The sequence below is a fragment of the Microbacterium sp. TW_SC_2 genome, from assembly GCF_055361165.1.
Genome location: NZ_CM143952.1, coordinates 1,529,933 through 1,585,247, shown reverse-complemented (window position 1 = coordinate 1,585,247; position 55,315 = coordinate 1,529,933). Strand labels below are relative to the sequence as shown.

Genomic DNA, 55,315 nt, shown 5'->3' with positions numbered 1-55,315 from the left:
TCGCGGTCACCGCGCGATCGCGCGTGACGACACTCTGGAACGCGGAGTTCCGCGTTCGCACCCTCTGCCTGTGGATCGTGTGGCTGTGCGTCAACTTCGCCTACTACGGCGCGTTCATCTGGATCCCCAGCATCCTGGTCGACGCCGGCTTCGACCTCGTCCGCTCCTTCGGGTTCACGCTCATCATCACGCTCGCGCAGCTCCCCGGGTATGCCGTGGCCGCGTGGCTCATCGAGGTGTGGGGAAGGCGCACGACGTTGTCGGTCTTCCTCGTCGGCTCGGCGGTGTCGGCGGTGTTCTTCGGCACGGCGACCAGCGAGGGGGCGATCATCGCCTCCGGTATGGCGCTGTCGTTCTTCAACCTCGGCGCCTGGGGCGCGCTCTACGCGGTGACCCCGGAGATCTACCCGACCTCTCTGCGGGGGACCGGGGCCGGATGGGCTGCGGGGATCGGGCGGCTCGCGTCGATCGTCGCTCCGCTCGCTGTGCCCGTGCTGCTCATCGCCGGGGGAGCGCCCCTGCTGTTCGTGGTCTTCGCGGCCTGTTTCATCGTTGCCGCCGGGGCAGCCTGGGGATTGCAGGACCGCGGGGGCCTCGCGCTCGACGACCGGTGAGCGACGACCGGTGCCCCCTCGTCGCGCCCGTCGGGAATAGGCTGGACGGGTGACAGACGTGCGCTACGTGGCCATCGGCGATTCCTTCACGGAAGGAGTCGGCGACGTCCTGCCCGACGGCCGTGAACGTGGATGGGCCGACCTCGTCGCCCAGGGCTGGGCGGACGCAGCCGGGCATCCGATCCAGTACGCGAACCTCGCCATCCGCGGCAAACTCGCCTGGCCGATCGTGAACGAGCAGCTGGAGCTCGCTCTCGCGCTTCATCCGACCCACCTGTCCTTCAACGGGGGAGGGAACGACATGCTCCGGCCGCGCGCCGACCTGGAGCATGTCGCCGACGCTTTCAGCCGAGTCCTTCGCCGCTGCGACGAGGAGGGCGTGACCGTGATCCTGCTCTCGGGGGCGAATCCCAGCGGGCAGCTGCCGATGGGCGACCTCGTGCAGCGCCGCGGCGACCTGCTCTCCGAGGCGGTGCTGCGCCGGATCGAGAACCGTCCCGACGTCGTCCGCGCGCTGAACTGGCCGGATAGGGAACTCGCGCGCGGCACGTACTGGTCCGAGGACCGCCTGCACATGAACGCCGCCGGGCATCACCGCGTCGCCGCCCGCGTGCTGCACGCTCTGGGCTACGAGCCGCCGGAGACCTGGTGGTCCCCGCAGTCCGAGGGAGCGGCGGGGCCCGCGGGACTGGCGTACTACCGGCAGTTCGTCGGACCGTGGGTGCGTCGACGGGTGACCCGCACCTCCTCGGGAGACGGGCGTCTGGCGAAGTATCCGGTCTGGGTCGACCGCGTGCCTGCCCGCGCCGCCGATGCGTGACCCGCGTGAGGAACGACCTGCGCGATGAGTGACATCGAGATGCGGCGCATCGCGCCGGGCGAGGTCACGCTGCACGACGCCCGGCGGAAGCTGGAACGCACGGTCTCGCTCGAGGGGTTCGAGATCGGCGTCTATCCGGTCACACAGGAGCAGTTGGCGGAGGTGCTGGGGATCGCATCCGAGCACCCCGACCGACCGGCGACCGATGTCAGCTGGTTGCGCGCCGTGCACTTCTGCAATGCCGCGTCCGAATGGGAGGGCTTCGACCCCGTCTACCGCTTCGAGGGCGAGGAGGTCAGCTGGGATGTCACGGCGGACGGCTACCGCCTGCCGACCGAAGCGGAGTGGGAGTACGCCTGCCGTGCGGGATCGCGGGGCCCGCACTACGCCCCGCTCGCCGATGCCGCCTGGACCGGGGCGGATGGAGTCAGCAGCCCGCAGAACGTCGGCGGCAAACTGCCCAATCTGAACGGGCTCTTCGACACGCTCGGCAACGTGTGGGAGTGGTGCTGGGATCTCCTCGACCCGGCGCGCTACGACGACTACCGGGTGTTCCGCGGAGGAGGTTTCGCCGACGACGCCTGGAGCGTTCGGGCGTCGGTGCGCCGCGGGGGAGCGCCGCGCATGCACCACGAGGACGTCGGGCTGCGTCTGGCGCGCGGCGCCGTCGACACGCCCGGCCGGGCACAGGGCTGGTCGGCCGCGGCGGATCGCGAACGGGCCGCCTACGACGGCGCGCTGCCCTCGGGATGGACCCCGCGCCGGGCTTGAGGGCGGGCGCGGAATCTCGGCTCAGCGGTGCCGCGGTCGCTCGGGATCGAGCCCCATGCGGATACGAGTGCGCTTGCGCTCGAGCACGATGAACACGACGCCGAGGAGCCACAGCGGCACCGGCATCAGGAACGCGATGCGGAAGGCGTCGAGCGTGTAGGTCTCCGGCGTGCCCGCTCCCTGGATGTCGAGCGCGAGGCCGATCAGGAAGATCGCGATCAGCGCGGCGATGAAGCCGCCCGCGTTCGTCAGGCCGGTGGCGGTGCTGAGACGGTGCGAGGGGTTGTGGGTGCGTGCATGGTCGAACGCGATCATGGACGCCGGTCCGCCGGTCGCGATCGCCACGGCGAGCACGTAGAGCAGCCAGAGGGGGGAGGGGCCCGGCATCGCGAGCACGATGAGCCAGGCCGTCATCTGCACGCCCACGGCCGGGAGCACGAGCGCCAGCGACCGGTGGTTCGGGAGGCGCCGGGAGAGATCGCCGATCAGCGGCCCGAGCGCCATGCCGGCGATCACGTAGACCGAGATGATGCCCGCGGCATGGGCGGAGTCGAGTCCCTGTGCAGCGGTGAGGAAGGGCATGCCCCAGAGCAGGATGAACGCCGTGCCCGCGAAGGGTGTGGTGAAGTGCGACCAGAACGCGAGGCGCGTGCCCGGGTGCGCCCACGCCGCGCGGATGCCGACGCCCGTGTCGATCGCCGAGGTCACGACCCGGATCACTCCCGTGTCGGTGTTCACGGTCACGTCGGCGCCGCGCTCCGCCGGGTGATTCCGGATCACGAGCCAGACGAGGATCGTGAAGAGCACGCCGAGACCCGCGATACTGCCGAAGGTGATGGACCAGCTCGTGGCGTGCAGCAGGGCGGCGACGGGGACGAGGGCGACAAGCTGCCCCGCCTGGCCGAGGATGCCGGTGAACTGCACCATGATCGGCCCTCGTTGCGCCGGGAACCAGGTCGCGACGAGACGGAGCACGGCGGGGAAGATCGCCGCATCACCTGCGCCGAGCAGCACCCGGGCGAGGATCGCGATGCCGATGCTGGGGGAGAGGGCCATCGTGAGCTGCCCTGCGGCCATGAGCAGCATGCCGATGGTCATGATCGGGCGGGAGCCGAACCGGTCGAGCAGCACCCCGATCGGGATCTGCATGCCGCCGTAGACCGCGAGTTGCACGACCGCGAACAGAGCGAGTGTCGAGGCATCCGCCTGGAAGCGATCCGCCGCATCGACACCGACCGCACCGAGCGACGTTCTGTTGGTGATCGCGAGCACGTATGCGGCGACGCCGACGGACCAGATCACCCAGGCGCGCCACCCCGGTGCGGAGACGGGGGAGAAGGGGACGCGCTGCACCCTTCCACGCTACTCGTCTCGGGCACGGTGCCGGTCGTGTCAGCGGATCCGGCCGTGCGCGGTGTGGCACGTCAGAGGCCCCGCGACCGGATGGTCACGGGGCCTCTGTCGTCAGGCGCGGGGGATCAGCCGGCGCAGAGCTCGCTGACCGCGAGCGCCGACTCCTGCACGTCCGTGGAGACGGCGGTCATCTCAGTGGCCACGGTCATGTCCTGCTCGATCAGCACCTTCGCGAGCAGATCGCGCATGGCACCGAAGTCCTCGTACACGGCCGTGACGGCAGCCTTGACCTCGGGGTTGGAAACGGACTCGGCGGCGGCGCCGATCGCGTCGACCGACTTGGTGAAGGTGTCGACGGTGCCCTGCGGGTCAGCGCTGGCGGCCGAGACGTCGAGAGACGTCAGCGACTGCGTGGCCGACTGGATCTGCGAGGTGGCCGAGGCGCAGGCGTCGGCGACGCTCTGCTCCGACGTGGGCTCCGAGGTCTCCTCGGCGGGCGCGGAGCTCTCGGTCTTCGTGGCGTCGTCCGAAGAACTCGGGGTTCCCGAGCAGGCGGTGAGACCGAGAACGGCGACAGCGGCGATCGTCCAGGCTGCGATACGGCGATTCATGTGAGTACTTCCCCCTTGGTGAGGCGCTGCGGGAGGGCAGCACCGACGTGACAAACGTCGCCCAGTAAACCACACCTGCGAGTCCGGCTCGGCGCGGCTGACCGCGCGGGGAGTGATGATTCCCCTGTCCTGACATAATGTGCATTATCGGTTATTCCGTGTGAGTCGGGAGAGGGGTGGATAGGCTCGTCGGATGACCGGAGAGAACGTGCGGATCGACTGGGACGCGGCGAGGCAGGCCAATCAGGAGAACTGGGAGGATCGGGTGCCGCTGCACGAGACGGCGTACGGACTGGACGCGTTCGACGATCCGGATCATCTCAGCGATGTCGTCCGTCACGACCTCGCCGCTCTGGAGCCGTTCCTGCCGTCTCCGCGTCTGTCCGGGCTCGACCTGTGCCACCTGCAATGCCATATCGGCACCGACACGGTGTCTCTGGCCCGCGCCGGCGCACGCGTGACCGGAGTCGACTTCTCACCGTCCGCGCTGCGGGTCGCCTCGGCGCTGGCCGACCGGGCCGGCGTCACCGCGACCTGGGTGGAGACGGATGTCCTGGACGCTCGGAGCGCCGTGGACGGCGACTTCGACGTCGTCTACACCAGCATCGGGACGATCACGTGGCTCCAGGATCTGGACCGCTGGGCCGCGCAGATCAGCGGGCTGCTCCGGGCCGGTGGGACGTTCTTCATCCGCGACGGCCACCCCGCGCTGTACGCGCTCGACGAGAACGCGCCGGGTCTCACCACGCGCTATCCGTACTTCGGCGACGGACGCGCGCAGCAGTGGGACGAGGAATCGACCTACGTGGGCGACGGGAAGGTCGCCCACCCGCGCACCTACGAGTGGCCGCACCCGCTGTCGGAGATCCTGGGAGCTCTGCTGCGTGCAGGACTGCGGCTGCTGCACTTCGATGAGGGCAGGATGCTGCCGTGGCAGTTCAGTCCGCGGATGGTCGAGGTGCCGGGCGGATACGCGTGGCCGGATGCGGAGCGCGATCTGCTCCCCTGCACGTACACGATCGTCGCGCGCAAGGACTGATCCGTCAGCGATCGGCGCGACCCCGTCGACCCCTTCGCGCGAGTGACCTCGTCACCCGCCGACGTACGCGGCCAGGTGCTCCCCCGTCAGCGTCGACTTCTGGGATACCAACTCAGCCGGCGTGCCCTCGAACACCACGCGTCCCCCGTCGTGTCCGGCACCGGGGCCGATGTCGATGATCCAGTCCGCGTGCGCCATGACGGCCTGGTGGTGCTCGATCACGATCACGGTCTTCCCGGCCTCGACCAGTCGATCGAGAAGTCCGAGGATCTTGTCGACATCGGCGAGGTGCAGACCCGTCGTCGGCTCGTCGAGCACGTAGATGTCTCCCTTCTCCCCCATCTGGATCGCGAGCTTGATGCGCTGCCGCTCCCCGCCCGACAACGTCGACAGCGGCTGCCCGAGCGACAGGTACCCCAGGCCGACATCGTCGAGCCGCCCCAGGATGGCCGTCGCCGCCGGCAGCCTGGCCTCGCCCTCCGAGAAGAACACGCGCGCATCCGCCACCGAGAGGTCGAGCACCTCGGTGATGTCCTTGGCGGCGAGCCTGTACTCGAGGACGCTCGCCTGGAAACGCTTGCCGCCGCAGTCCTCGCATGGAGTCTCGATCGTGTCCATGAAGCCCAGCTCGGTGATGATCACGCCCGCGCCCTTGCACGTCGGGCACGCTCCCTCGGAGTTGGCGCTGAAGAGAGCCGGCTTCACTCCGTTGGCCTTCGCGAACGCCTTGCGGATCGGCTCCAGCAGTCCCGTGTACGTCGCCGGATTGCTTCGGCGGGACCCCTTGATCGCGCCCTGATCGATCGCGACCACACCCGGACGCTTCGCCACCGAACCATGGATCAGGGAACTCTTCCCGGAGCCCGCGACGCCCGTGACCACGCTGAGCACGCCCATCGGGATGTCGACGTCGACGTTCTGCAGATTGTTGGCGGTGGCCCCGCGCACCTCGATCGCCCCGTCTCCCCGCCGCACGTCGTCCTTGAGCGATGCCCGATCCTCGAGATGCGACCCTGTCCGCGTGCCGCTGGTCCTGAGCCCGTCGACCGATCCCTCGAAGCAGATCTCGCCGCCACCGCTGCCCGCACCCGGTCCGAGATCGACGACGTGATCCGCGATCATGATCGTCTCCGGCTTGTGCTCGACCACCAGCACCGTGTTGCCTTTGTCGCGCAGCTTCCGAAGCAGTCCGTTCATCCGCTGGATGTCGTGCGGATGCAGACCGATGGTCGGCTCATCGAACACGTAGGTGATGTCGGTGAGGGAAGAACCGAGGTGGCGCAGCATCTTGATGCGCTGTGCCTCTCCCCCGGACAGCGTCCCCGAGGAGCGCTCCAGACTGAGGTAGCCGAGTCCCAGTGCCACGAAGGCGTCGAGATTCGCGCTCAACGCGTTCAGGAGCGGTCCGGCCCCCACCAGCTCGAGCCCGCGAACCCACGCGGCGAGATCGGTCACCTGCATGCGGCAGGCGTCGGCGATGCTGATACCGGCGATCTTGGACGAGCGAGCGCCCTCCGTCAGACGCGTCCCGTCGCACTCCGGACATACCGCGAAGGTCGCGACCCGCTCGACGAACGCCCGGATGTGCGGCTGCAGGGCATCGAGGTCCTTGGACAGCATGGACTTCGTGATCTTCGGGATCAGACCCTCGTACGTCATGTTGATGCCGGAGATCTTCACTTTCGTGACTTCTCCGTACAGGAAAAGCTGACGCTGCTTGTCGGTGAACTCCGCGATGGGCGCGTCGCTCGGGTAGAAGCCCGACTGCGAGAACCCCTTCACCATCCAGCCGTCCGCCGTGTACCCGGGGACCATGATGGCACCGTCATCGAGCGACTTCGTCTCGTCGACGATCTGGGTGAGATCGAGGTCGGACACGGCTCCCCTGCCCTCGCACCGCGGGCACATCCCGCCCAGATACACCGCATCCTTCACGATCTTCTTCTCACCGTTCGGCCCCGTCATGACCCCGCTGGCGCGCTGGGTCGGGATGTTGAACGAGAAGGCGGTCGGTCCGCCGATGTACGGCGAGCCCAGCTTGCTGAACAGGATGCGCAGCATCGCGTTCGCATCGGTGACCGTGCCCACCGTGGATCGAGGGTTCGCCCCCAGCCGCTCCTGGTTGACGATGATGGCGGTCGTGAGCCCTTCGAGCACGTCGACGTCCGGTCGGGGAACCGACGGCATGAAGCCCTGCACGAACGCGCTGTAGGTCTCGTCGATCATGCGACGGGACTCCGCCGCGATCGTGTCGAACACCAGGGAGCTCTTGCCGGAACCCGACACCCCTGTGAACACGGTCAGACGACGCTTGGGAATATCGACGCTGACGTCCTTCAGATTGTTCTCGCGCGCTCCCTGCACGCGGATCACGTCATGACTGTCGGCGACATGAGAGGCTGCGGACATCGGTGCCCTTCCGTGTGCGTGACCGGGCACTCGGCCGGCCTGGTGGATCGCGCTGATCGGTTGCCGATCGGCCTGTCGGCCTGTCGGCCTGTTCGCTCATGATCCTGGCACGAGCCGGGACCCCGCGAAACAGGGGATTTGAAACCTCTCCCCCGCCGGGAACGCGGGAGCGGTACCCTGGTCTCATCCTCACAGGGTATTCCCAGAAAGGCCTCCCATGTCTGATTCACTCACCGGTGCGAAATCGCTCGCCAGTTCGATCCGTATCACGCTCGCCGTGTCCGGCGTCATCGCTCTCATCGCCGGTATCGTCCTGCTGGTGTGGCCGGTCAAATCGGCAGTGATCGTGACCGCGGTCTTCGCGTCGTACCTCGTCGTCGCGGGTCTTGTCTACATCGGTCTCGGCATCTTCTCGCGGTCGCGCGGCGGCTGGGCCCGGGTCGGGCACATCGTGCTGGGCCTGTTCTACATCGTCGCCGGCGTCATCGCGTTCGCGAATCTGGGCGCCGCTGCGGCCACCCTGGCGCTCGTCGTGGTGATCTTCATCGGGATCAGCTGGATCATCGACGGGATCGTCGCGCTGTCGCTGCTCGGTCAGGACGGGTCGCGCGTCTGGACTCTCCTCTACGCCCTGCTCAGCGTGATCGCCGGAATCATCGTCCTGTTCTCGCCGATCATCGCCGGTCTCGCGTTCTGGCTCTTCCTGGGAATCTCCCTCGTCGCCCTCGGCATCGTGCAGATCGTCCGGGCGATCACGATCGGCAAGGAAGTGACGGGATCCACCGTATGAGGTCGTGACAGAAGATGGCCCCGCCGCGCGTCTGCGCGGCGGGGCCATCTTCTGCGTGCGGAGAGTCCGCTATTCGGCGGCGAAGGCGCTGACGTCACCCACGAGTCGGGTGTTGTCGGCGGGAACCGGATCGATGGCGGCCTGAGCGACCTCGGCCGCGAACTCGGAGACGTTGTAGAGCTTGCCGGCGGACTCGCGGCGCTCCGCGATCGCCCCGGGGTTCGCGCGCTCGAGCAGCGTCGCGGTGATCGTGCCCTCGATCATGTCGCCGGAGACCACGGTGAACCCGATGCCCTTCTCCGCAAGACCCGGGATCAGTTCCCGGAGCGCGTCCTCACCGGCGCGCTTCGAGAGTGCGACCGGCTCGTACTCCGGCATGGTGGGCGTGGTGCGGATGAAGTGCGCCTGGTGGCTGGTGACGAAGACGACGCGCGCGCCCTCGGCGAGCAGGGGTGTCGCCGCGTTCAGCACGTTCACCTGAGCGTCGCGGTTGAGAGTGAGGGCGTAGTCCTCGGCCATCCCGGACTCCATGCCGCCGGAGGCATTGAGCACCAGGACGTCCAGGCGGCCGTACTCGGTGCGGATCGCCTCGAACATGGCGGCGATCGAATCGGGATCGGTCAGATCGGCACCCACGACGAGCGCACGTCCGCCGAGCTCGCGCAGTTCCGCGGCCAGCTTCTCGGCACGGGGCGCCTTGTTGCGGAAGTTGATGACGACGTCCGCGCCGGCCTGGGCGAGGTAGCGCACGGTGTCCGCTCCGATTCCCCGCGACGAACCGGTGACAAGAGCGACCTTGCCGTCGAGAGAACCTGCGGGAAGAACGTCGGTCACGATGACTCCTCTTGATGCGTGAAACGCCGCGATCACGCGGCCGTCTCAGACTATCAAGACCGCCTCGCGGCGCCCCGGCGACGCGATACCCGCATGATAGGTTGACGCCAAAGGAGGCCGTATGGACAACTTCGCGACATTCGTACAGTTCATCGACCAATGGGCATGGATCGGCTGGTTGATCCTGATCGCCGTCTTCCTCGTGATCGAGATGCTGACCCTCGACTTCACCTTCCTGATGCTGAGCTTCGGGAGCCTGATCGGACTGGTCACCGATTTCGTCGGCATCCCGGTCTGGGTGCAGGTGCTGATCGCCGCGGCGGCCGCCGGGCTCTTCATCCTCTTCCTCCGACCTCCCCTCCTCAAACGCCTTCGCCGAGGGGAAGACCCCACGAAGTCGAACGTCGACGCCCTCCTCGATCTCCGTGGTGTCGCCCTGCATGAGATCACGCAGATCTCCGGTCAGGTCAAGCTCAGCAACGGCGACACCTGGACCGCACGCACCGCCTCGTCGGTGCCGATCCCTCCGGGCTCCCCGATCGCCGTCACCGCGATCTCCGGGGCGACCGCCACCGTCCGCCCCGTCAACGACTAGGAGAAACACCATGGACGACGCATCGTTCATCCCCGCCGCCATCGGCTGGATACTCGTGATCGCGGTGATCATCTTCGTGGTGGTCACGCTCGCGCGGTCCATCCGGATCATCCCGCAGGCGACGGCCGGCGTCGTGGAGCGACTGGGGCGCTATCACAAGACCCTCATGCCGGGTCTGAACATCCTCGTCCCGTTCATCGACCGTCTGCGCCCGCTGATCGACATGCGCGAGCAGGTCGTGTCCTTCCCGCCGCAGCCGGTGATCACCGAGGACAACCTCGTCGTCTCGATCGACACCGTCGTCTACTTCCAGGTGACGGACGCACGCGCCGCGACCTATGAGATCGCGAACTACCTGGGCGCCGTCGAGCAGCTCACCACCACCACCCTCCGCAACGTCGTCGGTGGCCTGAACCTCGAAGAGGCGCTCACGAGCCGCGACAACATCAACGGCCAGCTGCGTGTCGTCCTCGACGAGGCGACGGGCAAGTGGGGCATCCGCGTCGGTCGCGTGGAGTTGAAGGCCATCGATCCGCCCATCTCGATCCAGGATTCCATGGAGAAGCAGATGCGCGCCGAACGGGACCGCCGCGCCGCGATCCTGACGGCGGAGGGAACCAAGCAGTCCGCCATCCTCGAGGCCGAGGGCGCACGACAGGCCGAGATCCTGCGCGCAGAAGGCGACAAGCAGGCCGCCGTGCTGCGCGCCCAGGGTGAGGCCGAGGCCATCCAGAACGTGTTCACCGCGATCCACCAGGGCGAGCCGGACGACAAGCTCCTCGCCTACCAGTACCTGCAGATGCTGCCGAAGATCAGCGAGGGCCAGTCCAACAAGCTTTGGATCATCCCGAGCGAGCTCACCGAGGCGCTGAAGGGTATCGGGAGCGCGTTCACGCCCCGCCCCGGACAGCAGCCCCCGACGCACACCACTCCCGGCGTGTGACGCACCCCTACTTCGCCAAGGCACGGCACCCCCGAGTCCTCGCGCACCGCGGTCTTCGGACCCCGGCGGGCGAGGACTCCGGTGTGTGGGAGAACTCCGCGGCCGCCTTCGCCGCCGCGCACGCCGCCGGCGTGGAGTTCATCGAGACCGACTGCCAGGTCACCGCGGACGGTGACGTGGTGCTCTTCCACGACACCACGCTCGAGCGCCTTGTGGGAGATCCGCGCCCCGTGCGAGAGGTTCGCACCCGCGAACTCTCGCTTCTGTTCGCCGAGCACGGTGGTCTCCTCACGGTGCAGGAGGCGCTGTACTCGTTCCCCGAATCACGCTTCAACATCGATGTGAAGACGGCCGCCGCCGCGGAGCCGCTGGGCCCGATCCTCGCCGAGCACACCCAGCGGGTTCTCGTCACGAGCTTCTCCGACGCGAATCGAGCCGCGACGGTCGCCGCGACTCTGCGCGCCGGCGCTGTCACCCGACCGGCCACCTCGGGAGGCAGCCGCACGATCGCCCGCGTCCGCGCCCTGTCCGCTCTCCGCCTCTCCCCCGCGCGAGCTCTCCGCGGGATCGACGCGCTCCAGATCCCGGAGCGGCATGGAGCCGTGCGCGTGCTCACGCCGGCACTGCTGCACGCGGCGCATCGGCACGACGTCGAGGTGCACGTCTGGACCGTGAACGACCCCGCTGACATCCACCGACTGCTCGAGGCAGGGGTGGACGGTATCGTCACCGACCGCGCGGACACGGCGATCGACGTCATCGACGATCGCGATCCGCCACGCCGTCCTTAGCCCGCCGTACTGGGATTTCGCTGTGAGTTGCGCCGATATGACGCGGGCGTGGATGAAGCGCACAGGCTGGAGCGTTATACCTGACAGCGACGAGAGGACCACACAATGGCAGATCGCAGCCTGCGCGGCATCCGACTCGGCGCCCAGAGCCTACAGAGCGAAGAGGGCGTCGTTTTCATGGAGCGCCGTGAAACCATCTATTCCTGTGACACGTGCGGCCACGTCACGAACCTCATGTTCTCGGCCGACGCGGAGCCACCCCAGACCTGGGAGTGCCGCTCGTGCGGTGCCGAGGCACGACTGAACGTCGACGGCCAGGCCGTCACGCTCGAGGTCACGGACGAGAAGGCCGCCCGCACGCACTGGGACATGCTCCTGGAGCGTCGCTCGCGTGCCGAGCTGGAGGAGCTTCTCGAGGAGCGCCTCGCCTTCATCCGGGCCCGTCGCGGAGCCGGAGAAGACCCGACGCGGGAGAAGATCGGCGCCTGATCCGATGCGACAAGCGCGGTGGGGATCCGACGATCCCCACCGCGCTTGTGCGTTTCCGCCTGCACGGACCTACGACGTGAGGTGGATCCCGAGATCGGTCCGCCCCGGCGCCAGTTCCGCGCGAAGAGATCGAGTTCCCGCATAGTCTCCGTCGCGCAGACGGCGGAACGGTTGCGCGGGCTCCTCGTGGACGGTACGCAGCCGCTCGCGGAGGCGCACGACCTCGCGATCGACGTCGGCCTCCGTCAGGGCATCGGCGTCATGGACGACGTGCAGGTCGAGCACGTCGATGCCGACGTACCAGAGCACCCCGTGCGTGAGCGGGAAGAGTACGGACTCCAGATCGCCACTGATTCCGCGCGGACCGATCGAACGTTCGTCCTCGCCGGCCGTGACGACGACGAGCGCACGTCGTCCGGTGAGGCCGCCATCGCCGTACCGACGAGGAACACCGAGCTCGGGATCCATGTCCCCGTAGGCGAAGCCGGCGGTCAGCACCCTGTCGAACCATCCCTTCAGGATCGCCGGCATTCCGTACCACCAGAGCGGGAACTGGATCACGAGCAGCTCGGCGGCGGCGAGCTTGCGCTGTTCTTCGTGCACGTCAGCCGCCAGCTCCCCGCGCTCGAAGGCCTCTCCCGCCTGAAGCGCGATGTTCCCGGGGGTGGCCGCCAGGCTCCCGAGGTCATGAGCACCCAGGACCGGGTTGAAGCTCTCTGAATACAGGTCGGACGTCGAGACGGTGTAACGGGATCGGAGGGCCTGCGTGCCCTCGCGGAACAGGCGATGGTTCAACGATCCGTCCCGAGGGTGCGCGTGCACCCAGAGAGCTGTTCCGGGTGTGGGCGGCTGGAAGATGGTCATGCGGAGGTCTTCCCTTCTGTGGCGTTCGAGTTCACGGTGGCGATCATGGCGATCAGTCGGGCCAGAGCGGTACGGGCGTGATCGGCGCTGAGGGAACCGTCGAGAGCGCGCCGCGCCAACGCGTCCCCGGCGCCGACGACGGCCACCAGCTCGGCCGGCTCCCGCGGACCTGTCAGCGGCTCGAGCGCGGCGCGGCACATCCGGAGGTAGGCGTCTTCCGCCTCCTGCCGCAGCCGGCTGAGTGTGGACGAACCGGTGAGCGCGGCGACCACGTCGGCGAGCTCGCGCCCTTCCGCGAGACAGCAGTCGATGTACGCACCTGCCATGATGTCCGCGACCACGTCGACGTCCGGCGGGGCGTCGAGCAGAGCCGCGGCGAGAGTCTCGCGCTGACGGGACTCGAAGGCCCGGTACAACTCGGCCAACACGCCCGCGCGGTCACCGAAGTGCTCGTAGACCAGCGGCTTGGTGACTCCGGCGTGCTCGGCGAGTCGGGCAAGGGTGAAGTCGTCCGTGCCGCGTTCCCGGATCAGGCGGCGGGCGGAGTCGAGCAGTTGAGCGTGGCGCTCCGGTTTCGACAGCCTCCGGCGCGATGCGGAGGCCATGTGGCCATCCATCGTCGTCCCTCTCCCTGGAGGAACACGACCGTCACGCCCCTTCAGTAACTTACCATGCGTAAGTTACTGAAGGTAAGTTACCGGATCAACTCCGGACATCACGCCGGCGCGCGACCCACCACCCGGCCGCCAGCGCCCCCAGGCCGCCCCAGAGCAGCACCTGCTGCACCCAGGGGCCCAGGACCACGCCGGCGGTGAGACCGGTGCGCAGCTCGACGTCCTCGAGCATGGCTCCTGCTTGTCCGGCGTCGAGGCGCGTCATGGTCGAGCCGTCGGGGCGCATGATCTGACTCGTGCCGACTGTCGAGATGTTGACGACGCTGCGGCCCGTCTCGATCGCACGCATGCGCGCGAACGCCAGCTGCTGGAGGTTCTCGTCGGTCCCCCGGAAATCCGCGTTGTTGGTCTGGAACACGAGGACCTGAGCTCCCGCGTTCACACCCTCGAGGATCACGTCGTCGTAGATCACGTCGAAGCAGATCGCGAGCCCCACGGCGACCCCGTCGATGTCGACGATCGGCGGGTTCTCCCCCGGCGTGTACTCGCGCTGGATGAGACCGATGAGGTCCGGGGCGAGCGCGTTGAAGAACGGGCGATCGGGCACGTACTCACCGAAAGGCACAGGATGCCGCTTGTCGTGCAGCTGCGTCGCTCCCCCGGCATCCGTCCACAGCATCGACGTGTTGAAATAGCGCCCGGTGCGCGCGGTCGCGGCGTTCGCGAGCAGAGGGGCATCGATGCGGGTCGTGATCAACGTCATCCGACGTGCCAGCGTCTCGTTCTGGAACGGGTCCGTGTCGAGTCCGCCCTCCGGCCACACCAGCAGGTCGACGTCCTCGCCGTAGAGCGGAGCGGTGGCATCCGTCTGCGCGTCGATCACCGAGAACGGCTCGCGCTGGTCGAAGTAGCCCGTGGGGCCGTTGCCCTGCACCGCGGCGATGCGCATCGAGCCGGCGGCGACGGTCGGGAACGCTGGCGTGAGGGCCAGGAGCACGACCAGGGTCGCGGGCACCACCACGGCGAGCGGTCGCTTCCAGGCGCGAAGCCGAGCGACCTCGATCAGCAGGGCCACCACGAGCACCATGAGGAATCCGAGCCCGCTGACCCCGACCCACGAGGAGATCGATGCGAGCGGGCTCTCGGCCTGGCTCATGCCGATGCGCGCCCACGGAAAACCGCCGTACGGCCACGTGCCGATGAAGAGCTCTCGACCGACCCAGAGCGCCGAGACCACCACGGGCAGCAGGAGGAGACGCGCGTTGCGGCCCGGGAACGCCCGCGGCAGCCAACGGTACGCCAGCGCGATCGGGATCAGCGCGAGAGCCGTCAGCCCGCCCTCGACGACGCTCAGCGCCGCCCAGGGCACCGGACCGAGATAGCGGGAGGTCCAGGAGACCAGCAACGCGAAGAAGAGGATTCCGTAGACGAGTCCCACCAACAGTGCGCCTCCGAAGCGGCGACCGATCAACGAGACGAGCAGCAGGGCGGTGGCGGGGAAGGCGAGCACCCAGACGGCGGCCCCCGGATACGAGAGATACATCAGGAGGGCGGCGGCTGCGGCACTGAGCACCGCAGCCCACAACGGCAGGAAGGGGCGCACGTGCGCTCGGGATTCGGACATCCCTCTCATTCTCACATCGAGGAGTACGCCACGATGCCACGACGCACACCGTCGAGTGCTGCGCGCGCCGTGCGAGCGGTGTCACCGTCGTCCGCGACGATCGAGAGCTGGTCGAGCAGGTCGATCGTCTGCTTCGCCCAGCGCACGAAATCGCCGGCTGCCATGTCGGCGTCGATCAGCACACGATCGAGCATTCCGCCGCGTGCCCAGGAGTGCATCGCCCCCGCAAGGCCGGCCGCGAGCGGCTCACTGCCGGGAAGGTGGTGGTCCTTCTCCAGATCGTCAAGCTCCGCCCAGAGGGTGGTCGTCTTCTCGTACGCGGATCGGAACGCGCCGCGCGGAAGCCCGTGCTCGCCCGAGTTCGCTTCGTCTCGACGGGGCTCGTACACCAGGCAGCAGGCCATGGCCGCCAGGGAAGGCGCATCCAGGCCCCGCCACAGCCCCTGACGCAGAGACTCCGCCACCAGCAGATCCCGCTCGCCGTAGATCCGACGCATAGTCCGCCCCGCGTCGGTCAGGGCGGTCTCCCCCGACGTCTCCGAGAGGTAGTCGAGCGTCTCGAGCACCTCGACCACACGGTCGAAGACGCGCGCGACCGTACCCGTACGGGTCTCGATCTGACGACGCAGACGGTCGGTCTGACGCTTGAGCTTCCAGTAGCGCTCCGCCCAGCGCGCGTGAGCCTCCCGATCGGGGCACCGATGGCAGGGGTGGCGCTGCATGCTGGTGCGCAGCGACTGGATGCGCTTCAGGCGCTTGTCGCGCGCCGCACGGGGGGCGTGCGAGTCCTGACGGTTCTTCTTCTCGAGGTCGCTGAGCTCGCGGCGGATCGCCGAGTACTCGGAAAAATCCCCGTGCTCGCACGCCATCGCGGTCTCGTAGCCCGCGAGCGAGCCCTCGGACTCCCGGACCTGACGAGCCAGTCCCACGACCGCGCGGTCGGCCTGGAACTGTGCGAAGGATGATTCGAGGATCTGCCGTGCCCGCGGCTTGCCGAACAGATCGATCAGATTGACCGCCATGTTGTACGTGGGCCGGAAGCTCGAGTTCAGCGGGTAGGTGCGCCGGGAGGCGAGCGCGGCGACCGCCTGCGGATCCATCCCCTCGGTCCACTGCACGACCGCGTGTCCCTCGACGTCGATGCCGCGGCGACCCGCCCGGCCGGTGAGCTGCGTGTACTCGCCCGAGGTGATCGCCACGCGGGCCTCGCCGTTGAACTTCTCCATCTTCTCGAGCACGACCGTGCGTGCGGGCATGTTGATGCCGAGGGCGAGCGTCTCGGTGGCGAAGACGGCCTTGACGAGCTTGAGGCGGAAGAGCTCCTCCACGACCTCCTTGAAGGCCGGGAGCATACCCGCATGGTGCGCCGCGACGCCGCGCTCGAGGTTCTCCAACCAGTCCCAGTAACCGAGAACCCCGAGGTCCTCGTCCTGCAGCGACCGCGTGCGCTCTTCGACGATCGCACGGATCTCCGCGCGCTCCTCGGTCGTCGTGAGACGGATGCCGGAGCGTCGCACCTGCTGCACGGCGGCATCGCAGCCGACACGACTGAAGATGAAGAAGATCGCCGGCAGCAGGTTGGCGCGCTCCAGCAGCGTGATCACGTCGGGGCGATCCATGCGTTCGATACGGCGCATGTTCGAGGGCCGCACCGGGCGCTGACCTCCCCGTTGCGGCCGCTTGCTCTGGCGTCCCGCGTGCCGGTTGCTGATGTAGGACTGCGTCTGCCGGTTGTTCTCGTAGTTCGAGCCGGTGAAGGAGCGGATGCGCATCAGCTCCTGATTCACCTGCGCGGTCGCGATACCGGCGCGGTCGTCGAACAGCGGGAGCAGGTCGTCGCGGACGAGGACGTGCTGCTCGAGCGGGACCGGACGGATCTCGGAGACGATGACCTCGGTGTCGCCGCGGACGGTGTCGAGCCAATCCCCGAACTCCTCCGCGTTCGACACCGTGGCGCTCAGCGACACCAGGCGCACGTGCTGCGGGAGATGGATGATGACCTCTTCCCACACCGCTCCGCGGAAGCGATCGGCGAGGTAGTGCACCTCGTCCATCACGACGTAGCGGAGGTCGCGCAGGGCGGCCGAATCGGCGTAGATCATGTTACGCAGGACCTCGGTGGTCATCACCACGATCCGCGCGTTGCCGTTGATGTTCGTGTCACCGGTCAGCAGCCCGACATCGTCAGCGCCGTAGACCTCGACCAGCTCGCGGAACTTCTGGTTGGAGAGCGCCTTCATCGGCGTCGTGTAGAAGGCCTTGTCGCTCGGGGTCTGCATCGCGAGGTGGATCGCGAACTCCCCCACGATGGTCTTGCCCGCACCGGTGGGCGCCGCGACGAGCACGCTCCTCCCCCGCTCCAGGGCATGGCAGCCGGCGATCTGGAACGGGTCGAGCTCGAACTTCTGGCGCGCCGCGAAGGCCACCGTGGCCGGATGCTCGGTGGCGGCCCGAGCTGCCGCGTAGCGCTCGGAGGGCGAACTCATAGGGGATCCGGCAGCACGCCGGTCGTGACATCGCGCTTGCGCTTGCGCCGATCGAACAGCAGCGACAACGATGCCGCGGCGAAGTACAGCACGATCAGGATGCCGGCGAGCATCAGCATGCTCACGACGTCGGCGGCGGGGGTCGCCAGCGCGGCGAAGACCGTCGCGATGACGATCGCGACGCGCCATCCCTTGAGGATCGCGCGGCCGCTCATGACCCCGGCCACGTTGAGCGCCACCAGGAAGACCGGCAGCACGAACGAGATGCCGATCACCAGCATGAGCTTGAAGATGAAGTCGTAGTACTCCTGCGCGGAGTACAGGTTCGTCGCGCCTTCGGGGGTGAAGCTCCACATCAACTCGATGATGTGCGGCATGATCATCACGCCGAGGTAGCAACCACCCAGGAAGAGCGGCACCGCGGCGACGACGAACGCCAGGGTGTACCGGATCTCCTTGCGCGTGAGGCCGGGCATGATGAACGCCCAGATCTGCCAGAGCCAGACGGGGGCTGAGGCGAACAGCCCGATGGAGAAGGCGATGCGCATGCGCATGTCGAACGCGGCGGTGACGGTGCTGAAGTTCATCGCCCCGAAGTCGTCGCCACGCTTCTCCGCGATCTCACGGATGGGACCGGTGATGAAGTGGATGATCGGGTCGGCCACGATGAAGGCGATCACCATGCCCACCAGCAGAGCGAGCGCCGCGTACATGAGCCGCTTGCGCAGCTCGACGAGGTGCGCGCCGAGCGACATTCTCCGATCGCGCCCCGCTTTCTCCTTGGCGGGCGGCTCGATGACTGCCACGGTCGATCAGGCGCGAGGCGGGGTCTCAGGGTCGATGCTCGAGTCCTTCACCGGGGCGGGCTTCACCGTGGTGGGCTCGACAGCGACGGAGTCGACGCGATCCGCATCGTCGTCCTTCATCGCCTTCATCTCTCCCTTGAAGACACGAGCCGACTGGCCCATGCTCTTCGCGAGCGCCGGGAGCTTCGCTGCACCGAACAGGAGGAGGATCACGGCGAGCACGATCAGCAGGTGCCAGCCTTGCATTCCAGCGAACATGTCAGATTTCCCCTCGTCGTTGGGCGATTTCCCTCAGTCTACAGATCAATCCTCAGCGCCGGGCCGGTGGTACAGCGCGAGTCCTGACGCTGCCCAGTCCCGGGTGGCGGAACGGGCGATCGGCGGAGCGACGACCTCCATGTCCCCACCGAACCGTGTGGCGAGACGCTTGATCCCCCGCGGATCAGCCAGATGCAGGTGCGCGGTGATGACGCCGTCGACCGCATCCAGCGTCGCCGTCGGGAGGAAGCCGCCGAGCAGCGGGACGAGCCGCTCCGGCAGCCGGACCTCCACCTGCCGCTCGTCCTCCAGGCCGGAGAACGCCTCCGGCACATGGTCGCCGGCATGCGTGATCGGGATATCGGTGAGCTGCGGGTCGCTGACGCGATCGAGGTGGAAGGTGCGCATCGCGCGGCGCAGATGACACCAGCCCTGCAGATACCACTGCGCGTTGGTGATCAGGATCTGCACCGGGTCGACCGTTCGAGTGGTCGGCTCGGCATCCGGCGCCTGATACGTGAAGGAGATCGCCCGCCCGCTCTGCACACCGCGGGCGACCGCGTCGCGGACCTCGTCGACGGCGCTGGGGGCGACCACGACCTCGGCGGGAGCATCCGCCGCACCCCGGGAGAGCTTGGAGATGAGCCCGGTCACCAAGCCGGAGTCCGAGACCGCGGGCACCGCGGCCACCATCTGCAGGCCTGCCAGCAGCGCCGCAGCTTCGCGCGCGGTGAAACGGGGCACGCGTCGCAGTGCGACGTCGTTGGTGATCAGGATGATGTCCTCCTGATCGAGCAGATCCCAGTTGATGTCGAACATCTCCTGGGGCTGCTGCCAGTATCCGGACTCGCCGGGCAGACCGATCACGGTCAGCTTCTCCACCATCGCGCGCATCTCCCGCGGAGACACCCCGAACTCCGCGGCGGCCTCGGCGAGAGAGACCTCGCCGCGCTCCAGCAGGTAGGGGACGAGCGTGAGGTAGAGCCGGACACGATCTGCGGCCAGCAAGGGCTTGGCGGGAGTCGTCACGATCGAGCGCCTCCTTCCGTTTCCCGGGACCTGTCCGAGCTGTGCGCGTCGACGACGGCCTGCAGTCGGTCGATCACGGCATCGCGCAGGGCCTCCGGCTCGACGACCCGGACCTCGGGACCGTACGAGGCGATCTCATCCGCGAGGATGTGCAGGTCGACGAACGGCACGTGGATACCCTGCGCGGCGGGAGTCGCCCGACGGCCGAGCCGCAGCGCGGCCTCCGTGCCCGGGGTGACCTCGATCAATGCCGAATTCTCGGCGGCGACGCGGGCAAGACCGCGGAGCGCGCGCTCCCCCGCGCCGTCTCGCAGGGCGGGGTCGAAGGTCGTCGCCGACACCGAGACCTCGCCGACGACGCGGCCGAGCAGGAAGGTGCGGTCCTCATCGATGTCGACATCGACGCCGTACACATGCCAGCGCGCTTCGTAGTCGACGAGAGCCAGCGGCCGCACCGTGCGGCGACGGGGCGACTGCTCCCCCGGCTTGAGATAGTCGAAACGCACCACGCGGCTCTTCTCGATCGCCTCCTGCAGAGGGGCGAACGCCGCGTCACGGGCCGTGATCCGAGGGGCGAAGCCGATGATCGGCTCGTCGCCGTCGATTCCGAGCGCACGGATCTTGCGCACGCCGGACTGTGCGTCGCCGGACGCGGACTCCGCGCTCCACACGCTTCCCGCGAGCCGGAGCACGGCGAGCTCGGCGGGGGTGAACTCGATGTCGCTCGGCAGGTCGTACTCCGCCTGCGGGATGCGATAGCGCGCCTCGCGCAGGTCGTTCGGATCGGCGGCATCGCCGATCGTCTCGATCGGGACCCCGAGCGAGCGCAACTCTTCCTTGTCGCGCTCGAACATCTTCTCGAGCGCGTCCGCCCTGGTCCCGGCATCCGCTCGCTGGCGATAGCCCGAGACGTTGTCGAGGATCTGCTGCTTGGTCAGCCCGATCTCCGTGGACATGAGCGCCACGACGAGATTCGTCAGACGCTCCTCCGCGGGTATCCGGGCGACCATCACGGCGTGGCGGTCGGCACGACGCCGAGGATGTCGACGACGATCGCGGTCGCCGGGGTCCCCTCGGACTCGGGGACGACGACGAGAAGCTGGGAGCCGACCGTGGCGCCGATCAGTTCGTTCGCCGCAGCGCCGAAGCTCGCTGCGGAGCCCCACGTGTTCGTGGCGACGGTCTTGTCGTCCCAGCTGACGGCGAGGATGTTGTTGACGATCGTGTCGCCCTTCTTCACCTCGGGCCCGTCGCCCTTGATCAGGGTCTGCGTCACGGCCTCGGTGGGCGCGGGGCTGTCCGGGATGATGATGCCGGGGGTGCCGTCGGGGGCGCGGACGACGGTGGGAAGGCCCTGTGCGTCGTTGAACTGCGATTCGCCGGACGCACGCGTCGGATAGACGTCGAGCACGTCGATCACGGCCACGACGTTCTCATCGGCTGCGAGACCGAAGCCCTCGGCGTTCTGCGCGCCGAAGTCCTCCTGCGTGAGGAGCGCGAGCACCCGGCTGCCACCCGTGGCGCATTCGAGCACCTTGCCGAGCCCCGGCGATTTCTGAGTCCAGAAGTCGATGTTGTTGACGCGGCTCAGATCTCCGTTGAACTCGGAGGTGTAGAGCTCCTCGCCGCTCTCGCCGCCGTAGAAGGCGATGTCGAGGACCATCGGCTGGAAGTCGGAGGTCAGGGTGCGTCCGTCGCCGACCGTGATGTCGGCGAACGCGCTCTCCTCGACCTTGACCGGGGGGAACACCTCCACGTCGGGCGTGGAACCGAGGTCCCCGGTGACGGTGGCGGCGCTGAGCACCTTGTCGCCGCCGGAATCGCGCTCGCACGCGGCCCCGTCGGAGGCCGGGGATGCCGCGCATCCCGTCAGGGCGAGGACGACGAGGCTGAGGGAGGCCAGAACGGCGGACGTTTTACGCACGCCCTCCAGTCTATTCCGTCGTCTGCTCGGATTCGCGCGCGGATGCCGCGAGGCGTGCCCCGTCGGCAGCCTTCGCCGCTTCGCGCACGCGCTTGCGCAGGTTCTTGTCGTTGATCTCGCGGTCTCCGACAGCTCCCGGCGTCCACTGCTCGACGTCGTCGTCGCCGTAGCTGCTCTTCGACGCGCGGCGTTTCACAGACGGAGCGACCGCGCCGGGCGCGAGCCGGCGTGCCGTGAGCAGGAAACCGGTGTGCGCGACCATTCGGTGGTCAGGGCGCACCGCCAGCCCCTCGACGTGCCAGCCGCGCACCATCGTCTCGGACGCCTCCGGGTCGGTGAAGAGCCCGGTGCCGCGGATGTACTCGGCGACACGGGAGAGCTGCGTCGCGGTCGCGACGTAACACAGCACCACGCCGCCCGGAGTCAGGGCGTCGGCGACCACGTCCATGCACTCCCACGGTGCGAGCATGTCGAGGACGACACGATCCACCGTGCCGGCAGGCTGCTCCGCCGGGAGCGCGTCGATCAGGTCTCCGACGACCACACGCCACGTCGAGGGGGTCTCGCCGAAGAATGTCGTGACGTTCCCGCGTGCCACGTCGGCGAAGTCCTCCCGGCGCTCGAAGGACACCAGGGTGCCGGTCGGTCCGACCGCGCGCAGCAGGGAGAGCGAGAGCGCACCCGAACCGACCCCGGCCTCCACCACCGTCGCCCCCGGGAAGATGTCCGCCTGCATCACGATCTGGGCGGCGTCCTTGGGGTAGACGATCGCGGCGCCCCGAGGCATCGACATCGCGAAATCACGCAGCAGCGGGCGCAGCGCGAGGTAGTCGTGCCCCGAGCTGTTCGCGACCACGGAGCCGTCGGGCAGGCCGATGAGATCACGGTGCCGGAGGACGCCGTGGTGGGTGTGGAGTTCACCCTCCTCCCGCAGCGTCACGGTGTGCAGACGTGCCTTCGGCCCGGTGAGCTGCACACGATCGCCGACGCGGAACGGGCCGCTCGGTCGTGGTGCGGAGTACTCGGTCATCGGGTGACTCCCGTCGACGTGCTCTGGCGGTCGAACAGGTCGATGAGTTCCGGGAGACCACGCCCGTCCAGCGTCGGCCACAGCTCGTGCGCGCCGATCTCGTCGAGCGACACGATGTGAGGCACTCCGAGCACGACGGCGCCGGACGCGATCCCCGCGCGGAGACCCGTGGGCGAGTCCTCGATCACGACGGCCTCGGCGATGTCGATGTCGAGCAGGGCCGCGGCCTGCAGGTACGGCTCGGGGTGCGGCTTCGGGTTGTCGACATCATCGCCGGCGACCACCAGATCGAACGCGTCGAAATCGATCAGCTCGACGACGCCGAGCGCCATCCGTCGAAGCGACATGGTCACCAGGGCGGTGGGGATGCCCGCGTCCTTGAGCTCGCGGAGCAGCTCGCGCGCTCCCGGGCGGAACGGCACGCCGTCCGTGCGCAGCGACTCCTGCACGGCGTCCGTGAGGGTCGAGATGATCGCCTCGGCCTCCATGTCGACGCCGGCACGCTGCAGGATGAGTGCGCTGTCGAGGAGTCCGTTGCCGACGAGCTGCAGAGCATCCTCGTGGCTCCAGGTACCTCCGAACGACTCCACCAGGGTCGTCTCCGCCGCCATCCAGTACGGTTCGGTGTCGACGAGGGTTCCATCCATGTCCCAAAGGACCGCGCGGGGCTGTCTGCTCACTGAACCCATGCTAGCCGGGGCGGACGCCCACTTCCCGCCCACGCGGACTAGCCTGGAGGGATACGTCCCCGACCTCGAAGGGAGCCCCGGATGGATGTTCTCGGTTCACGCATCGTCATCGTCGCCTTCGACGGGTGGAACGATGCGGGCGAGGGCGCGAGTGGCGCGGTCGAGGCATTGCGCGCCTCGACCGACTACGACCTGGTGCATTCGGTCGACCCTGAGCTGTACTTCGACTACCAGTACACGCGTCCGTCGACACAGACCGATGCCGAGGGACGGCGTCAGCTGAAGTGGCCCGAGGCCGGGCTCTGGCGTCCGCGCGTGTCGGCGACCGGCACGGACCCCGAGTTCTGGATCCTCACCGGCGTGGAGCCGGCCCGTACGTGGCAGTCATTCGCCTCGGAGTTCATCGACATCGCGCTGCGTGACGACGTCACGGGCGTCGTGACGCTGGGCGCCATGCTGTCCGACGTGCCGCACACCCGCCCCATCTCGATCTTCACCTCGAGCCAGAACGAGCAGGTCCGCGAGGCGCACGACCTCGAGCGCTCGCTGTACGAGGGCCCCGTCGGAATCCTCAGCGTGATCGAGCACTTCGCCGAGAGTGCCGGCATCCCCACGGCGAGCCTCTGGGCCAGCGTGCCGCACTACGTCGCGACCGCGACTCCCTCGCCGAAAGTGACCCTGGCCCTTCTCGATCGCCTCGAGGAGCTCACGGGCGTCGACGTGTCACGCGATCACCTGCGCACGGAAGCCGCAGCCTGGGAAGCGTCGATCGATGCCGCAGCGGCCGATGACGAGGACATGGCGGAGTACATCCGCCAGCTCGAGCGCACACGCGACACCTGGGACTCCCCCGAGGCCTCCGGGGATGCGATCGCGCAGGCGTTCGAGCGCTACCTCCGTCGGCGCGACGACGGTCCCGGCGACCGCAAGCGCTGACGCCGGAAGGCGCAGCGCGCGCGGCGAGGACGATCCTCAGGCGGCGATGACCCCGGTCCCGAGCAGCACCAGCAGCACGGTGCCGAGCAGGATGCGGTAGATCACGAACGGCAGGAAGCTGTGCTTCGAGATCCAGTTCATGAAGAACGCGATCACGCCGAGAGCGACGACGAACGCGACACCGGTCGCGGCGAGCGTGTCACCGAACGAGAAGAACGCCGGCTCTCCCCAGCTCTTGTACACCTGGTAGAAACCGCTGCCGAAGACCGCCGGGATGGCGAGCAGGAAGGCGTAGCGGGCCGCAGCCGCGCGCTCGTAGCCGAGGAAGAGTCCGATCGTGATCGTGCCGCCGGAGCGCGACACGCCCGGAACGAGTGCGAGGGCCTGAGCGAAGCCGAAGGCCACGCCGTGGGGGTACGTGAGATCGTTCAGCTTCCGTCGCTTGGCTCCGACATGATCGGCGATGCCGAGAAGGATGCCGAAGACGATCAGCATGATGGCGACGATCCACAGCGAGCGGAGGACGGTCTCGATCTGATCCTGGAACAGCAGACCGAGCAGCACGATCGGGATGCTGCCGATGATGATCAGCCAGCCCATGCGCGCATCCGGATCGCTGCGCGGCACCTTGCCGAGCAGGGAGCGGAACCACTGCGACACGATCCGCACGATGTCGCGCCAGAAGAAGACGACCACGGCCGCCTCGGTCCCGATCTGCGTGATGGCCGTGAAGGCGGCACCGGGGTCCTCCCCCGACGGCAGGAAGGTGCCGAGGATGCGCAGATGGGCGCTGGAGGAGATCGGCAGGAACTCGGTGAGCCCCTGGACGATACCGAGGATGAGCGCTTCGAACAGATGCATGGAGAGGAAGGCCTTCTGAGTCAGGGGATCGCGCGAGGAGTGCCGTGAGCGCTCAGTACGTGCGCAACAGGTCGGTCAGCACCCGCTGGCCGAAGACAAGCGATTCTACGGGTACACGCTCATCGACTCCGTGGAACATGCCCGTGAAGTCGAGGTCGGCCGGCAGCTTGAGCGGCGCGAAGCCGTAGCCGGTGATCCCCAGGTACGCGAGCGCCTTGTTGTCGGTGCCGGCGCCGAGCAGGTAAGGGATCACGGGCACCCCGGGGTCGTGACGGCCGATGCTCGCGACCATCGCCTCGACCAGATCTCCCTCGAACGGCGTCTCCATGCCGATGTCGCGGACCACGGTCTCGATCACGATGTCGTCTCCTGCGATCTGCTGCAGCTCGGCGAGCACGTCATCCTCGGTCCCGGGGATGACCCGGACGTCGATCAGCGCCTCGGCGCGTTCGGGGATCACGTTGTGCTTGTATCCGGCTGCGAGCACCGTGGGGTTCGTCGTCGTGCGGAACGTCGAGCGCAAGAACGCCTCGGCGGGTCCGGCCGCGGCGGCGAGGGCGTCGGGATCGTCGACGCTGCGTCCGGTCAGGGCACTGAGCCCGTCCAGCAGCGCGGTGGTGGTCGGGGTGAGCAGGATGGGCCACCGCGTGCGCCCGATCGCCGTGACGGCCTCGGCGAGCCGCGTGATGGCGTTGTCGTCATGCAGACGGCTGCCGTGACCCGCACGCCCCTTCGCGACCAGGCGAATCCAGATCAGCGCTTTCTCGCCGACCTGCAGCAGGTACGCCCGACGGTCATCGACCGTGATCGAGTACCCGCCGACCTCGCTGATCGCCTCGCCGGCGCCCTGGAACCACTCCGGACGATCCTGGACGACCAACGCGGACCCCTCGACTCCCCCGTTCTCCTCGTCGGCGAAGAACACGAGCACGAGGTCGCGCTCGGGCTGCTCACCCGCGCGCAGGATGTCGGCGACCGAGGTGAGGATCATCGCGTTCATGTTCTTCATGTCGACCGCGCCGCGGCCCCAGAGCATGCCGTCGCGGACGAGCCCGGCGAACGGGTCGACCGTCCAGTCCTCCGCCATCGCGGGGACGACGTCCAGGTGACCGTGCACGACCAGTGCGGGCTTGGTCCGGTCGCGCCCCGGGATCCGGGCCATCACGTTGGTCCGTCGGTCGACCGGCTCGTAGTATTCGACCTCGAGACCGAGCGCTTCGAGGTAGGCGCCGACGTACTCGGCGGCCTCGCGCTCCCCCTTGGCGTTGCCGCCGCCGAAGTTCGAGGTGTCGAAGCGGATCAGGTCACTCGCGACGCGCACGACCTCGGGAAGCGACGGATCGATCATGTGATCAGGCTACCGAATGCGCGTGCCACGCCCGGGCGTACGGCTCGTTTCGAGCGTCCGCACAACTCGTGATAGTGTCATTCTTCGGTCGGCAACGATCATCCAACACCTGCGCGGGTGGCGGAATGGTAGACGCGCTGCGTTGAGGTCGCAGTGCCCGAAAGGGCGTGGGGGTTCAAGTCCCCCTCCGCGCACAGAGAGAGAAGAAGGCCCCCGAGAGGGGGCCTTCTTCGCGTTACGGGGTGTTTCCACCCCGCACGGCGGCTAGACCGCGCCCACGCCGAACAGCAGCCCGAGCAGGTACGTGATCGCGGCAGCCCCGAATCCGATCGCCAGCTGTCGAAGGGCACGGCGCAGCGGCGGACCACCCGAGAGGATGCCGACCATGGCGCCCGTGCTGAGCAGGGCGATGCCGACGAGGATCAGAGCCACGACGACGGCGGTGGTGCCCTCCAGGCCGAAGATCCACGGCAGCACCGGGATGACCGCCCCCGAGGAGAAGAGCAGGAAGCTGGAGATCGCGGCGGTCCAGTCGCTGCCGACGATGTCGTGCTCATCTCCCGTGTGCGTGCGGACCGGACCGGTCGCCGTGCGTCGTGCGCCCGCCTGAGCCGCGGTCACGATGCGTCGGGCACGTCCCAGTGCCTCTTCGGGATCCATCCCCCGCGCGCGGTAGACGAGCGCGAGCTCGTTCTCGTCGATGTCGAGGTCTCCTGCGGAGTCCGCGGCGTCCTCGTTCGCCTCGGTGGCGGCCAACAGCTCGCGCTGCGAGCGGACCGACACGAATTCTCCCGCTCCCATCGAGAGGGCCCCGGCGAGCAGGCCGGCGACGCCGCTGAACAGCACGAAGCTCGCGCTCACGCCGGTCGCGCCGATGCCGAGCACGAGGGCGAGGTTGCTGACGAGACCGTCGTTCGCGCCGAACACGGCGGCACGGAACGAGCCAGACAGCCGGCGTCGTCCCCGTGCCGCGAGGCCGCGTACGACCTCGTAGTGCACCTTCTCGTCGGCGCGCATGGCGGGGGTCGCGTACTGCTCCTCGTCATAGGGCGAGCGCGCTTCGGCGCTCTGGGCGAGGGCGAGCACGAAGATGGAGCCGAACCGGCCCGCCATCCACCCGAGCATGCGCGAGTGCAGACCGGCGCGCGGCAGGCGTGCCGGCTCACCGCCGAGCAGGTCGAGCCAATGCTGCTCGTGTCGACGCTCCGCCTCGGCGAGACTGAGCAGGATGTCGCGCTCTTCTCCGGAGCGCGTCGCGGCGAGCCGCTGGTACACGTGGCCTTCGGCGCGCTCCTCGACGAGATAGCGCGCCCAGCGGCGGCGGTCGGCGGCGGTCGGTTCCGCGGCAGCGGGGGCTGTCATGGGTCCTCCTGGCATCAGTGCGTGCCCGGCTCAGGGCAACCGTTCCACGCTAGCCTCGACCGCCTCGCGCGGCCCCACCGAGCGCACGATTGCCAGCATTTCGGGGATCCGAAGCCGACCCGCGGGGTCAGGAGCGGACGCGCTTGCGCAGCACGTCGATGCGCGACTGCAGCTGTGTGACCGTGGCTTGGGCGACCGCAGGTCCGCCGCAGATACGACGCAGCTCGGCGTGCACCGCGCCGTGCGGCTCGCCCTTCTGCCGCGCATACAGACCCACGAGGCTGTTGAGCAGTTGGCGCTGCTCCTTGAGGGTGCGGTGCAGCGGCGCGGGGAGCGTGGTCGTCTCCGTGGGCGCGGCCGAGGCTTCGCGCGCCTCACGCAGGCGCGACTGCCTGCTCTGGCGGTGCATCAGCAGCTCATGCACGTGCTCCGGCTCGAGAAGACCGGGGAACCCGATGAACTCCTCCTCCTCGGGCGTTCCGGGCTCGGCGAGCTGCCCGAACTCCTGCCCTTCGAACACGACACGATCGAAGTGCGCCACCGAGGAGAGCGCCTGATAGCTGAACTCCTGCGTCAGCGCGTCGGAGGCATCGTCCTCACGATTGGCACTGTCGAGCAGCGAATCCTCGAGGCCGTCGCCCTCGTCGTTCGACTGCCGATCGAGGGCGTGGTCGCGCTGCTTGTCCATCTCGTTCGCGAGGCCCATGAGCACCGGCACCTGAGGCAGGAACACGCTGGCGGCCTCACCGCGGCGCCGTGCTCGCACGAAGCGTCCGATCGCCTGCGCGAAGAACAGCGGCGTCGACGACGAGGTGGCATAGACGCCGACGGCGAGTCGGGGTACATCGACGCCCTCCGACACCATGCGCACCGCGACCATCCACCGGGCGTCCGTGGCGCTGAACCGGTCGATGCGCTCGGAGGCCGTCGCGTCGTCGGACAGCACGACGGTGGGATGCTGTCCCGTGATGCTGTGCAGGATCTTGGCGTAGGCGCGGGCGACGGTCTGGTCCGTGGCGAGCACGAGACCGCCGGCATCCGGCACGTGGTGACGGATCTCCGTGAGACGGCGATCCGCGGCCGAGAGCACGGCCGGCATCCACTCCCCCTCCGGATCGAGCGCGGTGCGCCAGGCCTGGGAGGTGACGTCCTTCGTGTTGTCCTGCCCGAGATGCGTCTCGAGCTCGTCACCGTTCGTCGTGCGCCAGCGCATCTTGCCGGCGTACATGTGGAACAGCACGGGGCGCACGACGCCGTCGGCCAGAGCGCGGCCGTAGCCGTAGTTGTAGTCGGTGCGGGAGATGCGCGCCCCGGACTCGTCGGGGTGGTATTCCACGAACGGGATGGGAGCGGTGTCGCTGCGGAAGGGCGTCCCCGACAGCAGCAGGCGCCGCTTCGCCGGGGCATAGGCGTCGCGGATCGCATCGCCCCAGCTGAGCGCGTCGCCTCCGTGGTGCACCTCGTCGAGGATCACGAGGGTCTTCGCGTCTTCGGTGAGATGACGATGCACCGATGACTTCGCCGCGACCTGCGCGTACGTGACGACGGCCCCGTGATAGTGCCGTGCCGGCGCCCAGTCGCTGTTGCGGAATCGGGGGTCGAGGCGGATGTGGACGCGCGCCGCCGCGTCGGCCCATTGGGTCTTGAGGTGCTCGGTCGGCGCGACCACGATGATGCGGTTCACCTCGCCCGTCCGCATGAGCTCGACGGCGAGGGTGAGGGCGAAGGTGGTCTTGCCGGCGCCGGGCGTCGCCGCGACCAGGAAGTCGCGCTGGTCGGCCTCGAAGTACTTCTCGAGCGCCTCCTGTTGCCAGGCGCGCAGCTTGCTCGCGGTTCCCCACGGGGCGCGCTGAGGAAAGGACGGAGAGAGCATCGAGTCCACGATAATCGCTGCCGCCGACATGCGTTCGCGCTCCCCCGGGATCCGAGTCGCCGGCGCCGACCCGCCCTTCCGGGAACGGTCGACGGGGGTAGGCTCGATGACTGCGCGGCGGCCGCCGCCGTCACCGCCTGTGGGAAGAGGAGAGCCGGATGAACGACCAGGATGCGACCCGCACCCCGTACGTCCCGAACGACACTCCACACCCGTGGCGGCGCTTCGTCGCCGTGGGAGATTCGTTCACCGAGGGGATCGGCGACCCCGATCCGGTGCAACCGGGGAGCCACCGGGGCTGGGCCGATCGCGTCGCCGACGTGCTCGGTCAAGGAGTCGACGACTTCGCGTACGCCAACCTCGCCGTGCGCGGAAAGCTGATCGCACAGATCGTCGCCGACCAGATCGATCCGGCCATCGCGCTGCGCCCCGATCTCGTCTCGATCTGCGCCGGGGGCAACGATGTCATCCGTCCGGGAACCGACCCCGACGCGATCGCGGCGCAGCTGGAGGACGCGGTGTCCCGCCTCGCCTCGACAGGCGCTGCGGTACTGCTGTTCACGGGCGTCGACACGGGGTTCAGCCCGGTCCTGCGCGCCTTCCGCGGCAAGGTCGCGATCTACAACGAGAACGTCCGCGCGATCGCCGAGCGCCACGACTGCATCGTGGCCGACCAGTGGGCGCTCAAAGTCGTCCAGGACGCCCGGTTCTTCGCGGATGATCGCCTGCACTACAACGCGCTCGGTCACCACGAGGTCGCGCGCATGGCGCTGCGGGCTCTGAACGTGCCGAACACCCTCGAGGCGATGCAGCCCGCCGCGCTCCCGCTGCGCACCTGGCGCGAGGCGCGCTCGGAGGATTTCGTGTGGGCGCGCGCGCACCTCGTCCCGTGGGTGCTCCGGCGTCTACGCCACCAGTCGTCCGGCGACAACCTCGCCGCGAAACGTCCCGACCCGTCGCCGATGGTCTTCCGCGAGCCCGACTGAGTCGGTCAGTTCCTGAGAGCCCAGAGGGCGACCGCCGCCGCGGAGGCGACGTTGAGCGAGTCGACCCCGCCGGACATCGGGATCGTGACGACCGTGTCCGCGGACTCGATGACCGTGCGGGAGAGCCCGTCGCCCTCCGATCCCATGACGACGGCGACGCGCTCCGGACGATCGGCGACATAGGCGTCGAGCGTGACCGCGTCGTCGCGCAGGGCCAGCGCCGCGATGTCGAACCCGGCGGCGTGAAGATCCTCGACCGCGGACTCCCAGTCGTCGATACGCGTCCACGGCACCTGGAACACCGTTCCCATGCTCACCCGCACGCTGCGCCGGTAGAGCGGGTCCGCTCCCCCGGGCGACAGCAGCACGGCATCCGCACCGAGGCCGGCAGCCGCCCGGAACGCGGCGCCGACGTTCGTGTGATCGCCGATGCTGTCGAGGATCAGCACGAGACGCGCACCATCGAGGAGTTCGCGGACGCTCGGCAACTCCGGGCGATGCATCGACGCGATCGTCCCGCGGTGCACGGCGAAGCCGGTCACGGCCTCCGCGATCTCATCGGGGACGACGTACACCGGCACATCGAGTGCACCGACGATGGGACGGATGTCCTCGATCCGACGCTCCTGCACGAGGAGCGAGCGCGGACGATGGCCGGCAGCGACGGCCCGCGCGATGACCTTGGTGGATTCGGCGATGTACAGGCCGCCGGCCGGCTCCCGCAGCACACGGAGGGCCGTGTCGGTGAGATCGCGGTAGTCGTCCAGGCGGCGATCGTCGGCATCGGTCACACGCAGCAGGTCCACGCTCCCAGTCTGTCATCGCCGGGGCCTCCGCTCCGTCGTCATCCGCGGCGCGGGTCGCGTCCGGCATCGTAGACTCGATCGAGGAGGTCCTGTGAGCGTGTCGAACACCGCCGAGCTGTCGGCCACCATCTCCCGCGCCGCCGAGCTGCTCCGCGGCCGACGGATCGCACTGCTCACCGGAGCCGGCATCTCGACCGACTCCGGCATCCCCGCCTATCGCGGCCTCGGTGCGCCCGCGCGGAATGATCCGATGACCATCCAGACCTACCTCGGCGACGAGCGGGCACGACGGCGCTACTGGGTCGGGGGCCACCTCGGGTGGAAGGCCTTCGCGCAGGCGACGCCGAATCCCGGCCACATCGCACTCGCCGACATGGAGTCCTCCGGGCTCGTCTCCGGCGTCGTCACCCAGAACGTCGACGGTCTGCATCTGCGTGCCGGCAGCTCGCATGTCATCGAAGTGCACGGCACGATGCGTCGCGTGTTCTGCCTGCAGTGCGGCCAGGTGTTCGATCGGCGTGACATCGCCGTGCAGATCGAGGAACTCAACCCGTGGATCACGGTGCCCGAGAACGTCGCGCTCGCCCCCGACGGCGACGTGCTGCCCGAAACCGTCGACGGCTTCGTCATCCCCGTATGCACGGTGTGCGAGGGCATGTTGAAGCCGGACGTCGTGTTCTTCGGCGAGTACGTGCCGCAGGACCGGTTCCGCGCCGCGGAGTCGCTGCTGCGCGCGAGCACGGCGCTGATCGTCGCCGGTTCCTCCCTGGTCGTGAACTCCGGCGTGCGGCTCGTGGAGCGGGCACGCCGCCGCAGCATCCCCCTCATCATCGTCAACCACGAGCCGACCCGCGCGGACACCTGGGCGCATGTCACCATCGCCTCCGGCACCAGCGACGTGCTCCCCGCCCTCCAGGAGCTTCTCCGATGACCCTGCTCACCCTCGTGCGTCACGGACAGACGGACTGGAACCTCGATCGCCGCATCCAGGGATCGACCGACATCCCGCTCAACGAGACAGGCCGGGCCGACGCGCGCGCCGCGGCTGAGCGGTTGCTGGCGGGCAGGCACCACGCGGTCTATTCGAGCCCGCTGCGGCGCGCGCGGGAGACGGCGGAGATCATCGCGGAGCGTCTCGGACTCCCCCTCCAGGAGCCTGTCGCCGACGTGCGGGAGCGCGAGTTCGGTGAGGGCGAGGGAATGCTCGTGGAGGAGTACATCGCGGCCTACGGCGACTGGCATGCGCCGGTCCCCGGCGCGGAATCGCTCGATGAGGTCGGAGTGCGCGCCATCTCCGCCCTGCATCGTATCGCTCGCGAAGCTCGCCGGCGTTCGGCGCCCACCGCGGAGTCCGTGATCGTGGTGGCGCACGGTGGTGTGATCCGGGCCGTCATCGATCACGTGTCCGGCGGCACGCTCCCCCGGGTCGGCGAGGTGCTCGCCAACGGCTCCGCCCATCGCTTCGAGGCCGCGCCCGGATCCCTCCGGCTGCTGGATTCCGCCGTCCTGATCTGATCGAGGTCGGCGGGAACCGGTCCGACCGCTCGCACCCCGAGCGCGGTGACGCTCAGCTCGCGCGCGACACCACCGAACGCGCGTGCCGCAGCACCGGCTCGTCGATCATCCGGCCGTCGAAGCGGAACACCCCGCGCTCCTGTTCGGCGGCAGCGAGCACGGCATGCGCCCACGCGACCGCGGCCTCGTCGGGCCGGTAGGACGCCCGGATCACTCCGACCTGGCTCGGGTGGATGCACGCCGTGGCCGCGAAGCCGGACGCCGCCGCATCCCTCGCCTCGTCCTCGAGTCCGGCGGTGTCGGCGATGTCGACATGGACCGCGTCGATCGCGTGCTTTCCGTGAGCGCCCGCTTCGAGCAGCACGCGGGAGCGGGCGTATCGTGCGACATCGCGATAGACGCCGTCGGGCGTGCGGCTGGAGGTGCCCCCGAGCGAGGCGATCAGGTCTTCCGCGCCCCACATCATCGCGACGATCCGGGAGTGCGCCGCGATGCGATCGGCCGCGTGCACGCCCCGCGCGGTCTCGCACAGGGCGATGAGCGAGTACCGGTCGTCGATGCGGTCGAGAGCCTCGGGCTCCTCCGTCTTCGCGACCATGACGGTGGTGAAATCGGTCCGGCTCAGAGCGTCGAGATCAGCGGCGAACTCCTCGGATCCCGGCGCGTTCACCCGCACGATCACGCGGGACGGATCGATGTCGGTGGCGACGAGGTTCGCCCGAGCGGCGGCTTTCGCGGCAGGAAGCACGGCGTCCTCGAGATCGAGGATCACCGCGTCCGCCCGCTCGAGCGCCGTGCCGAAGCGTTCGGGACGGTCGCCGGGGCAGAACAGCAGGGCGGGTCCGAGTTCGAACGTCATCGGGTCGCCTCCTCGGGGAGCGTGCGCACGAGCACGGTCCGCTGCGCTGTCGCGACCACCGTGTCGTCCTGGTTCCTGCCGGTGTGGGCGATCTCGACGAGGCCCTGACCCGGCCGTGAGGCCGAGAGGCGCTTCGACACGATGACGCTCTCGGTGTACAGCGTGTCTCCGGCGAACAGCGGATGCGGGAAGGCGATGTCCCCCAGGCCGAGCTGCGCCACGAGCGTGCCCTGGGTCAACTGTCCGACCGAGGCGCCGACCATCGTGGACAGGGTCCACATCGAGTTCATCAGCCGGGCGTGGAAGGGCGACTGGGATTCCGCGAACGCCGCGTCCAGGTGCAGGGCCTGGGTGTTCATCGTGAGCGTGGTGAAGAGGACGTTGTCGGCCTCGGTCGCCGTGCGCCCCGGTCGGTGGAGGTAGCGGGCGCCGACGACGAATTCCTCGTAGAAGAGTCCCCGCTGGATGATGTCCTGGGTCATGCTGTCACGCTACCCGGCGAGCCCCAGCGCGCGGGCGATCACGAGCAGCTGGACCTCGGTCGTGCCCTCGCCGATCTCGAGGATCTTGGAGTCGCGGTAGTGACGCGCCACCGGGAACTCGTTCATGAAGCCGTTGCCCCCGAAGATCTGCGTGGCATCCCGGGCGTTGTCCATCGCGGCCTCCCCCGCCACGAGCTTGGCGATCGCCGCCTGCTCGGCGAACGGTCGGCCGGTGTCGCGCAGTCGCGCGGCGTGATGCCACGCCAGTCGCGCCGTGTGCACCCGCGCCCGCATCCGTGCCAGCGTGAACTGGGCGTTCTGACGTGTGCTCAGCGCGCTGCCGAAGATCGTGCGGTTCTTCGCATAGTCGACGGCCGCTTCCAGGCATCCTTCCGCCGCCCCGGTGGAGAGCGCGGCGATGGCGATGCGTCCTTCGTCGAGGATGCTGAGGAAGCTGCGGAATCCGCTGCCCCGCGCACCGAGCAGGTTCGCGGCCGGGACGCGGGCTCCGATGAACGTGAGCGGGTGCGTGTCGGACGCGTTCCAGCCGACCTTGTCGTACGGCGCCTCCACGGTGAATCCGGGGGTGGAGTTCGGGACGATGATGGTCGAGATCTCCTTGCGACCACCTTCGGTGCCGGTGACCGCGGTCACGGTCACGAAGCGCGTGATGGGCGTGCCCGAGTTCGTGATGAACTGCTTCGAGCCGTCGATCACCCACTCATCACCCTCGAGCCGCGCGGTGGTGCGGGTGGCGCCGGCATCACTGCCGGCCTCGGGTTCGGTCAGCCCGAAGCCTGCCAGGGCACGCCCCGCCAGCAGATCCGGGAGGTATTCCCGCTTCTGCTCCTCGGTCCCGAAGCGGAAGATCGGCATGGCCCCGAGACTGACCCCGGCCTCCAGCGTGATCGCGAGGGACTGATCGACGCGTCCCAGGGCCTCGATCGCGAGACACAGCGCCATGTAGTCGCCGCCCTGACCGCCGTACTCCTCCGGGAACGGCAGTCCGAACAGGCCGAGATCCCCCATCTGCGCCACCACATCCATGGACAGCGTGTGCGTGCGGTCCGCCTCGTACGACTGCGGCGCGACCACCGTGTCGGCGAACTCCCGCACCATCGCGGCGAGTTCGCGTTCCTCGTCTGTCAGATCCTCGATCATCAGCTCTCCTCCGTCGTCACACGCGCGACCACCTGGTCACGACGTACCTGGTCTCCCACCGACACCAGCAGGTGCACGGTGCCGTCCTGCGGTGCGAGCACCGGGTGCTCCATCTTCATGGCCTCGATCGACAGCAACGGGGTGCCCGCCGTCACGGGCGCACCCTCCGCGACATGCACGGCCACGACGGCGCCCGGCATGGGCGCGCGTCCGTGCGGAACTGCGGACGCCTCGGCGCTCTCGCGCCGGGCGAGTCGACGTCGCAACGCTGTCCGTCTGTCCACGGGGCGGAGGCGGGAGCTCAGCCCGTGCTCGGTCACCCACACCGCGCCGTCGGCATCCGCCGCGGCCCGGGCGTCTCCGGGGTCGCGCGCCCCGTCCGGCACCGACACGACCTCGTCTCCGTCGGTGAGGTACAGCGGCGATGCGACCGGGACCGCGGCCGAGCCCAGGCGCCACCCCGGCCTGGAGGTCCACAACGCACTGGCTCGCGGGCGGATCGCCGCCGGAGCCGCCGACCGCTCGGACTCGATGGCCGCCGCCACCAGCATGGTGGAGGTCGGCGGCACCGGCTCCAGCGGAAGCAGTGTCTCGATGAGCCCGGTGTCGAGGTCGCCCGCCACGACGCGCTCATGGCGGCAGAGGCGACGCAGGAACGCGATGTTCGTGTCGACGCCCAGCACCACGGTGCGCGAAAGGGCGAGGTCCAGCCGGGCGAGCGCGGTCGCCCGGTCGTCGCCGACCGCGATGACCTTCGCGATCATGGGGTCGTAGAAGCCGGTGACGACGCTCCCGGTCTCGATCGCGGCGTCGACGCGTACGCCGACGGGCGGGCGGAAGGACAGCACGGTGCCCGTGGAGGGCAGGAAGCCGCGCTCGGGTGACTCCGCGTAGATGCGCGCCTCGACGGCGTGACCGCGGACGACCGGGACGACGTCGAGAGGATGCCCCGCCGCGACCCGCAGCTGCAGCGCCACCAGGTCGAGACCCGTCACCTCTTCCGTGACCGGGTGCTCGACCTGCAGGCGCGTGTTCATCTCGATGAAGAACACCTCGTCGGGGGCATCCGCATCGATCAGGAACTCCACGGTCCCCGCGCCCACGTAGTCCACGCTCTCCGCGGCGCGCACCGCGGCGTCGAGCAGACGGGTCCTGGTGTGCTCGTCGAGTCCCGCCGACGGGGCCTCTTCGATGACCTTCTGGTGCCGGCGCTGCAGGGTGCACTCGCGCTCGCCGAGGGCGATGACGTGACCGTGCGTGTCGCCGAAGACCTGCACCTCGATGTGCCGGGGGCGCCCGATCAGCCGCTCCAGGATCAGAGCGTCGTCCCCGAAGGCCGCGGAGGCGACCCGCCGGGCGGCGGCGAGGGCGGTCGGGAGTCCGGACGGGCCGTCGACGATCTCCATGCCCTTCCCGCCGCCTCCCGCGCTCGGCTTGACCAGGAGCGGGTAGCCGACCTCGTCGGCGGCATCCGCGATCTGTGCATCGGTGAGACCGCCGGCGTCGAATCCGGGGACGACCGGCACCCCGTGCGCGACGACGTGCTCGCGCGCGCGGGCCTTGTCGCCCATGATCTGCAGCGCGGAGATTCCGGGCCCGACGAAGACGATGCCGTTCGCGGCGCACGCCTCCGCGAGCCCGACGCTCTCGGAGAGGAAGCCGTAGCCGGGGTGGATCGCCCCTGCTCCGGTGTGCACGGCCGCGCGGATGACGGCGTCGATGTCGAGGTACGACTCGGCCGCGGGCGCCGGGCCGATGCGCACGGCGACATCGGCCTCGCGCACATGCGGGGCCGCGGCATCCGCATCGCTGTAGACCGCGACGCTGCGGATTCCGAGATCGCGCAGTGTGCGGATCACGCGCCGCGCGATCTCGCCGCGGTTCGCGACGAGGACCGTGTCGAAGGACCCGGCGGCCCTACGGAGGGTGTTCTCAGACATCTCGACTCACATCCGGAAGAGGCCGAAGCGGGGGGCGGGCAGAGGGGTGCGCGACACGACGTCGAGAGCGAGTCCGAGCAGGTCGCGGGTCTGCGCCGGGTCGACGATCCCGTCATCCCAGAGACGTGCCGTGGCGTAGTACGGCTCGCCCTGCTGCTCGTACTGTGCGCGGATCGGCTCCTCGAAGGCGCTGCGGTCCTCAGCGGTCCAGGACTCCCCACGAGCGGTGAGCTGGTCCTCCTTGACCGTGGCGAGGACCGATGCCGCCTGCGGTCCGCCCATCACCGAGATGCGGCTCGCCGGCCAGGTCCAGAGGAAGCGCGGCGAGTAGGCGCGTCCGCACATGGAGTAGTTGCCCGCGCCGAAGGACCCGCCGATGATCACCGTGAGCTTGGGCACCCGGGTGCTGGCGACGGCCGTGACCATCTTGGCGCCGTCCTTCGCGATCCCGCCCGCCTCGGCGTCGGAGCCGACCATGAACCCGGTGATGTTCTGGAGGAAGAGCAGGGGGATGCCGCGCTGATCGCACAGCTCGATGAAGTGTGCGCCCTTCATCGCCGACTCGCTGAAGAGCACCCCGTTGTTGGCGACGATGCCCACGGGGTGCCCGTGCAGGCGCCCGAACCCGGTGACGAGCGTCGTGCCGTATTCGGCCTTGAACTCGTGGAAGCTGTCGGCATCGAGCAACCGCGCGAGCACCTCGCGCACGTCGTACGCGGCATTGACGTCGACGGGGACGACGTCGTAGAGCGACGAGGTCTCGGCCGGATCCACGCTCTCGTGGACCTCCCAGGCGGGAGCAGCGGGCGGCGGCAGCGTGGCGACGATGTCGCGGAGGATCTCGAGGGCGTGCTCGTCATCGTCTGCGAGGTGATCGACGACTCCGCTGCGGCGCGCATGCAGCTCTCCGCCGCCCAGCTCCTCCGCTGTGACGATCTCTCCGATCGCCGCCTTCACCAGTGGCGGCCCGCCGAGGAAGATCGTTCCCTGACCGCGCACGATCACGGTCTCGTCGCTCATCGCCGGCACGTAGGCGCCGCCGGCCGTGCACGATCCGAGGACAGCCGCGAGTTGCGGGATGCCCTCGGCCGACATGGTCGCCTGATTGAAGAAGATCCGCCCGAAGTGGTCGTGATCGGGGAACACCTCATCCTGCTTGGGCAGGAAGGCGCCGCCGGAGTCCACCAGATACAGGCACGGGAGACGATTCTCCCGAGCGATCTCCTGCGCGCGCAGGTGCTTCTTGACGGTGAGCGGGAGGTAGGTGCCGCCCTTGACCGTCGCGTCATTGCAGACCACCATCACGTGCCGTCCGTGCACGAGGCCGATCCCGGCGATCACGCCCGCCGCGGGCACCTCCCCGTCGTAGAGTCCGTGCGCCGCGAGCGGGGCGACCTCGATGAAGGGACTCCCCTCGTCCAGCAACCGCGCGACACGATCACGCGGCAGCAGCTTCCCGCGGGCGATGTGGCGTTGACGGGAGGCATCGGGACCACCTCGAGCCGTGGTGGCGAGGCGTTCACGCAGCTCTCGGGCCAGAGACTCCTGGGTGACAGGCATCGTGACGTCCTCCTCGACCCACGTCGCACGCCGACATACGGTGGCGGCGTGCCTGCTGATTCGGTTAGTGTGCTCTAACCCGTTGATTCAGGTTAGCGAGGATTAACTGAGATGACAACCCCGGTCACAGCCCGAGACCGCGCCAAAGCGGAGCGCACCGATGCGATCCTCCGTGCCGCGGCACGCCTCTTCGCCGAGCGCGGCTACAACGGTGTCAGCCTGGAGGACATCGGAGCGGCGGTCGGTGTCTCCGGACCCGCGGTGTACCGGCACTACGCCGGTAAGCAGGCTCTTCTCGGTTCTGTGCTGGTCAAGGTCAGTGATGACCTGGTCACGGGCGGTACAGCGGTCGCGCAGGCGGCCGCCGATGATGAGGAGCGCATGCGGGCGCTCGTCCGCTTCCACGTCGAGTTCGCCCTCGGCAACGCCGATGTGATCCAGGTGCAGGATCAGGACGTGGCCCATCTGGCCGACGCCGACCGCTCCGCCGTTCGGCGGCTGCAGCGCGCGTACATCGAGCTGTGGATCGGCGCCCTGGCACCGCTTCTCGAGGCCTCGCCGGAGGAACTGCGCCTCCGGGTGCAGGCCTGCTTCGGCCTCATCAACTCCACCCCCCACAGCACGCGCTCCGCTGCACGGGGCCACGCCGCCACCGCGACCGTACTGGTCGCGATGGCGGACGCCGCACTCCGGGCTGTCAGCTGAACAGCATCGCGCGCCCCGGCTCCTCCAGCACGTCGGCCACATCCTTCAGGAACCGCGCACCCTCGGCACCGTCCACCAGACGGTGATCGAACGAGAGGCTGAGCGTCATCATCTCGCGCAACGCGATCTCCCCTCGGAACTCCCAGGGCTGCCGCCGCACGGCGCCCACGGCGAGGATTCCCGACTGCCCCGGAGGCAGGATCGGCGTTCCCGCATCGACACCGAAGACGCCGATGTTGGAGATCGAGAAGGTTCCGCCCGCGAGCTCCGCCGGCGACGTCTTCCCGGCGCGGGCCGTCTCCGCGAGGCTCTTCAGCGCCGCGCTGATCTCGGTCAGCGACAGCGACTCGGCATTGCGGATGTTCGGCACGATCAGGCCGCGTTCGGTGGCGGCGGCGATGCCGAGATCGACGTAGTCGTACTGCACGATCTCGCCCGCAGCCTCATCCCACCGCGCATTGAGACCGGGAGCGCGCGAGAGAGCGAGGCAGACGACCTTCGCGATCACCGCGAGCGGGCCGATCCGCAGCTCCCCGAGGGCGCGGTCGTCCCGCAGACGGGCGAGAAGCTCCATGGTCGCAGTGACGTCGACCGTGTGGAAGACCGTCACATGAGGAGCGGAGAACGCGCTCTGCACCATCGCGGCCGCCGTGTGCTTGCGCACGCCCCGGATGGGGATGCGGGTCTCCCGACGTGTCGTCGCGGATGCGCCGTGCGGTGCATCGGGCACGGACATCGGCTCATCGACCACGCTGTCGGGCGTGCCAGGGACGGCCGCGCCGACGCGCTCGGCATAGGCATCGATGTCCTGCCGGGTGATGACGCGGTCCTCGATCGCCGCGGCGACCAGCACGAGGTCGATGCCGAGACGTTTGGCATATGCCCGAACCGGCGGCGTGGAGCGCGGACGCTCCAGCACCCTGTCGACCGTGGGGGACGGCGCGGCGTCATGCGGGGCGGCCTCCAAGACCGCCGTGTCCGCCGACGGCCGTGACGCTCCGACGCGCCGGGTGCGACGGGCGGGACGACCACTGGCTGCCGGCGCGGCACCGTAGCCGACGAGGTTCGGCTGAGCCTTCTCCGGCGCCCCCTCCCCTGCGTCCTGCGCGGTGCGCGCTTCCGCGGCCGCGTCGTCGCCGACCACGTCGAACGCGATGAGCGGAGCGCCGACGGCGACCGTCTCCCCCGCCGCCGCGTGCAGCGTGGCGACCGTGCCCTCGTAGGGCGACGGGAGCTCGACGACGGCCTTGGCGGTCTCGACCTCGGCGAGGGTCTGGTTCAGGGCGACCGGATCGCCCGGGGCGACCAGCCACTGCACGACCTCGGCCTCGGCGAGCCCCTCTCCGAGATCCGGCAACAGGAACTCCGCGATCATGCGTCGACCCCCGTCAGGCTGTTCGGGCGGTCCAGCACCCGGTCGACCGCGTCGAGCAGCCGGTCGAGGTCGGGCAGGTGGTATTTCTCGAGCTTGGCGGGCGGATAGGGGATGTCATGCCCGGTCACCCGCAGCGGAGCGGACTCCAGGTACTCGAAGCACCGCTCGGTGATACTGGCGATCACCTCGGCCGCGACGCCCGCCTCGCGCGATGCCTCGTGCGCCACGACGACGCGTCCGGTCTTGCGCACGGATGCCGCCACGGAGTCGTAGTCGACCGGCGAGAGGGAGCGCAGGTCGATGACCTCGATCGAGACGCCCTCGTCCTCGGCCGCCTCGGCGGCCTGCAGGGCGGTCGACACCATCGCGCCGTAGGTGATGAGGGACACGTCGCCGCCGGGCCGGACCACCTCGGCGAGGCCCATCGGCGGGGCGTCGGCGAGCGGAGCGGCCAGATCGACCTCGCCCTTGTGGTGGTAGAGCCGCTTCGGCTCGAAGAAGACGACGGGGTCGTCGGAGGCGATGGCCTGGCGCAGACTGCGATAGGCGTCCGCCGGGTTGGAGACCGCGATCACGCGGAGCCCCGCCGTGTGCACGAAGTAGGCCTCGGGAGATTCGGAGTGGTGCTCGGCGGCGCCGATGCCACCGGCCCACGGGATGCGGATCGTGATCGGCATCTTCACCCGACCCTGCGTCCGGTAGTGGAGTTTCGCGACCTGCGCCACGATCTGATCGAAGGCGGGGTAGACGAATCCGTCGAACTGGATCTCCACGACCGGTCGATAGCCCCGGAACGCGAGGCCGACCGCCATGCCGACGATGCCCGACTCCGCCAGGGGGGTGTCGATCACCCGCGCGGCGCCGAACTCGTCGAGCAGTCCGTCCGTGATCCGGAAGACGCCGCCGAGCTTGCCGATATCCTCACCCAGGAGGACCACCTTCTCGTCGTCGCGCATCGCCTGTCGGAGGCCGGCGCCGAGGGCCTTGCCCAGAGTCACTTCGGTCACCTCACACCGCGCTCTCGAACGACGCCAGATACGCGGCGTACTCGTCGCGCTGGCGGTCCAGACCCGTGTGCGGCTCGGCGTAGACGCCGTCGAACACCGCGAGTGGCGGACGCGTGACCATGCCGAGGCAGGCGGCCCGCATCTGCTTCGCCACCTCGTCGGCGACCGCCTGCGACTCGGCGCGATGCTCGTCGGAGAGTTCGCCCGCCGCGCGCAGGTGCTCCTCGAGCCGGGTGATGGGGTCGCGACGACGCCACGACGCCAGCTCCGCCTCGTCGCGGTAACGCGTCGGATCGTCCGCGGTCGTGTGCGGTCCCATGCGGTACGTGACCGCCTCGACGTACGCCGGCCCCTTGCCGGAGCGCGCGTGCTCGAGTGCCCAGCGCATCGCGGCCAGGCACGCGAGCACGTCGTTGCCGTCGACGCGGAGGCTCGGGATGCCGAAGCCGGGTGCGCGCCCCGCGATCGGGTACTGCGACTGCACCGACACCGGTTCCGAGATGGCCCAGTGGTTGTTCTGGCACACGAACACCACGGGCGCCTGGTAGGAGGCCGCGAAGATCATGGCCTCGTTGACGTCGCCCTGACTCGTGGCCCCGTCGCCGAAGTACGTCACCGCGACCTCGTCGGCCTGCTCATGGCGGATCCCCAGCGCGTAGCCCACGGCGTGCAGCGTCTGCGCGCCGATGATGATCTGCAGCGGCGCCACCCGCAGCACGTCGGGGTCGTAGGCGGCCCCCTCCTCACCGCGCCACATGCGGACGTAGTCGCCGGGCGCGGCACCGCGGGCGTAGATGACTCCGGTCTCGCGGTAGCTCGGGAACACGTAGTCCCTCGCCTCCAGCGCCCGCGCGGTGCCGATCTGGGTCGCCTCCTGGCCCTGACAGGGCGCCCAGAGCCCGAGCTGCCCCTGGCGCTGCAGTGCAACGCCCTCGGCGTCGATGCGGCGCAGCACGATCATGTCCGTCAGGAGCGCCCGCAGCTGGGCGGCGTCGACGTCGGCGACGAAAGGATCGAGTCGGGGGTTCGCGATTCGCGTGCCGTCCGGCATCAGGATGCGCTCCGAGAGCTCCAGGTCCTGCGCGGTGTCGGCGATGGGCGTGATCTGCGGTGACATCATCGTCCTCCAGTCTCGGCGGCCTTCGTGGGGCTGTGCGCGATGCACGCGGCGTCATCGCCGGCCTGCTCCGAGCGTACGTTCGGTGAACACGTCGCTCAAGCAATGGAAGACGGCTTGAGCATGTTGCTCAATTTGCGGGACACCGGGACTGCTATGGTTTGGCACTATGTCTGGATTGGACCGTATCGACCTCGAGCTCCTCGCGGCGTTGGCCGATGATCCGCGGGTCACGATCGTGGCGCTCGCCGAGAATCTCGGTCTGTCTCGCAACACGATCCAAGCCCGGATGTCACGCCTCGAGCAGACCGGGATATTCCTCTCCTACGAGCGCTCCTTCGCCCCCGAGGTGCTCGGTTTCCCCCTGCAAGCGTTCGTGAGCATCGGCGTGCGACAGACCGAGCTTCCGCGCATCATCAACGAGCTCGCGCGCATCCCCGAGGTCGTCCAGGCGCACGGACTGAGCGGATCGATCGATCTGCTCGCCCGCGTCGCGTGCCGTGACGCGCGTCACCTGTTCGACACGGACGCCCGAATCCTGTCCATCGAGGGAGTCGAACGCACCGAGACATCGCTCGCGATGGGTGAGGTCATCCCGTTCCGCGTCGCCGGTCTCATCGGCCTCGCGCGACGGGAATCCTGAGGAAGCGACGGATCGCGCCTGCGGCCTCCGCGGGCGTCTCGTAGTGGATCAGATGCCCGACGTGCGCGATCTCCACGAGCGTCGCGTCCGCGAACAGGGTGGCCAGGGTGCGTTCCGCCTCGATCGGGGTGATGTCGTCGCGCTCGGCGGCGACCAGGAGCGTCGGGACCGCGATGTCGCGGGCGAACTCGCGGACGTCGTGCGAGACGCTCGCCACGAACGCGTCGCGGAGCACGTCGCGATCCGAGAACCGGGAGAAGTACGTGTCGTGCTGGTCGTGGATGAAGCGGCGGAGCGCGGCATCCTTCGTCTTCGCCATCGTCACGCTCATCACCCGCACGATCACGCGATTGCGCAGCAGGGCGGTGCCGAGCCTCGCGGGCAACCGGGCACCCAGGGCGTAGTACATCACCGCGAGCCGGGTCATCACGCCCTTGGGCCCTTCGAGCGCCGGCGCGCCGATCGGGTTCAGCAGGATCAGTCGCGGTGTCTCCAGGCCCCCGGCGACAGCGGCCGCCGTGACGATCGACCCGAAGGAGTGCCCCAGGATGACGGCACCGGGAGCGACCGCGCCCGCGAACTCCGTCAGCCAGGCCGCGTACGCGTCGAGATCGTGCTCCCGTCCCGGCAGCGGGGGCGTCTCACCGAAGCCGGGCAGATCGGGGGCGATGACACGTGCTTCCGGCAGGAACGCGAGAACGGGCTCGAGACCGTGGTGATCACCGCGGAATCCATGGACCGCGATCACGGTGGTCGCGGCATCCTCCGGACCGTAGACCCAGTAGGCCGTCGTGCCCCGTGCCACCTCGACCTCCTCGCGGCGCACCGGAAGTCGGCGCAGTCGTTCGGCGTAGGGCGAGGGATGCGTCATGCTCCGAGTCTACGGAGTCGCCGTGCGGCTTCCTGCGGATGTCGGGGGTCCGCTCTAGCGTGATCCCATGGCACCCGCACCTGAGCTTCCCGACTGGCTGACCCGGGTCGCGGTCTTCGATCTCGAGACCACCGGTGTCGATGTGACGTCCGATCGCGTCGTCACCGCTCATGTCGGCGTTCTCGATGCCCACGGCCGACAGATCGCCGCCCGTTCCTGGATCGCGGACCCCGGGGTGCCGATCCCCGACGGGGCGACCGCGATCCACGGAGTGACGACCGCCTACGCCCGCGCGCACGGACGACCCGCGGCGGAGGTCGTGGGTGACGTCACCGGCGCGCTTCGCTCTCTGCTCTCCCAGGGAGTTCCCGTCGTCGCCTACAACGCGGCCTACGACTTCTCGCTGCTCTCGTACGAAGCGCGGCGACACGGCATCGAGCCGCTGCACGATCCGTCACCCGTCATCGACCCGCTCGTGATCGACAAGGCCTACGACCGGTACCGGCGCGGCAAGCGCACGCTCGAGGTCGTCGCCGCGCACTACGCGGTTCCGCTGGAAGGCGCGCACGAGGCCTCCGCCGACGCCATCGCCGCCGGGCGCGTCGCCCAGGCGCTCGCCCGGCAGTTCGTGCTGCCGTCCTCGCTCATCGAGCTGCACACGCGACAGATCGGCTGGGCGCGGTCACAGGCAGCGAGTCTGACCGAGTACTTCGTCAGCATCGGCCGCCTCGATCCCGACGACACTCTCGACGGTTCGTGGCCGGTACGCACACCGCCCGTCGGCGAACGGGACTGAACCGCGGGGCTTCAGTCCCGCAGGTCGGCGCGGAGACTCCGCGCGGACGCCAGCTCCGCACGCTGACGTCGCGTCTTCTGCGGCAGCGTGGCGGTGGAGCGCAGAGCGAGCCGCGGCCGGTGCTCGGCAGCCTCGCCCTGCTTGAGCTCGCGCGCCCGTTCGACAGCCGCATCGAACTCCACCCCGCCGAGCAGGGCCAGATTGGCGATCCACAGCCAGAGCAGGAACACGATGATGCCCGCCAGAGAGCCGTAGATCCGTTCGTACTGGGCGACGTTGGAGGTGTAGAGACTGAACAGCAGGCTGGCGAGAAGGAGCACCAGGAGGGTCGAGCCGGCACCGAAGGTCATCCAGCGGAAGCGCGGGTGACGCACGTTCGAGGCGAAGAAGGACAGCGCGGCCAACGCCGCGATGGTTACGACGACGACGAGCGGCCACCGGATGAGCCTCCACGTGAGCAGCACGGTGTCGCCCCAGCCGAGCTGGTCGTCGACGGCCTCGACGACGCGGTCCGACAGGCCTGCCACGATCAGCGCGACCGCTCCCGCGGTGAGGAGCGCGAGCGCGAGCAGGAGGTGGACGAGCCGCATCTTCCAGAGCCGTCGCCCTTCATCCGCCCGGTAGATGTCGTTCATCGAGCGCCCGAACGCCGCGACGAACCGCGCGCCGCTCCAGAGCGTCAGGGAGAGCCCACCGACCAGCGCGATCCAGGCGATCGAGGACGAGGCCAGTTCGTCGATGACGTCCCGCAACATCTCGGCGGCAGCGGGCGAGACCAGCGTGGACACCACGCCGACCACGAGACGGAGCAACTCGGAATCGCGACCCAGGATGCTGACGAGGGAGACCACGACCATCGCGGCTGGAATCACGGCGAGGACGGCGTAGAACGTCAACGCCGCCGCCGCATCCGGGCAACGGTCGGTGACGAACCGGCGCACCACGGATCGGGCGATGAAGGCCCAGGACGCGGCGTCGAGGTCGCGCATCGTGGTGTCGACGCCCGAATCCCGTCGGTCGCTCGGGGACGGCAGCCGCTCGGGACCGGGCTTCTCCGTCATGTCCGCATCCTGCCTCTCCACTGCTCTCGAGACCATCCTGCCTCGTCGGCGGCCCATCGCCGTGCGCGTCACCGTCTCGCGCGAGGCCCCTGATCGCCCGGGGGCACGAAATCCGATATCCTTCTTCGGCCCCTCGAGCACGGGCAAGGGAGAGGATCGACGGTGCGTTTCAGCTCGCGCGACGTCTCGCGCGTCGAGAGCACGTGGAAGGATTTCGTTCCCTCAGCCGTGCTGCAGAAGGTCGACCCGCAGCGATTCCGGTTCGATTGGCATTCCGTGCAGCTGCACGGTGTCAGCGTGGTGCGCTACACCCTCGATGCGGAGATCCAATCACTGGTCGAACCGCAGGATCAGTTCCTGGTCTGCCGTGTCGACGGTCCGGATGCCGCGGTTTCGGCGGATCGCACCGATCTCGACCCGGCGCGGCCGTGGCTGACCGATCGGGAGCAGGTGCGTGCGCGATGGAGCGCGGACACCGAGGTGCGCGCGCTGGTCTTCGACAGGGATGCCGTGGACAGCTTCGCCCGGACGCTGAGCGGCGAGGACAGGTTCCGCGTGCGTGTCCAGGACCTCCGTCCGCGCAGCGCCGCCGCGGCCGAGCGCTGGGAGCACACCTTCGACTACGTCGAGAGCAGTCTCGCGGACGAGGACGGCTCTGACGCGATCCTGCGGGCGGAGCTCGGGCGCCATGCACTCGCCGTGACCCTGGCGAGCTTCGCGACCACCGCGGACGAGCTCCTCCTGCGGCCGGCGCAGACGATGCCCGCCCCGGCGTCCGTGCGCCGCGCTCTCGCGTTCATGAGCGAGAACGCGCACCGTCCGATCACGGTCGACGACGTCGCCGCTGCCGTGCACATGTCGACCCGCGGGTTGCAGTACGCGTTCCGCCGGTCGCTCGATACCACGCCCGCAGAGTCGCTGCGCCGCGCACGACTCGACGGCGCCCATCAGGACCTGCGTTCGTCGACGCGGGATTCCGTGGCCACGATCGCCCGTCGCTGGGGCTTCGCGCATCCCTCGCGCTTCGCCGCCGCCTATCGGGAGGCCTACGGGATCCATCCGTCGCAGACCCGTCGCGACGGATGATGACATCTCGCGCACGATCTGTGCGTGTCGTCCGCGCGTCGCATCCGACGCCGCGGCGGGCCGGCTACCCGACCATAGAGTCGGGGTGTGGGCAGTCTCTATTACGGCAACTCCGATGACCCGATCCAGATCGAGGATCGCGCCCTCGCGCACCTCAAGGTGGTCATCGCCACCAAGCTGCGCCGCAACGAGAGCTTCACGCTCTCCTGGCGGCATCCCGACAGTGACACGCCCGGGCGATCGACCATCTGGCTGCACCCCTCGATCCCGCTCCGCTTCGACTTCGAGGAGGCGGAGACCCCGTCGCTGAGCAGGAAGTGGATCGAGGATCTCGCCCTCTCCGCGAACTCGAGCGGCGGCGTCACGCTGATCGACGAGCATCTCGAGGTGGGCGAACTCGACTGACCCCGAGTCGCTCGGGACGAGCTCTCGGCGCCGACGGTCGGGTCCGTGTCGGTAGGGCGGGTGGGACTTGAACCCACGATCGTCGGGTTATGAGCCCGCTGCCTTCACCAGCTTGGCCACCGCCCCCTGCACATCCAGCCTAGCGTCGCGTCCGGTCACGCCGGAGTGGCCGCCCCGTGCGTCTTCTGATGCTCGAGATAGATGCCGGCATTGGCGATGAGCCCCGCCTTCTCGTTCTCATCCAGCATGCGTCGCACCCGCGCGGGGACTCCGGCGACGAGCGAACCGTCGGGGACGACCGTGCCGCCGAGAACGACCGCGCCGCCCGCGACCAGACACGCGGCGCCGATCACCGCTCCACTCAGCACCACGGCTCCCATCCCGATCAGGGATCCGTCCCCGATGGTGCACCCGTGCACCACGGCGTTGTGTCCGATCGACACCTTCGCGCCGATCACGACCGGATGCCCGGCATCGACATGCACCGACGCGTTGTCCTGCACGTTGCTGTCCGCTCCGATCGTGATCGCGGCCGAGTCGGCTCGGAGTACGGCGTTGTACCAGACACTGGCCCCCGGCTCGAGCGTGACCGCCCCGACGAGCCGGGCGCCGTCCGCGACGAACGACTCCTCGGCCACGTGGGGGGTCCCGACCGGCAGCGAGAGGACGGATGCTCCTGATGCGATGCTCATGAGGCGAGACTATCCTCAGAACCCCGCCGTTCCGCGGAATTCCGGGCCGGTAAGCGGAGCCTCAGCTTGCTTGCGGAATGTCTCAGGCTGAGTAGCGTTGTGCTCAAGACACACGTATCGGCACCCTGGAGGAGCACATCATGAGCAAGGTACAGACCGTTTCCACCACCGCCAGCGACCCGACTGTGGCCGCGGCCGCCGCCCAGTTCCTGTCTCCCGTCGTCCTCGGACTCGAGGCTCTCACCGTCAACGGCAAGCAGGCGCACTGGCACGTGCGCGGCGCCAACTTCATCGGCGTCCACGAGCTGCTCGACACCATCGTCGCTCACGCCGGTGAATTCGCCGACACCGCTGCGGAGCGCATCGTCGCCCTGGGTCTTCCGATCGACGCGCGTCTGAGCACGGTCGCCGCGAAGGCCGGCAGCACCGCCGTACCCGCCGGGTTCACGCAGTCGGACGAGCTCGTCCGCGCCGTGATCGCCGACATCGACGCGATCCTCGTCGACGTCAAGGCCGCGATCGACGGTCTCGACGAAGTCGACCTCACCAGCCAGGACGTCGCCATCGAGATCATGCGCGGTCTCGAGAAGGACCGCTGGTTCCTCGTCTCGCACATCGCTGCGTGACGCCCTCGCACCGCTCATGACGAAGGGCCCCGGGATCTGATCCCGGGGCCCTTCGTCGTCCGTCAGGAGGTGTGTGTGAGCCGACCGCCGAGCACGGTCGTCCGAACAGGCATGTGTCGCAGCTGCTGCCCGGTCGCTGTCCGTGGATCGGCTCCGACCACGACGATGTCGGCCACATCACCGGGACGCAGGGACGATCGGACGCTTGCCGCGAGGGCATCGTCGATGCTGAGGCGCTCCTCCGGGCGCCAGGGCTCACGGTCATCGTCGGTCCGGGTGACGGCGGCGGATATCGCGTGCCACGGATCGAGAGGGGCGACCGGCGCATCCGATCCGAAGCGCATCAGCACACCCGCATCACGCAGGGACGCGAGCGGGTAGCCGATCGCGGTCTGCTGCGCCCAGAGCCGGTTCACGAGGTCGCGGTCGTCGAGGGCGTGCTGCGGCTGCACGCTCGCGATCACTCCGAGTCGAGCGAAGCGGGCGAGGTCCGCGTGCCGCACGAGTTGCGCATGCTCGATGGTCCCGGTCGCCCCCGTGAGGGTGATCGCGTCGAGGGCCGAGGTGATCGCCCGATCGCCGATCGCGTGCAGGGCGACACCGAGGCCCGCACCGGTCGCCCGCAGCAACAGCTCGTGCAACTCCTCGGGCTCGACGTTGAGGACGCCGTGGTTGTCGGAACTCTCGGGGTAGGCATGCGAGCACGCCGCCGTCCGCGTGCCGAGTGAGCCGTCGGTGATGATCTTGAGCGGCCCCATCCGCACCAGTCCACGTCCCGCCTCGGGGGCATCGGGGTCTTCGACCGGCTCCCCGGTGCGCAGCCCCGCCGCGATCGCGCGCTCGAGACCGGCCCGGTAGACCGCGAACTCCACGCGATGCGTCGCGAAGCCCTGCGCGATGCGGCGGGGCCAGGCCTCGGCGTTCCAGGCCATGTCGAAGTCGACCAGCCCGGTGATGCCCCGCGCGGCCGCCTGCTCCCCTGCCGCCTGCACGGCGCGGTCGCTGTGCGCGGGATCGACGGCGTTCAGCCGTCGCGAGATCTCGAACGCGTCCTCCTCGCGCAGCACCCCGTCGGCGCTCACGAAGCCCTCGCGCCGCAGCGCGGCCGAGTTCAACCAGACACTGTGCACGTCGGCGTTGATCAGATACGTCGGCACCCCGTCGGTCGCGTGATCGAGCACCTCCCGCGTCGGCTCGTCGGGCCACAGCGCGTCGCGGTACCCGCTGCCGACGCGACGGCCGTCGGGCAAGGGAGCCACCGAGGTCATCCGCGCGGCGGCCTCCGCGGCGGTCGATGCCGATCCCAGGGGTTCGCGTTCGGCCGACAGCGCCCACTGCACCGTGTGCACGTGGTTGTCCCACAGCCCGGGGAGCGCCCACGCCCCGTCCGCATCCACCACATCCCCGCTGGCCCGCAGGGCTCCGGTGGGCGCGATGTCCACGATGCGGTCGGCCGCGATGTGGATGTCGACCGGCTCGTCGTCCATCAGGAACTCGCGCCCGGGCCCTGCGATCCGCACCGCGCGGATCATCGAGATCGACTCGCCCGCGCCTGTCATGACGTCACCGACGTCCGGGCAGCGGCGAGACGGATACGGAAGTTCTGACGCATTCTCTCAGCCTAGAACCGAAGCCCGACCCGCACGGGTCACGACCCGCTCACGCCTGGCAGCGCGGGCACCAGTAGAGCTTGCGCGCACCGATCTCCTCGAGCGCGATCTCGGTCCCGCACACCCGGCACGGCAGCCCTGCGCGGTGGTAGACCCAGTGACGGTCGTCCCGGTGCGCCATCGCCGCTCGGTACTGCTCCGGCGCCAGGTCGTCCATCGTCATCATCTGGCCGGTGTCGACCCCGATCGCGAGGAGCCGCACCCAGTCGTGCCAGAGGGCGCGCACGATGTCTTCGGGAACATCGCGACCGGGCGTGTGCGGGTTCAACCTCTGCCGGTACAGCATCTCCGCGCGATACACGTTGCCGATGCCGCTCACGACGGACTGATCCATCAGCAGCAGCGCGATGACCGTCGGCTTCTTGCGCACGGCGCGCACGAACCGTTCCTCGTTCTCGATCGGGTCGCCCACCAGGGGGTCTGGGCCGAGCTTCGCCACCGAGGCCAGCATCTCCTCGGGGGTCTGCAGCACGCACGCCGTCGGCCCGCGCAGATCCGCCGCGGTGATGTCGGTCATCAGCCGGAGACGTACCTGTCCGACGATGGGAGGAGGCCACTCCTCATCGCCGTCCGCGAGCCCGCGCGTCTGCTCCGACATCCGCACATGAACCCGAGTGCGTCGCGGAGCGCCGATGGAGGCCAGGGAGTTCTCCCCCGCGTCGTCGAGGATGGCGTCTTCCGCGGGCGTCTGTTCGAGGTCGGTGCCTCGCTGATTCGTCTGTCCCATGCGACCGTTCGCCGAGGCGATGGTCGGGTCGACGAGGATCTCGCCGGCGAAGTCCCAGGCACCGTACAGACCCAGGTGCACCCGCAACCACAGGTCGCCCTCGGCCTCCAGGAACATCTGCTTGCCGACCGCCTGCACGCTGACGGCCCGGCGTCCGTCGAGCTGGGCCGCACCTTCCGCGAAGCGGCCCTGCGGGCTCGACGCGTTCAGCGTCTTCCCGATGAAGTTGCGGTCGAACTGGCGCGCGATCCGGTGGACGGAGTGACCCTCGGGCACGTCAGGCCCGGGGGTCCGGGAGCAATGAGCCGTCGCGCTCGAAATCGGCGATCTGCGCGATGCGGCGCGCGTGGCGCTCCTCACCGGAGAACGGCGTCGCGACGAAACGATCGATCAGTGCGGTGACCTCGTCGAAGGTGTGCTGACGGGCGCCGATCGCGATGACGTTCGCATCGTTGTGCTCTCGGGCGAGCTCCGCCGTCGAGAGATTCCAGACGAGCGCGGCGCGCACCCCCTCGACCTTGTTCGCGGCGATCTGCTCACCGTTGCCCGAGCCGCCGAACACCACGCCGAGCGTCTCCACTCCCGCCGCCTGGTCGCGCACCACGGCCCGCGCGGCGCGGATGCAGAACGCGGGATAGTCGTCGACCGCGTCGTACACGATCGGCCCGTGATCGACCACCTCGTGCCCCGCTGCACGCAGATGATCCTGCAGCTGCGTGGAGAAGTCGAGACCGGCGTGATCGGTGGCGATGTGGATGCGCATGGCTCCCATCCTAGAAGCGTCGGGCGCTCCTGACAGTCTCAGGGCGCGACGCCCGCCGCGGCCGGCTTGAAGCCCGCGCGGACGTTCTCGCAGCATCCGGGACGGCAGACGTCGAAGCCGCCGGGAAGCGACGTGACGTGCGGGCGCTCCTCGTTCGGCCGCCCCTGCAGACGCTCCTCGATGAGGTCGACGATCCCCGCGACGAACGAGGGCGAGACACCGGGAGTCGGCGTCCGCGTGAACCGGAGTCCGGCCTCCTCAGCCGCCTCCGCCGCCTCGGTGTCGAGGTCCCAGAGGACCTCCATGTGATCGCTCATGAAACCGATCGGCACCACCGCGACGGCCTTACGGCCCTGCGCGGGAAGGTCTTCGATCACATCGCACACGTCCGGCTCGAGCCAGGGCTGCGAGGCGGGGCCGGAGCGCGACTGGTAGACGAGCTGCCACGCGACGTCCTCGCTGCCGGGAACCGTCTGGCGCACACGATCCATCACCCAGGCGGCGACGGCGAGGTGCTGCGCGGCGTAGGCGCCGCCCTCGCCCCACTCGATCTGACGTGAGCCCGAGCGCTCGGCGTCGGCGGTGGGGATGCTGTGCGTGGAGAAGAGGATCTCGATGTCGGCGGCGGCCACACCCTCGGCGAGGAACGTCTCGACGGCCTCGCGGACGCCGGTCTCGAAGGCATCGACGAAACCGGGGTGGTCGTAGAAGGGACGGATCTTGTCGATCGTGACCGTGTCGCCGAGCTGCGTCTCCTGGAGGACACGCGCGAAGTCCTCGCGGTACTGGCGGCAGCTGGAGAAGGAGCTGTACGCGCTGGTCGCGAAGGCCAGCAGCGTGGTGTGGCCGTCGGCGGCGGCGGTCGTGACGACCTCCTCCAGGTACGGGCTCCAGTTGCGGTTGCCCCAGTAGACGGGGAGGTCGATGCCGCGACGGGCGAGCTCGTCCTCCAGCGCGGCCTTCAGCACGCGGTTCTGGCCGTTGATCGGGCTCACTCCGCCGAAGTGGCGATAGTGATGTGCGACCTCCTCGAGACGCTCATCGGGGATGCCGCGACCCCGCGTCACGTTGCGCAGGAAGGGGATCACGTCCTCCTGTCCTTCCGGGCCGCCGAACCCGGCGAGCAGGATGGCGTCGTAGGCCACCGGGGTGGTCACGAAGGGTCCACCCGCCGCGGCGGCAGCAGAGGCAAAGGGAACGGTGTTCGGCTCGATCGCGGTCACCTGTCCATTCTTTCACCTCTCGGAAGCGGAGGCGCGCGCCCTGCTGGCGTAGGCTGTCATGGTTGCCGTCGGCGCCAACTGCGCCAACCCCCGGCAACATCCCCTCACCCCTGGGAGTACCGCTGTGCCTGGAGAGAACCTCACCCGAATCGAAGCGCAGGAGCGCCGCGACGTCGTCGACACGCAGTCGTACGAGATCGCCCTCGATCTGACGAAGGGTTCCGAGGTCTTCGGATCGCGGAGCGTCGTGCGCTTCACCGCGACGCCCGAGAGCTTCACTTTCATCGACCTCATCGCTCGCGACGTGCGCGAGATCTCGCTGAACGGCGAGCAGCTCGACCCGAACGAGGTGTTCGCGGACTCGCGGATCGCCCTCGCCGGCCTGAAGGCGGACAACGTTCTCGTCGTCGACGCCGACTGCCTGTACACCAACACCGGAGAGGGTCTGCACCGCTTCGTCGACCCGGTCGACGACGAGGTGTACCTCTACTCGCAGTTCGAGGTTCCCGACTCGCGCCGCGTCTTCGCCGTCTTCGAGCAGCCCGATCTGAAGGCGACCTTCCAGTTCACGATCACCGCGCCCGCCGCGTGGAAGGTCATCTCCAACTCCCCCACTCCCGAGCCCATCGTGCATGACGACGACACGATCGCGACCTGGGGTTTCGAGCCCACGCCGCGCATCTCCTCGTACATCACGGCTCTGATCGCCGGCCCCTACGAGTCGACGTTCTCCGAGCTCACCAGCGCCTCCGGCCGCGTCGTCCCGCTCGGCGTCTACGGCCGCAAGAGCCTGTGGCAGCACCTCGACGCCGACTACATCTTCGACAAGACCCGCGAAGGCTTCGCCTACTACGAGGAGAAGTTCGGCGTCCCATACCCGTTCGCGAAGTACGACCAGCTGTTCGTGCCGGAGTTCAACGCCGGGGCGATGGAGAACGCCGGCGCGGTCACGTTCACCGAGACCTACGTGTTCCGGAGCAAGGTGACCGACGCCGTCAAGGAGCGTCGCGTCGTGACGATCCTGCATGAGCTCGCCCACATGTGGTTCGGCGACCTCGTCACCATGAAGTGGTGGAACGATCTCTGGCTCAACGAGTCCTTCGCGGAATGGGCGTCGACCATCGCGACCGCCGAGGCCACCGAGTGGACCGAGGCCTGGACCACCTTCAACGCGATGGAGAAGACCTGGGCCTACCGCCAGGACCAGCTTCCGTCGACGCACCCGATCGTGGCCGAGATCAACGATCTCGAGGACGTGCAGGTGAACTTCGACGGCATCACCTATGCGAAGGGCGGCTCGGTCCTCAAGCAGCTCGCGGCATGGGTCGGGATCGACGCCTTCTTCGGTGGCGTCTCGCAGTACTTCCAGAAGCACTCCTGGGGTAACACCGAGCTCAGCGATCTGCTCACGGAGCTCGAGGCCACCAGCGGACGCGACCTGAGCACCTGGTCGAAGAAGTGGCTGGAGACCGCGGG

General features: G+C 69.0%; 55 protein-coding genes and 2 tRNA genes (2 of these 57 cut by a window edge). 21 read left to right on the top strand and 36 right to left on the bottom strand.

The annotated features are described in order from the left end of the window. The 3 genes in view from ACWA14_RS07460 to ACWA14_RS07450 are tightly spaced (at most 58 nt apart) and all read left to right on the top strand, a layout consistent with a single transcriptional unit that may run on beyond the window. A protein-coding gene (locus ACWA14_RS07460) for an MFS transporter (RefSeq protein ID WP_463797264.1) crosses the window boundary here: on the top strand, positions 1-614 show its final stretch. Its footprint begins 739 nt before the window's first position; the window shows 614 of its 1,353 coding nt (coding positions 740-1,353); its start codon lies beyond the left edge, outside the window; its stop codon occupies positions 612-614. 58 nt (positions 615-672) lie between these two features. Beyond that, the gene (locus ACWA14_RS07455; RefSeq protein WP_463797392.1) at positions 673-1,434 is read left to right on the top strand and encodes an SGNH/GDSL hydrolase family protein; all 762 of its coding nucleotides are present in this window, start codon (positions 673-675) and stop codon (positions 1,432-1,434) included. Positions 1,435-1,458: 24 nt separating this feature from the next. Then, entirely contained in the window at positions 1,459-2,205 is a 747-nt protein-coding gene (locus ACWA14_RS07450; RefSeq protein WP_463797263.1) for a formylglycine-generating enzyme family protein, read from the top strand. A 21-nt stretch (positions 2,206-2,226) separates the two neighbouring features. On the opposite strand, the gene ACWA14_RS07445 is transcribed toward ACWA14_RS07450, so the two are convergent. After that, on the bottom strand, positions 2,227-3,558 hold the full coding sequence (locus ACWA14_RS07445) for an MFS transporter (protein WP_463797261.1): 1,332 nt from the start codon (positions 3,556-3,558) through the stop codon (positions 2,227-2,229). A 125-nt stretch (positions 3,559-3,683) separates the two neighbouring features. Further along, positions 3,684-4,169 carry a hypothetical protein gene (locus ACWA14_RS07440; protein ID WP_463797259.1) on the bottom strand — a complete coding sequence of 162 codons (486 nt, stop codon included), beginning with the start codon at positions 4,167-4,169 and terminating at the stop codon, positions 3,684-3,686. Between the two features lie 193 nt (positions 4,170-4,362). Between ACWA14_RS07440 and ACWA14_RS07435 the strand changes: the two genes are divergently transcribed. Further along, a complete protein-coding gene (locus ACWA14_RS07435) occupies positions 4,363-5,208 on the top strand; it encodes a class I SAM-dependent methyltransferase (protein WP_463797258.1) in 846 nt (281 codons plus the stop codon). Positions 5,209-5,259: 51 nt separating this feature from the next. Here ACWA14_RS07435 and ACWA14_RS07430 read toward each other — a convergent pair whose 3' ends face one another. Beyond that, positions 5,260-7,617 carry an ATP-binding cassette domain-containing protein gene (locus tag ACWA14_RS07430; protein ID WP_463797256.1) on the bottom strand — a complete coding sequence of 786 codons (2,358 nt, stop codon included), beginning with the start codon at positions 7,615-7,617 and terminating at the stop codon, positions 5,260-5,262. Between the two features lie 217 nt (positions 7,618-7,834). Here ACWA14_RS07430 and ACWA14_RS07425 point away from each other — a divergent pair, with 217 nt between their 5' ends. Then, positions 7,835-8,407, top strand: coding sequence for an HdeD family acid-resistance protein (locus ACWA14_RS07425; RefSeq protein WP_463797255.1), 573 nt, complete (start codon positions 7,835-7,837; stop codon positions 8,405-8,407). Between the two features lie 69 nt (positions 8,408-8,476). On the opposite strand, the gene ACWA14_RS07420 is transcribed toward ACWA14_RS07425, so the two are convergent. Next, positions 8,477-9,241, bottom strand: coding sequence for an SDR family oxidoreductase (locus tag ACWA14_RS07420; RefSeq protein WP_463797254.1), 765 nt, complete (start codon positions 9,239-9,241; stop codon positions 8,477-8,479). Positions 9,242-9,362: 121 nt separating this feature from the next. Between ACWA14_RS07420 and ACWA14_RS07415 the strand changes: the two genes are divergently transcribed. The 4 genes from ACWA14_RS07415 to ACWA14_RS07400 all read left to right on the top strand — a co-directional run bounded on the left by ACWA14_RS07415 (position 9,363) and on the right by ACWA14_RS07400 (position 12,059). Continuing rightward, entirely contained in the window at positions 9,363-9,836 is a 474-nt protein-coding gene (locus ACWA14_RS07415) for an NfeD family protein (protein ID WP_463797251.1), read from the top strand. Positions 9,837-9,846: 10 nt separating this feature from the next. Beyond that, positions 9,847-10,779, top strand: a complete 933-nt coding sequence (locus tag ACWA14_RS07410; protein ID WP_463797249.1) for an SPFH domain-containing protein — start codon at positions 9,847-9,849, stop codon at positions 10,777-10,779. Next, complete coding sequence (locus ACWA14_RS07405) at positions 10,776-11,570, top strand: glycerophosphodiester phosphodiesterase family protein (RefSeq protein WP_463797247.1); 795 nt, start codon at positions 10,776-10,778, stop codon at positions 11,568-11,570. Before ACWA14_RS07410 ends, ACWA14_RS07405 begins: the two co-directional genes overlap by 4 nt. Before the next feature lie 105 nt (positions 11,571-11,675). Then, positions 11,676-12,059, top strand: a complete 384-nt coding sequence (locus ACWA14_RS07400) for an RNA polymerase-binding protein RbpA (protein WP_463797245.1) — start codon at positions 11,676-11,678, stop codon at positions 12,057-12,059. A gap of 69 nt (positions 12,060-12,128) precedes the next feature. On the opposite strand, the gene ACWA14_RS07395 is transcribed toward ACWA14_RS07400, so the two are convergent. The 11 genes from ACWA14_RS07395 to ACWA14_RS07345 form a co-directional block, all read right to left on the bottom strand. Beyond that, positions 12,129-12,923, bottom strand: a complete 795-nt coding sequence (locus ACWA14_RS07395) for an NAD(P)H-dependent oxidoreductase (RefSeq protein WP_463797244.1) — start codon at positions 12,921-12,923, stop codon at positions 12,129-12,131. Continuing rightward, positions 12,920-13,528: a TetR/AcrR family transcriptional regulator gene (locus ACWA14_RS07390; protein WP_463797242.1), complete on the bottom strand. Its 609-nt coding sequence runs from the start codon at positions 13,526-13,528 to the stop codon at positions 12,920-12,922. The genes ACWA14_RS07395 and ACWA14_RS07390 overlap by 4 nt, the downstream gene beginning before the upstream one ends. Positions 13,529-13,625: 97 nt before the next feature. Next, entirely contained in the window at positions 13,626-15,161 is a 1,536-nt protein-coding gene (lnt, locus tag ACWA14_RS07385) for an apolipoprotein N-acyltransferase (protein WP_463797240.1), read from the bottom strand. Between the two features lie 11 nt (positions 15,162-15,172). Then, positions 15,173-17,647, bottom strand: a complete 2,475-nt coding sequence (locus tag ACWA14_RS07380) for a DEAD/DEAH box helicase (protein WP_463797238.1) — start codon at positions 17,645-17,647, stop codon at positions 15,173-15,175. Then, complete coding sequence (gene tatC, locus ACWA14_RS07375; protein WP_463797390.1) at positions 17,644-18,402, bottom strand: twin-arginine translocase subunit TatC; 759 nt, start codon at positions 18,400-18,402, stop codon at positions 17,644-17,646. The genes ACWA14_RS07380 and tatC overlap by 4 nt, the downstream gene beginning before the upstream one ends. A 57-nt stretch (positions 18,403-18,459) precedes the next feature. Continuing rightward, a complete protein-coding gene (gene tatA / locus ACWA14_RS07370; protein ID WP_463797236.1) occupies positions 18,460-18,711 on the bottom strand; it encodes a Sec-independent protein translocase subunit TatA in 252 nt (83 codons plus the stop codon). 45 nt (positions 18,712-18,756) lie between these two features. Further along, positions 18,757-19,740 (bottom strand): helix-turn-helix transcriptional regulator, encoded by a 984-nt coding sequence (locus tag ACWA14_RS07365; RefSeq protein ID WP_463797234.1) that lies wholly within the window; start codon positions 19,738-19,740, stop codon positions 18,757-18,759. Further along, positions 19,737-20,750 carry a helix-turn-helix transcriptional regulator gene (locus ACWA14_RS07360; RefSeq protein ID WP_463797232.1) on the bottom strand — a complete coding sequence of 338 codons (1,014 nt, stop codon included), beginning with the start codon at positions 20,748-20,750 and terminating at the stop codon, positions 19,737-19,739. Before ACWA14_RS07360 ends, ACWA14_RS07365 begins: the two co-directional genes overlap by 4 nt. Next, positions 20,750-21,664 carry a hypothetical protein gene (locus ACWA14_RS07355; RefSeq protein WP_463797230.1) on the bottom strand — a complete coding sequence of 305 codons (915 nt, stop codon included), beginning with the start codon at positions 21,662-21,664 and terminating at the stop codon, positions 20,750-20,752. The genes ACWA14_RS07360 and ACWA14_RS07355 overlap by 1 nt, the downstream gene beginning before the upstream one ends. 10 nt (positions 21,665-21,674) lie before the next feature. After that, positions 21,675-22,694, bottom strand: a complete 1,020-nt coding sequence (locus ACWA14_RS07350) for a tRNA (adenine-N1)-methyltransferase (protein WP_463797228.1) — start codon at positions 22,692-22,694, stop codon at positions 21,675-21,677. Then, positions 22,691-23,341: an HAD family hydrolase gene (locus ACWA14_RS07345; RefSeq protein ID WP_463797226.1), complete on the bottom strand. Its 651-nt coding sequence runs from the start codon at positions 23,339-23,341 to the stop codon at positions 22,691-22,693. The genes ACWA14_RS07350 and ACWA14_RS07345 overlap by 4 nt, the downstream gene beginning before the upstream one ends. 123 nt (positions 23,342-23,464) lie before the next feature. On the opposite strand from ACWA14_RS07345, the gene ACWA14_RS07340 reads away from it, so the two are divergent. After that, the gene (locus ACWA14_RS07340; RefSeq protein ID WP_463797224.1) at positions 23,465-24,319 is read left to right on the top strand and encodes a PAC2 family protein; all 855 of its coding nucleotides are present in this window, start codon (positions 23,465-23,467) and stop codon (positions 24,317-24,319) included. 36 nt (positions 24,320-24,355) lie between these two features. Here the strand turns inward: ACWA14_RS07340 and ACWA14_RS07335 are convergent, their stop codons facing one another. Both ACWA14_RS07335 and ACWA14_RS07330 read right to left on the bottom strand, forming a co-directional pair. Further along, positions 24,356-25,180: an undecaprenyl-diphosphate phosphatase gene (locus ACWA14_RS07335; RefSeq protein ID WP_463797221.1), complete on the bottom strand. Its 825-nt coding sequence runs from the start codon at positions 25,178-25,180 to the stop codon at positions 24,356-24,358. Positions 25,181-25,232: 52 nt separating this feature from the next. Then, positions 25,233-26,528: a M20/M25/M40 family metallo-hydrolase gene (locus ACWA14_RS07330; protein WP_463797217.1), complete on the bottom strand. Its 1,296-nt coding sequence runs from the start codon at positions 26,526-26,528 to the stop codon at positions 25,233-25,235. Between the two features lie 111 nt (positions 26,529-26,639). Here ACWA14_RS07330 and ACWA14_RS07325 point away from each other — a divergent pair. Continuing rightward, positions 26,640-26,722 (top strand) — tRNA-Leu (locus ACWA14_RS07325). A gap of 70 nt (positions 26,723-26,792) precedes the next feature. Here ACWA14_RS07325 and ACWA14_RS07320 read toward each other — a convergent pair. Both ACWA14_RS07320 and ACWA14_RS07315 read right to left on the bottom strand, forming a co-directional pair. Next, positions 26,793-27,890, bottom strand: coding sequence for a VIT1/CCC1 transporter family protein (locus ACWA14_RS07320; RefSeq protein ID WP_463797214.1), 1,098 nt, complete (start codon positions 27,888-27,890; stop codon positions 26,793-26,795). 127 nt (positions 27,891-28,017) lie between these two features. Further along, entirely contained in the window at positions 28,018-29,763 is a 1,746-nt protein-coding gene (locus tag ACWA14_RS07315; protein WP_463797213.1) for a DEAD/DEAH box helicase, read from the bottom strand. A gap of 158 nt (positions 29,764-29,921) precedes the next feature. On the opposite strand from ACWA14_RS07315, the gene ACWA14_RS07310 reads away from it, so the two are divergent. Beyond that, positions 29,922-30,749, top strand: coding sequence for an SGNH/GDSL hydrolase family protein (locus ACWA14_RS07310; protein ID WP_463797211.1), 828 nt, complete (start codon positions 29,922-29,924; stop codon positions 30,747-30,749). 5 nt (positions 30,750-30,754) lie between these two features. Here ACWA14_RS07310 and ACWA14_RS07305 read toward each other — a convergent pair whose 3' ends face one another. Further along, a complete protein-coding gene (locus ACWA14_RS07305; RefSeq protein ID WP_463797209.1) occupies positions 30,755-31,555 on the bottom strand; it encodes a TrmH family RNA methyltransferase in 801 nt (266 codons plus the stop codon). Between the two features lie 91 nt (positions 31,556-31,646). Here ACWA14_RS07305 and ACWA14_RS07300 point away from each other — a divergent pair, with 91 nt between their 5' ends. Together ACWA14_RS07300 and ACWA14_RS07295 are read left to right on the top strand one after the other, a co-directional pair. Continuing rightward, positions 31,647-32,486: a Sir2 family NAD-dependent protein deacetylase gene (locus tag ACWA14_RS07300; RefSeq protein ID WP_463797207.1), complete on the top strand. Its 840-nt coding sequence runs from the start codon at positions 31,647-31,649 to the stop codon at positions 32,484-32,486. Further along, on the top strand, positions 32,483-33,070 hold the full coding sequence (locus tag ACWA14_RS07295) for a histidine phosphatase family protein (protein ID WP_463797205.1): 588 nt from the start codon (positions 32,483-32,485) through the stop codon (positions 33,068-33,070). The genes ACWA14_RS07300 and ACWA14_RS07295 overlap by 4 nt, the downstream gene beginning before the upstream one ends. A 52-nt stretch (positions 33,071-33,122) precedes the next feature. On the opposite strand, the gene ACWA14_RS07290 is transcribed toward ACWA14_RS07295, so the two are convergent. From ACWA14_RS07290 to ACWA14_RS07270, 5 genes are read right to left on the bottom strand one after another with little or no spacing between them, the layout of a single operon-like run. After that, entirely contained in the window at positions 33,123-33,929 is an 807-nt protein-coding gene (locus ACWA14_RS07290; protein ID WP_463797203.1) for an HpcH/HpaI aldolase/citrate lyase family protein, read from the bottom strand. Beyond that, the gene (locus tag ACWA14_RS07285; protein ID WP_463797201.1) at positions 33,926-34,411 is read right to left on the bottom strand and encodes a MaoC family dehydratase; all 486 of its coding nucleotides are present in this window, start codon (positions 34,409-34,411) and stop codon (positions 33,926-33,928) included. The genes ACWA14_RS07290 and ACWA14_RS07285 overlap by 4 nt, the downstream gene beginning before the upstream one ends. A gap of 9 nt (positions 34,412-34,420) precedes the next feature. After that, a complete protein-coding gene (locus ACWA14_RS07280) occupies positions 34,421-35,572 on the bottom strand; it encodes an acyl-CoA dehydrogenase family protein (protein WP_463797199.1) in 1,152 nt (383 codons plus the stop codon). Beyond that, positions 35,572-37,512, bottom strand: coding sequence for an acetyl/propionyl/methylcrotonyl-CoA carboxylase subunit alpha (locus ACWA14_RS07275; RefSeq protein ID WP_463797197.1), 1,941 nt, complete (start codon positions 37,510-37,512; stop codon positions 35,572-35,574). The genes ACWA14_RS07280 and ACWA14_RS07275 overlap by 1 nt, the downstream gene beginning before the upstream one ends. Before the next feature lie 6 nt (positions 37,513-37,518). Next, positions 37,519-39,072, bottom strand: a complete 1,554-nt coding sequence (locus tag ACWA14_RS07270) for a carboxyl transferase domain-containing protein (protein ID WP_463797195.1) — start codon at positions 39,070-39,072, stop codon at positions 37,519-37,521. Positions 39,073-39,183: 111 nt separating this feature from the next. Between ACWA14_RS07270 and ACWA14_RS07265 the strand changes: the two genes are divergently transcribed. Then, the gene (locus ACWA14_RS07265) at positions 39,184-39,777 is read left to right on the top strand and encodes a TetR/AcrR family transcriptional regulator (RefSeq protein WP_463797193.1); all 594 of its coding nucleotides are present in this window, start codon (positions 39,184-39,186) and stop codon (positions 39,775-39,777) included. Here ACWA14_RS07265 and ACWA14_RS07260 read toward each other — a convergent pair. Genes ACWA14_RS07260 through pdhA form a run of 3 tightly spaced genes read right to left on the bottom strand, consistent with a single transcriptional unit; the run spans position 39,770 to position 43,276 of the window. Next, entirely contained in the window at positions 39,770-41,152 is a 1,383-nt protein-coding gene (locus ACWA14_RS07260) for a dihydrolipoamide acetyltransferase family protein (protein ID WP_463797191.1), read from the bottom strand. The two genes, ACWA14_RS07265 and ACWA14_RS07260, sit on opposite strands and share 8 nt — an antisense overlap. Then, positions 41,149-42,159 (bottom strand): alpha-ketoacid dehydrogenase subunit beta, encoded by a 1,011-nt coding sequence (locus ACWA14_RS07255; RefSeq protein ID WP_463797189.1) that lies wholly within the window; start codon positions 42,157-42,159, stop codon positions 41,149-41,151. The genes ACWA14_RS07260 and ACWA14_RS07255 overlap by 4 nt, the downstream gene beginning before the upstream one ends. 1 nt (position 42,160) lies before the next feature. Then, positions 42,161-43,276: a pyruvate dehydrogenase (acetyl-transferring) E1 component subunit alpha gene (gene pdhA, locus ACWA14_RS07250; RefSeq protein ID WP_463797388.1), complete on the bottom strand. Its 1,116-nt coding sequence runs from the start codon at positions 43,274-43,276 to the stop codon at positions 42,161-42,163. Between the two features lie 169 nt (positions 43,277-43,445). On the opposite strand from pdhA, the gene ACWA14_RS07245 reads away from it, so the two are divergent. Further along, the gene (locus ACWA14_RS07245) at positions 43,446-43,919 is read left to right on the top strand and encodes an Lrp/AsnC family transcriptional regulator (RefSeq protein WP_463797187.1); all 474 of its coding nucleotides are present in this window, start codon (positions 43,446-43,448) and stop codon (positions 43,917-43,919) included. Here the strand turns inward: ACWA14_RS07245 and ACWA14_RS07240 are convergent. Next, entirely contained in the window at positions 43,891-44,790 is a 900-nt protein-coding gene (locus tag ACWA14_RS07240; protein ID WP_463797186.1) for an alpha/beta fold hydrolase, read from the bottom strand. The two genes, ACWA14_RS07245 and ACWA14_RS07240, sit on opposite strands and share 29 nt — an antisense overlap. 67 nt (positions 44,791-44,857) lie before the next feature. Between ACWA14_RS07240 and ACWA14_RS07235 the strand changes: the two genes are divergently transcribed. Further along, complete coding sequence (locus tag ACWA14_RS07235) at positions 44,858-45,586, top strand: exonuclease domain-containing protein (RefSeq protein WP_463797184.1); 729 nt, start codon at positions 44,858-44,860, stop codon at positions 45,584-45,586. 11 nt (positions 45,587-45,597) lie between these two features. Here the strand turns inward: ACWA14_RS07235 and ACWA14_RS07230 are convergent, their stop codons facing one another. Next, complete coding sequence (locus ACWA14_RS07230) at positions 45,598-46,647, bottom strand: YihY/virulence factor BrkB family protein (protein WP_463797183.1); 1,050 nt, start codon at positions 46,645-46,647, stop codon at positions 45,598-45,600. Positions 46,648-46,809: 162 nt separating this feature from the next. Here ACWA14_RS07230 and ACWA14_RS07225 point away from each other — a divergent pair, with 162 nt between their 5' ends. Together ACWA14_RS07225 and ACWA14_RS07220 are read left to right on the top strand one after the other, a co-directional pair. Beyond that, on the top strand, positions 46,810-47,733 hold the full coding sequence (locus ACWA14_RS07225) for a helix-turn-helix transcriptional regulator (protein WP_463797180.1): 924 nt from the start codon (positions 46,810-46,812) through the stop codon (positions 47,731-47,733). A gap of 87 nt (positions 47,734-47,820) precedes the next feature. Further along, the gene (locus tag ACWA14_RS07220) at positions 47,821-48,138 is read left to right on the top strand and encodes a DUF7882 family protein (protein WP_463797179.1); all 318 of its coding nucleotides are present in this window, start codon (positions 47,821-47,823) and stop codon (positions 48,136-48,138) included. Positions 48,139-48,190: 52 nt separating this feature from the next. Here the strand turns inward: ACWA14_RS07220 and ACWA14_RS07215 are convergent. Beyond that, a tRNA-Ile gene (locus tag ACWA14_RS07215) sits at positions 48,191-48,264 on the bottom strand. 29 nt (positions 48,265-48,293) lie between these two features. Beyond that, positions 48,294-48,830 (bottom strand): gamma carbonic anhydrase family protein, encoded by a 537-nt coding sequence (locus ACWA14_RS07210; protein ID WP_463797177.1) that lies wholly within the window; start codon positions 48,828-48,830, stop codon positions 48,294-48,296. A 140-nt stretch (positions 48,831-48,970) separates the two neighbouring features. Here ACWA14_RS07210 and ACWA14_RS07205 point away from each other — a divergent pair, with 140 nt between their 5' ends. Then, positions 48,971-49,456, top strand: coding sequence for a Dps family protein (locus ACWA14_RS07205; protein ID WP_463797175.1), 486 nt, complete (start codon positions 48,971-48,973; stop codon positions 49,454-49,456). A 62-nt stretch (positions 49,457-49,518) separates the two neighbouring features. Here the strand turns inward: ACWA14_RS07205 and ACWA14_RS07200 are convergent, their stop codons facing one another. The 4 genes from ACWA14_RS07200 to ACWA14_RS07185 form a co-directional block, all read right to left on the bottom strand. Beyond that, entirely contained in the window at positions 49,519-51,015 is a 1,497-nt protein-coding gene (locus ACWA14_RS07200) for an amidohydrolase (protein WP_463797174.1), read from the bottom strand. A gap of 100 nt (positions 51,016-51,115) precedes the next feature. Continuing rightward, positions 51,116-52,129 (bottom strand): Fpg/Nei family DNA glycosylase, encoded by a 1,014-nt coding sequence (locus ACWA14_RS07195; RefSeq protein WP_463797173.1) that lies wholly within the window; start codon positions 52,127-52,129, stop codon positions 51,116-51,118. Position 52,130: 1 nt separating this feature from the next. After that, positions 52,131-52,616, bottom strand: coding sequence for a ribose-5-phosphate isomerase (locus ACWA14_RS07190; RefSeq protein ID WP_463797172.1), 486 nt, complete (start codon positions 52,614-52,616; stop codon positions 52,131-52,133). 38 nt (positions 52,617-52,654) lie between these two features. Then, positions 52,655-53,839: a ferrochelatase gene (locus ACWA14_RS07185; RefSeq protein WP_463797170.1), complete on the bottom strand. Its 1,185-nt coding sequence runs from the start codon at positions 53,837-53,839 to the stop codon at positions 52,655-52,657. Between the two features lie 124 nt (positions 53,840-53,963). Between ACWA14_RS07185 and pepN the strand changes: the two genes are divergently transcribed. Then, on the top strand, positions 53,964-55,315 hold the 5' portion of the coding sequence (pepN, locus tag ACWA14_RS07180) for an aminopeptidase N (RefSeq protein WP_463797168.1). The gene runs 1,201 nt beyond the window's last position; 1,352 of the gene's 2,553 nt are visible here — the first part of the coding sequence; it begins with the start codon at positions 53,964-53,966; the stop codon falls past the right edge of the window.

What these genes read in the sequence shown, in the direction of transcription:
- ACWA14_RS07360 (WP_463797232.1), bottom strand. Translation starts at nt 20,750, where the DNA reads ATGGTCGCCCGGATACCCGCGGAGGAGCGTCTGACGAATCTCGTCGTG.
- ACWA14_RS07280 (WP_463797199.1), bottom strand. Translation starts at nt 35,572, where the DNA reads ATGATCGAGGATCTGACAGACGAGGAACGCGAACTCGCCGCGATGGTG.
- ACWA14_RS07230 (WP_463797183.1), bottom strand. Translation starts at nt 46,647, where the DNA reads ATGACGGAGAAGCCCGGTCCCGAGCGGCTGCCGTCCCCGAGCGACCGA.
- ACWA14_RS07245 (WP_463797187.1), top strand. Translation starts at nt 43,446, where the DNA reads ATGTCTGGATTGGACCGTATCGACCTCGAGCTCCTCGCGGCGTTGGCC.
- ACWA14_RS07315 (WP_463797213.1), bottom strand. Translation starts at nt 29,763, where the DNA reads ATGCTCTCTCCGTCCTTTCCTCAGCGCGCCCCGTGGGGAACCGCGAGC.
- ACWA14_RS07415 (WP_463797251.1), top strand. Translation starts at nt 9,363, where the DNA reads ATGGACAACTTCGCGACATTCGTACAGTTCATCGACCAATGGGCATGG.
- ACWA14_RS07210 (WP_463797177.1), bottom strand. Translation starts at nt 48,830, where the DNA reads ATGAGCATCGCATCAGGAGCATCCGTCCTCTCGCTGCCGGTCGGGACC.
- pdhA (WP_463797388.1), bottom strand. Translation starts at nt 43,276, where the DNA reads ATGTCACCGCAGATCACGCCCATCGCCGACACCGCGCAGGACCTGGAG.
- ACWA14_RS07270 (WP_463797195.1), bottom strand. Translation starts at nt 39,072, where the DNA reads ATGCCTGTCACCCAGGAGTCTCTGGCCCGAGAGCTGCGTGAACGCCTC.
- ACWA14_RS07190 (WP_463797172.1), bottom strand. Translation starts at nt 52,616, where the DNA reads ATGCGCATCCACATCGCCACCGATCACGCCGGTCTCGACTTCTCCACG.
- ACWA14_RS07260 (WP_463797191.1), bottom strand. Translation starts at nt 41,152, where the DNA reads ATGATCGCGGAGTTCCTGTTGCCGGATCTCGGAGAGGGGCTCGCCGAG.
- ACWA14_RS07340 (WP_463797224.1), top strand. Translation starts at nt 23,465, where the DNA reads ATGGATGTTCTCGGTTCACGCATCGTCATCGTCGCCTTCGACGGGTGG.
- ACWA14_RS07335 (WP_463797221.1), bottom strand. Translation starts at nt 25,180, where the DNA reads ATGCATCTGTTCGAAGCGCTCATCCTCGGTATCGTCCAGGGGCTCACC.
- ACWA14_RS07205 (WP_463797175.1), top strand. Translation starts at nt 48,971, where the DNA reads ATGAGCAAGGTACAGACCGTTTCCACCACCGCCAGCGACCCGACTGTG.
- ACWA14_RS07425 (WP_463797255.1), top strand. Translation starts at nt 7,835, where the DNA reads ATGTCTGATTCACTCACCGGTGCGAAATCGCTCGCCAGTTCGATCCGT.
- ACWA14_RS07290 (WP_463797203.1), bottom strand. Translation starts at nt 33,929, where the DNA reads ATGACGTTCGAACTCGGACCCGCCCTGCTGTTCTGCCCCGGCGACCGT.
- ACWA14_RS07330 (WP_463797217.1), bottom strand. Translation starts at nt 26,528, where the DNA reads ATGATCGATCCGTCGCTTCCCGAGGTCGTGCGCGTCGCGAGTGACCTG.
- ACWA14_RS07380 (WP_463797238.1), bottom strand. Translation starts at nt 17,647, where the DNA reads ATGAGTTCGCCCTCCGAGCGCTACGCGGCAGCTCGGGCCGCCACCGAG.
- ACWA14_RS07345 (WP_463797226.1), bottom strand. Translation starts at nt 23,341, where the DNA reads ATGGATGGAACCCTCGTCGACACCGAACCGTACTGGATGGCGGCGGAG.
- ACWA14_RS07390 (WP_463797242.1), bottom strand. Translation starts at nt 13,528, where the DNA reads ATGGCCTCCGCATCGCGCCGGAGGCTGTCGAAACCGGAGCGCCACGCT.
- ACWA14_RS07430 (WP_463797256.1), bottom strand. Translation starts at nt 7,617, where the DNA reads ATGTCCGCAGCCTCTCATGTCGCCGACAGTCATGACGTGATCCGCGTG.
- lnt (WP_463797240.1), bottom strand. Translation starts at nt 15,161, where the DNA reads ATGTCCGAATCCCGAGCGCACGTGCGCCCCTTCCTGCCGTTGTGGGCT.
- ACWA14_RS07235 (WP_463797184.1), top strand. Translation starts at nt 44,858, where the DNA reads ATGGCACCCGCACCTGAGCTTCCCGACTGGCTGACCCGGGTCGCGGTC.
- ACWA14_RS07240 (WP_463797186.1), bottom strand. Translation starts at nt 44,790, where the DNA reads ATGACGCATCCCTCGCCCTACGCCGAACGACTGCGCCGACTTCCGGTG.
- ACWA14_RS07275 (WP_463797197.1), bottom strand. Translation starts at nt 37,512, where the DNA reads ATGTCTGAGAACACCCTCCGTAGGGCCGCCGGGTCCTTCGACACGGTC.
- ACWA14_RS07410 (WP_463797249.1), top strand. Translation starts at nt 9,847, where the DNA reads ATGGACGACGCATCGTTCATCCCCGCCGCCATCGGCTGGATACTCGTG.
- ACWA14_RS07320 (WP_463797214.1), bottom strand. Translation starts at nt 27,890, where the DNA reads ATGACAGCCCCCGCTGCCGCGGAACCGACCGCCGCCGACCGCCGCCGC.
- ACWA14_RS07295 (WP_463797205.1), top strand. Translation starts at nt 32,483, where the DNA reads ATGACCCTGCTCACCCTCGTGCGTCACGGACAGACGGACTGGAACCTC.
- ACWA14_RS07310 (WP_463797211.1), top strand. Translation starts at nt 29,922, where the DNA reads ATGAACGACCAGGATGCGACCCGCACCCCGTACGTCCCGAACGACACT.
- ACWA14_RS07450 (WP_463797263.1), top strand. Translation starts at nt 1,459, where the DNA reads ATGAGTGACATCGAGATGCGGCGCATCGCGCCGGGCGAGGTCACGCTG.
- ACWA14_RS07440 (WP_463797259.1), bottom strand. Translation starts at nt 4,169, where the DNA reads ATGAATCGCCGTATCGCAGCCTGGACGATCGCCGCTGTCGCCGTTCTC.
- ACWA14_RS07200 (WP_463797174.1), bottom strand. Translation starts at nt 51,015, where the DNA reads ATGACAGGCGCGGGCGAGTCGATCTCGATGATCCGCGCGGTGCGGATC.
- ACWA14_RS07285 (WP_463797201.1), bottom strand. Translation starts at nt 34,411, where the DNA reads ATGACCCAGGACATCATCCAGCGGGGACTCTTCTACGAGGAATTCGTC.
- tatA (WP_463797236.1), bottom strand. Translation starts at nt 18,711, where the DNA reads ATGTTCGCTGGAATGCAAGGCTGGCACCTGCTGATCGTGCTCGCCGTG.
- ACWA14_RS07265 (WP_463797193.1), top strand. Translation starts at nt 39,184, where the DNA reads ATGACAACCCCGGTCACAGCCCGAGACCGCGCCAAAGCGGAGCGCACC.
- ACWA14_RS07350 (WP_463797228.1), bottom strand. Translation starts at nt 22,694, where the DNA reads ATGACCGAGTACTCCGCACCACGACCGAGCGGCCCGTTCCGCGTCGGC.
- ACWA14_RS07435 (WP_463797258.1), top strand. Translation starts at nt 4,363, where the DNA reads ATGACCGGAGAGAACGTGCGGATCGACTGGGACGCGGCGAGGCAGGCC.
- ACWA14_RS07395 (WP_463797244.1), bottom strand. Translation starts at nt 12,923, where the DNA reads ATGACCATCTTCCAGCCGCCCACACCCGGAACAGCTCTCTGGGTGCAC.
- tatC (WP_463797390.1), bottom strand. Translation starts at nt 18,402, where the DNA reads ATGTCGCTCGGCGCGCACCTCGTCGAGCTGCGCAAGCGGCTCATGTAC.
- ACWA14_RS07400 (WP_463797245.1), top strand. Translation starts at nt 11,676, where the DNA reads ATGGCAGATCGCAGCCTGCGCGGCATCCGACTCGGCGCCCAGAGCCTA.